Origin of the sequence: Colwellia sp. MB3u-55, from assembly GCF_014076785.1 — a bacterium.
Lineage (GTDB): Bacteria > Pseudomonadota > Gammaproteobacteria > Enterobacterales > Alteromonadaceae > Colwellia_A.
The window spans coordinates 1-57,671 of the sequence record NZ_JACGUS010000112.1 but is presented as its reverse complement, the minus strand read 5'-3'; the positions used below and the strand labels follow the sequence as shown (position 1 = coordinate 57,671).

At 37.5% G+C, this 57,671-nt stretch carries 50 protein-coding genes and 1 pseudogene; 28 read left to right on the top strand and 23 right to left on the bottom strand.

Annotation, left to right across the window (positions count from 1 at the left end; genetic code table 11):
* Positions 1 to 29: 29 nt before the first annotated feature.
* From H4J66_RS09570 to H4J66_RS09560, 3 genes are all read right to left on the bottom strand, one after another.
* Positions 30 to 749: an LrgB family protein gene (locus H4J66_RS09570; RefSeq protein WP_310650648.1), complete on the bottom strand. Its 720-nt coding sequence runs from the start codon at positions 747 to 749 to the stop codon at positions 30 to 32.
* Complete coding sequence (locus tag H4J66_RS09565) at positions 746 to 1,063, bottom strand: CidA/LrgA family protein (RefSeq protein WP_182173703.1); 318 nt, start codon at positions 1,061 to 1,063, stop codon at positions 746 to 748. Before H4J66_RS09565 ends, H4J66_RS09570 begins: the two co-directional genes overlap by 4 nt.
* A gap of 69 nt (positions 1,064 to 1,132) precedes the next feature.
* The gene (locus H4J66_RS09560) at positions 1,133 to 2,068 is read right to left on the bottom strand and encodes a LysR family transcriptional regulator (RefSeq protein WP_182173700.1); all 936 of its coding nucleotides are present in this window, start codon (positions 2,066 to 2,068) and stop codon (positions 1,133 to 1,135) included.
* A 342-nt stretch (positions 2,069 to 2,410) separates the two neighbouring features.
* Here H4J66_RS09560 and H4J66_RS09555 point away from each other — a divergent pair, with 342 nt between their 5' ends.
* The 11 genes from H4J66_RS09555 (at position 2,411) to ribBA (ending at position 14,339) form a co-directional block, all read left to right on the top strand.
* Positions 2,411 to 3,994 carry an isocitrate lyase gene (locus H4J66_RS09555; protein ID WP_182173697.1) on the top strand — a complete coding sequence of 528 codons (1,584 nt, stop codon included), beginning with the start codon at positions 2,411 to 2,413 and terminating at the stop codon, positions 3,992 to 3,994.
* Positions 3,995 to 4,334: 340 nt separating this feature from the next.
* Positions 4,335 to 5,801 (top strand): alpha/beta fold hydrolase, encoded by a 1,467-nt coding sequence (locus H4J66_RS09550; protein ID WP_182173694.1) that lies wholly within the window; start codon positions 4,335 to 4,337, stop codon positions 5,799 to 5,801.
* Positions 5,802 to 5,814: 13 nt separating this feature from the next.
* Entirely contained in the window at positions 5,815 to 6,561 is a 747-nt protein-coding gene (locus H4J66_RS09545) for an ATP-binding cassette domain-containing protein (protein WP_182173691.1), read from the top strand.
* Positions 6,558 to 7,721, top strand: a complete 1,164-nt coding sequence (locus tag H4J66_RS09540) for an ABC transporter permease (protein WP_182173688.1) — start codon at positions 6,558 to 6,560, stop codon at positions 7,719 to 7,721. The genes H4J66_RS09545 and H4J66_RS09540 overlap by 4 nt, the downstream gene beginning before the upstream one ends.
* 32 nt (positions 7,722 to 7,753) lie before the next feature.
* A complete protein-coding gene (locus H4J66_RS09535) occupies positions 7,754 to 8,356 on the top strand; it encodes an RNA polymerase sigma factor (RefSeq protein WP_182173685.1) in 603 nt (200 codons plus the stop codon).
* On the top strand, positions 8,353 to 9,042 hold the full coding sequence (locus H4J66_RS09530; RefSeq protein ID WP_182173682.1) for a hypothetical protein: 690 nt from the start codon (positions 8,353 to 8,355) through the stop codon (positions 9,040 to 9,042). The genes H4J66_RS09535 and H4J66_RS09530 overlap by 4 nt, the downstream gene beginning before the upstream one ends.
* A gap of 306 nt (positions 9,043 to 9,348) precedes the next feature.
* Positions 9,349 to 10,605, top strand: a complete 1,257-nt coding sequence (gene glyA / locus H4J66_RS09525; protein ID WP_182173679.1) for a serine hydroxymethyltransferase — start codon at positions 9,349 to 9,351, stop codon at positions 10,603 to 10,605.
* Positions 10,606 to 10,834: 229 nt separating this feature from the next.
* Positions 10,835 to 11,290 (top strand): transcriptional regulator NrdR, encoded by a 456-nt coding sequence (gene nrdR / locus H4J66_RS09520; protein ID WP_070375859.1) that lies wholly within the window; start codon positions 10,835 to 10,837, stop codon positions 11,288 to 11,290.
* Entirely contained in the window at positions 11,291 to 12,427 is a 1,137-nt protein-coding gene (gene ribD / locus H4J66_RS09515; RefSeq protein WP_182173676.1) for a bifunctional diaminohydroxyphosphoribosylaminopyrimidine deaminase/5-amino-6-(5-phosphoribosylamino)uracil reductase RibD, read from the top strand.
* A gap of 55 nt (positions 12,428 to 12,482) precedes the next feature.
* Positions 12,483 to 13,148, top strand: a complete 666-nt coding sequence (locus tag H4J66_RS09510; RefSeq protein WP_182173673.1) for a riboflavin synthase — start codon at positions 12,483 to 12,485, stop codon at positions 13,146 to 13,148.
* An 81-nt stretch (positions 13,149 to 13,229) separates the two neighbouring features.
* Positions 13,230 to 14,339: a bifunctional 3,4-dihydroxy-2-butanone-4-phosphate synthase/GTP cyclohydrolase II gene (gene ribBA, locus H4J66_RS09505; protein WP_182173670.1), complete on the top strand. Its 1,110-nt coding sequence runs from the start codon at positions 13,230 to 13,232 to the stop codon at positions 14,337 to 14,339.
* Positions 14,340 to 14,410: 71 nt separating this feature from the next.
* Here the strand turns inward: ribBA and H4J66_RS09500 are convergent, their stop codons facing one another.
* The 10 genes from H4J66_RS09500 to H4J66_RS09455 all read right to left on the bottom strand — a co-directional run bounded on the left by H4J66_RS09500 (position 14,411) and on the right by H4J66_RS09455 (position 24,841).
* The gene (locus H4J66_RS09500; RefSeq protein WP_182173667.1) at positions 14,411 to 16,294 is read right to left on the bottom strand and encodes a TonB-dependent siderophore receptor; all 1,884 of its coding nucleotides are present in this window, start codon (positions 16,292 to 16,294) and stop codon (positions 14,411 to 14,413) included.
* Positions 16,295 to 16,663: 369 nt separating this feature from the next.
* Positions 16,664 to 17,521, bottom strand: a complete 858-nt coding sequence (locus H4J66_RS09495; protein ID WP_182173664.1) for a hypothetical protein — start codon at positions 17,519 to 17,521, stop codon at positions 16,664 to 16,666.
* Positions 17,518 to 17,736, bottom strand: coding sequence for a hypothetical protein (locus H4J66_RS09490; protein WP_182173661.1), 219 nt, complete (start codon positions 17,734 to 17,736; stop codon positions 17,518 to 17,520). Before H4J66_RS09490 ends, H4J66_RS09495 begins: the two co-directional genes overlap by 4 nt.
* Before the next feature lie 156 nt (positions 17,737 to 17,892).
* On the bottom strand, positions 17,893 to 18,894 hold the full coding sequence (locus tag H4J66_RS09485; RefSeq protein WP_182173658.1) for a hypothetical protein: 1,002 nt from the start codon (positions 18,892 to 18,894) through the stop codon (positions 17,893 to 17,895).
* A 114-nt stretch (positions 18,895 to 19,008) separates the two neighbouring features.
* A complete protein-coding gene (locus tag H4J66_RS09480) occupies positions 19,009 to 19,356 on the bottom strand; it encodes a hypothetical protein (RefSeq protein WP_182173655.1) in 348 nt (115 codons plus the stop codon).
* A 187-nt stretch (positions 19,357 to 19,543) separates the two neighbouring features.
* Positions 19,544 to 20,500 (bottom strand): hypothetical protein, encoded by a 957-nt coding sequence (locus H4J66_RS09475; protein ID WP_182173652.1) that lies wholly within the window; start codon positions 20,498 to 20,500, stop codon positions 19,544 to 19,546.
* A 117-nt stretch (positions 20,501 to 20,617) separates the two neighbouring features.
* Positions 20,618 to 21,589, bottom strand: coding sequence for a hypothetical protein (locus H4J66_RS09470; protein WP_182173649.1), 972 nt, complete (start codon positions 21,587 to 21,589; stop codon positions 20,618 to 20,620).
* 177 nt (positions 21,590 to 21,766) lie between these two features.
* A complete protein-coding gene (dxs, locus tag H4J66_RS09465) occupies positions 21,767 to 23,650 on the bottom strand; it encodes a 1-deoxy-D-xylulose-5-phosphate synthase (protein ID WP_182173646.1) in 1,884 nt (627 codons plus the stop codon).
* Positions 23,651 to 23,687: 37 nt separating this feature from the next.
* The gene (gene ispA, locus H4J66_RS09460; protein WP_182173643.1) at positions 23,688 to 24,578 is read right to left on the bottom strand and encodes a (2E,6E)-farnesyl diphosphate synthase; all 891 of its coding nucleotides are present in this window, start codon (positions 24,576 to 24,578) and stop codon (positions 23,688 to 23,690) included.
* Positions 24,578 to 24,841: an exodeoxyribonuclease VII small subunit gene (locus H4J66_RS09455; protein ID WP_070375867.1), complete on the bottom strand. Its 264-nt coding sequence runs from the start codon at positions 24,839 to 24,841 to the stop codon at positions 24,578 to 24,580. The genes ispA and H4J66_RS09455 overlap by 1 nt, the downstream gene beginning before the upstream one ends.
* A 513-nt stretch (positions 24,842 to 25,354) precedes the next feature.
* Here H4J66_RS09455 and pomA point away from each other — a divergent pair.
* The 3 genes from pomA to thiI all read left to right on the top strand — a co-directional run bounded on the left by pomA (position 25,355) and on the right by thiI (position 28,722).
* Entirely contained in the window at positions 25,355 to 26,122 is a 768-nt protein-coding gene (pomA, locus tag H4J66_RS09450) for a flagellar motor protein PomA (protein ID WP_182173640.1), read from the top strand.
* A gap of 12 nt (positions 26,123 to 26,134) precedes the next feature.
* Positions 26,135 to 27,073 (top strand): flagellar motor protein MotB, encoded by a 939-nt coding sequence (locus tag H4J66_RS09445; protein ID WP_182173637.1) that lies wholly within the window; start codon positions 26,135 to 26,137, stop codon positions 27,071 to 27,073.
* 194 nt (positions 27,074 to 27,267) lie between these two features.
* Positions 27,268 to 28,722: a tRNA uracil 4-sulfurtransferase ThiI gene (gene thiI / locus H4J66_RS09440; protein WP_182173634.1), complete on the top strand. Its 1,455-nt coding sequence runs from the start codon at positions 27,268 to 27,270 to the stop codon at positions 28,720 to 28,722.
* Positions 28,723 to 28,732: 10 nt separating this feature from the next.
* Here the strand turns inward: thiI and H4J66_RS09435 are convergent, their stop codons facing one another.
* Positions 28,733 to 29,662, bottom strand: a complete 930-nt coding sequence (locus tag H4J66_RS09435; protein WP_182173630.1) for a ketopantoate reductase family protein — start codon at positions 29,660 to 29,662, stop codon at positions 28,733 to 28,735.
* A 1-nt stretch (position 29,663) separates the two neighbouring features.
* Positions 29,664 to 30,014 (bottom strand): VanZ family protein, encoded by a 351-nt coding sequence (locus H4J66_RS09430; RefSeq protein WP_182173627.1) that lies wholly within the window; start codon positions 30,012 to 30,014, stop codon positions 29,664 to 29,666.
* Positions 30,015 to 30,170: 156 nt separating this feature from the next.
* Between H4J66_RS09430 and H4J66_RS09425 the strand changes: the two genes are divergently transcribed.
* Positions 30,171 to 30,653, top strand: a complete 483-nt coding sequence (locus tag H4J66_RS09425; protein WP_070375873.1) for a YajQ family cyclic di-GMP-binding protein — start codon at positions 30,171 to 30,173, stop codon at positions 30,651 to 30,653.
* A gap of 242 nt (positions 30,654 to 30,895) precedes the next feature.
* Positions 30,896 to 32,251, top strand: a complete 1,356-nt coding sequence (locus H4J66_RS09420; RefSeq protein ID WP_182173624.1) for a sodium-dependent transporter — start codon at positions 30,896 to 30,898, stop codon at positions 32,249 to 32,251.
* A gap of 205 nt (positions 32,252 to 32,456) precedes the next feature.
* Here H4J66_RS09420 and H4J66_RS09415 read toward each other — a convergent pair whose 3' ends face one another.
* Positions 32,457 to 33,164 carry a TIGR01621 family pseudouridine synthase gene (locus H4J66_RS09415; RefSeq protein WP_182173621.1) on the bottom strand — a complete coding sequence of 236 codons (708 nt, stop codon included), beginning with the start codon at positions 33,162 to 33,164 and terminating at the stop codon, positions 32,457 to 32,459.
* Positions 33,165 to 34,526: a Na+/H+ antiporter NhaC family protein gene (locus H4J66_RS09410; RefSeq protein WP_182173618.1), complete on the bottom strand. Its 1,362-nt coding sequence runs from the start codon at positions 34,524 to 34,526 to the stop codon at positions 33,165 to 33,167.
* A gap of 270 nt (positions 34,527 to 34,796) precedes the next feature.
* Here H4J66_RS09410 and gshA point away from each other — a divergent pair, with 270 nt between their 5' ends.
* Positions 34,797 to 36,368: a glutamate--cysteine ligase gene (gshA, locus tag H4J66_RS09405; RefSeq protein WP_310650647.1), complete on the top strand. Its 1,572-nt coding sequence runs from the start codon at positions 34,797 to 34,799 to the stop codon at positions 36,366 to 36,368.
* A 1,041-nt stretch (positions 36,369 to 37,409) separates the two neighbouring features.
* Positions 37,410 to 38,030 (top strand): hypothetical protein, encoded by a 621-nt coding sequence (locus H4J66_RS09400; protein WP_182173615.1) that lies wholly within the window; start codon positions 37,410 to 37,412, stop codon positions 38,028 to 38,030.
* A gap of 497 nt (positions 38,031 to 38,527) precedes the next feature.
* Here H4J66_RS09400 and H4J66_RS09395 read toward each other — a convergent pair whose 3' ends face one another.
* The 3 genes from H4J66_RS09395 to H4J66_RS09385 form a co-directional block, all read right to left on the bottom strand.
* On the bottom strand, positions 38,528 to 39,811 hold the full coding sequence (locus H4J66_RS09395; protein WP_182173612.1) for an HlyC/CorC family transporter: 1,284 nt from the start codon (positions 39,809 to 39,811) through the stop codon (positions 38,528 to 38,530).
* A gap of 77 nt (positions 39,812 to 39,888) precedes the next feature.
* Complete coding sequence (locus H4J66_RS09390) at positions 39,889 to 40,689, bottom strand: cytochrome c biogenesis protein CcsA (RefSeq protein ID WP_182173609.1); 801 nt, start codon at positions 40,687 to 40,689, stop codon at positions 39,889 to 39,891.
* Between the two features lie 89 nt (positions 40,690 to 40,778).
* Positions 40,779 to 41,885, bottom strand: coding sequence for an SO_0444 family Cu/Zn efflux transporter (locus H4J66_RS09385; protein WP_182173606.1), 1,107 nt, complete (start codon positions 41,883 to 41,885; stop codon positions 40,779 to 40,781).
* 257 nt (positions 41,886 to 42,142) lie between these two features.
* Here H4J66_RS09385 and ffh point away from each other — a divergent pair, with 257 nt between their 5' ends.
* The 10 genes and pseudogenes from ffh to H4J66_RS09335 all read left to right on the top strand — a co-directional run bounded on the left by ffh (position 42,143) and on the right by H4J66_RS09335 (position 52,074).
* A complete protein-coding gene (ffh, locus tag H4J66_RS09380) occupies positions 42,143 to 43,534 on the top strand; it encodes a signal recognition particle protein (protein WP_182173603.1) in 1,392 nt (463 codons plus the stop codon).
* Positions 43,535 to 43,742: 208 nt separating this feature from the next.
* Positions 43,743 to 43,991, top strand: coding sequence for a 30S ribosomal protein S16 (rpsP, locus tag H4J66_RS09375; protein WP_070375880.1), 249 nt, complete (start codon positions 43,743 to 43,745; stop codon positions 43,989 to 43,991).
* A 26-nt stretch (positions 43,992 to 44,017) separates the two neighbouring features.
* A complete protein-coding gene (gene rimM, locus H4J66_RS09370; protein WP_070375881.1) occupies positions 44,018 to 44,548 on the top strand; it encodes a ribosome maturation factor RimM in 531 nt (176 codons plus the stop codon).
* 1 nt (position 44,549) lies between these two features.
* The gene (trmD, locus tag H4J66_RS09365) at positions 44,550 to 45,371 is read left to right on the top strand and encodes a tRNA (guanosine(37)-N1)-methyltransferase TrmD (protein WP_259368491.1); all 822 of its coding nucleotides are present in this window, start codon (positions 44,550 to 44,552) and stop codon (positions 45,369 to 45,371) included.
* 37 nt (positions 45,372 to 45,408) lie between these two features.
* Positions 45,409 to 45,762: a 50S ribosomal protein L19 gene (rplS, locus tag H4J66_RS09360; protein WP_070375882.1), complete on the top strand. Its 354-nt coding sequence runs from the start codon at positions 45,409 to 45,411 to the stop codon at positions 45,760 to 45,762.
* 791 nt (positions 45,763 to 46,553) lie between these two features.
* Positions 46,554 to 47,312 carry a DeoR/GlpR family transcriptional regulator gene (locus tag H4J66_RS09355; protein WP_182173600.1) on the top strand — a complete coding sequence of 253 codons (759 nt, stop codon included), beginning with the start codon at positions 46,554 to 46,556 and terminating at the stop codon, positions 47,310 to 47,312.
* Positions 47,313 to 47,586: 274 nt separating this feature from the next.
* Positions 47,587 to 49,107 (top strand): glycerol-3-phosphate dehydrogenase, encoded by a 1,521-nt coding sequence (gene glpD, locus H4J66_RS09350; protein WP_182173597.1) that lies wholly within the window; start codon positions 47,587 to 47,589, stop codon positions 49,105 to 49,107.
* Between the two features lie 209 nt (positions 49,108 to 49,316).
* Positions 49,317 to 49,655: an ice-binding family protein gene (locus H4J66_RS09345; protein WP_310650646.1), complete on the top strand. Its 339-nt coding sequence runs from the start codon at positions 49,317 to 49,319 to the stop codon at positions 49,653 to 49,655.
* A 201-nt stretch (positions 49,656 to 49,856) separates the two neighbouring features.
* Positions 49,857 to 50,129, top strand: a pseudogene (locus tag H4J66_RS09340) (EAL domain-containing protein); the annotation flags it as partial.
* A gap of 400 nt (positions 50,130 to 50,529) precedes the next feature.
* Positions 50,530 to 52,074: an EAL domain-containing protein gene (locus H4J66_RS09335; protein WP_182173592.1), complete on the top strand. Its 1,545-nt coding sequence runs from the start codon at positions 50,530 to 50,532 to the stop codon at positions 52,072 to 52,074.
* 114 nt (positions 52,075 to 52,188) lie between these two features.
* On the opposite strand, the gene H4J66_RS09330 is transcribed toward H4J66_RS09335, so the two are convergent.
* From H4J66_RS09330 to H4J66_RS09320, 3 genes are all read right to left on the bottom strand, one after another.
* Positions 52,189 to 55,344 (bottom strand): efflux RND transporter permease subunit, encoded by a 3,156-nt coding sequence (locus tag H4J66_RS09330; protein WP_182173590.1) that lies wholly within the window; start codon positions 55,342 to 55,344, stop codon positions 52,189 to 52,191.
* Positions 55,345 to 55,358: 14 nt separating this feature from the next.
* Positions 55,359 to 56,483: an efflux RND transporter periplasmic adaptor subunit gene (locus H4J66_RS09325; protein ID WP_182173587.1), complete on the bottom strand. Its 1,125-nt coding sequence runs from the start codon at positions 56,481 to 56,483 to the stop codon at positions 55,359 to 55,361.
* Positions 56,484 to 56,579: 96 nt separating this feature from the next.
* Entirely contained in the window at positions 56,580 to 56,927 is a 348-nt protein-coding gene (locus tag H4J66_RS09320; RefSeq protein WP_182173584.1) for a DUF2946 domain-containing protein, read from the bottom strand.
* Positions 56,928 to 57,671: the final 744 nt, after the last annotated feature.

The following is a 57,671-nucleotide window of genomic DNA, read 5'->3' as shown; positions in this document are numbered from 1 at the left end:
AGTCTATATAGTGAAATCGTTGTGGGCCGTTAGCGTAAAAAAAGTACCAAAGTATTAATAATCATTGGACTAAAGATGGCAGTGATAACCGCTGAAATAATCAAAGCCAAAGAACTGTAGGCGGCATGCTCATAACTGACTTTGCTAATCGTTGCGGTTCCCAATGCATGGCTAGCCGCGCCAATAGCTAAGCCTTGTGCTTTGGGTGAGGTAACCTTAATTAAAGATAGCCAAGGAGGACCTAATAAAGCGCCAAACAATCCGGCTAAAATTATCGCAAATGCAGTGATGGAATTACTGCCATTGAGTTGTTCCGTTAATGCTATGCCAATCGGTGTTGTTACTGATTTCAAAGAAAGTGATACGGCAATATCGTATTGATTAATGGTCAATAAAGTGATGATAAAACTTATCGATATAGCGATAAATACCCCTACCAATAAGAGTACCATTATATGTCGCCATTGTTGTTTAATTGTTTGAAGATGCTGGTATAACGGGAAACCCAAAGCCACAACAGCAGGCTCTAAGAGTTTATTTAATGAGGCGGTGGCTTGGTAGTACTGTTCAAAAGGAATATTAAATATTAGCAAAAATGGGATCAGCGTTAGAATCGATAACAGCATTGGATTTAACCAGGCTTTTTTTAATTTTTGTTGTAACTTGGCATAGGCATGATAAACCGCCAGCGTAAGCAGTATAAAAAATAAGGCAGCGCTTATCATTGATAAAAGAGGTTGGCTTATCACTTTTTTTGCTCGTTAGTTGCGGCTAATTGTTGTCGATTAAGTTGTCGCTGATACACAAGTCCAACAAAAGTGAGTAATAAAAAGGTCGTAAAAAAGATAATGGCAATTAAGGTGAAGCCATGCGCTTTAATTAATTCAAAATGATTAATGATACCAACACCCGCAGGGACAAAACAAACTGCCATATTAGCCAACGCCCACTCAATACAAGGTTGAATACGCTTGGCATTAAGTATCTTAAAATGCAATAGCATAGTGAACATCATCATGCCATATAAACTAGCAGGTAAGATCGGCAGGAAAGTCTCAATCATTTTTCCTGCTAACAAACAAATGCCCACCGAGAATATACTGTAGATTATATGACTAAACATGGCGTAATATTACCCTTGTGCTGCCGCTTCAATAACCAGTTGTCTAAACCAAATATGGCTAGCATCATGATGTAATAACGGGCTCCAAATCATTTTTAATTCTATATCAGGAATGTCAAAAGGGGGATCAACAATGGTATATTTTTTATCGTCTTTGTGTAATAAAGCCGCTTTTGTTGGTAAAGTAGCGATTAAACCATCTTCATGAGCGAGTTGCATGGCAACATGATAATTACGGGTAAAAACCTTTATATCTCTTTGCTTGTCTATACGCGCTAACGCTTCATCTACCCAACCCAATTTTTGTACGTCTTTGGGATCCATACCCACCCCAACCCCAAAGCCAGTTTTTGACACCCAAACATGCTTTGACGACAGATAAGTATCTAAATTGAATTCAGCTACATAAGGGCTGTTAGCACTTAACAAACATGAGAATGAATCACGCCAGATAGTTTTCTGATGAAATGACTGTGGTAATTCATCAAAGCGGTTAATCGCCATATCAATTTTTCCAGCTTCAACATCGTGAAAAGTTACGTCACTTGGCGTCATAATATCAATGGTCACATTCGGGGCAATTTCATTTATTTTTCTTAATAAACTTGGCAGTAACGTTGATGCCGCGTAATCACTTGCCATAATGCGGAAAACACGTTGGCTGTGCTTTTCATTAAACTCTTCTTCACCCTGCAACGCTTCTTCAAGTTCTAATAAGATTTTTCTGATCACTGGTGCTAAGGCGCGCGAGCGTTCGGTGGGTACCATGCCATCAGATGTTCTTACTAATATCGGATCATTAAATAAGTTTCTTAGTCTTTTTAAACCGTTACTCATTGCCGGTTGGGTAATATTAAGCTGGCTTGCTGAACGAGTAACATTTTTTTCTCTTAATAAAACGTCAAGGTAAATAAGTAGATTTAAATCGATTTTAGCAATATTCATAGTTTTTATGACCAAAAGAAATAATATAACTAATGTATATGTCATGTACGGAAAAATAAATCAAGAAGTTTTCAGTGACTAATAAAAATATTAATCACCTTTTAAAGCGGTAATATTGAGGATTATGCTTATTACCTATTGAAAAATAAGTACAATTATTATTTGTGAATTTGGTATTTATCTTGTGAATGGTAGTGATTGATATTATATATTTTAAGAATACTCTCAGGATGTTCTAGACTTTGTCTTGTTCGGTGTGTTTGCTTTAATTTTTACTTTTTATTTTAAGTGTTGAAGCGAATAAAACCTTTTAAAAATATTACCAGACTCTTGGAGAGTGCTATGTCTAATTATCAAAATGCAATAGAAGCGGTTAAAGCGATTAAAGCAAATGCAGGTACCTCTTGGGATACGATTAATCCTGAGTCAATAGCTCGTATGAGAGCACAGAATAAATTCAAAACTGGTCTAGACATCGCTCAGTATACTGCCGACATCATGCGTCGCGATATGGATGCTTACGATGCTGATAGCTCTAAGTATACTCAGTCTTTAGGTTGCTGGCACGGTTTTGTTGGCCAACAAAAAATGATTTCTATTAAGAAACATTTTGGTGGTAAAACAGACCGTCGTTACTTATACCTTTCAGGTTGGATGGTTGCAGCGCTTCGTTCAGAATTAGGTCCTCTTCCTGACCAATCAATGCACGAAAAAACATCTGTCGCTGCTTTAGTTAAAGAACTTTATACTTTTCTTCGTCAAGCCGATGCACGAGAACTTGGTGGTCTTTTTCGCGACCTAGACGCAGCAAGTGCCGCCGATAAAGCCGCTATTCAAGATAAAATTGATAACCATGTTACTCACGTTGTGCCAATTATTGCTGACATCGATGCTGGTTTTGGTAATGCAGAAGCAACTTACCTTATGGCTAAGCAAATGATTGAAGCAGGCGCTTGTGCTCTTCAAATCGAAAACCAGGTTGCTGATGAAAAGCAATGTGGCCATCAAGATGGTAAAGTAACGGTTCCTCATGCAGATTTTCATTCAAAAATTCGTGCTTTACGTCATGCATTCCTTGAACTAGGTATCGACAACGGTATTATCGTTTCACGTACTGACTCTGAAGGTGCTGGTCTGACTAAAGAAATCGCGGTTGTTAAAACGCCAGGCGATCAAGGTGATATCTATAACTCTTTCTTAGATGTTGAAGAGATTGACGTAGCTGACATGGCTGAAGGCGATGTATGCTTTAACCGTGACGGTAAACTTGTTCGTCCTAAACGTTTACCTTCTGGTTTATACCAATTCCGTCAAGGTACTGGTGAAGAGCGTTGTGTCTTTGATAGCATCGAAGCAATTAAAGCGGGTGCTGATTTGTTATGGATAGAAACAGCGACACCTAACGTTGCCGATATCACTGCCATGATGGATGAAGTTCGTAAAGAAATTCCAAATGCTAAACTTGTTTACAACAACAGCCCATCGTTCAACTGGACATTAAATTTCCGCCAGCAAGCGTTTGACGCTATGGTTGCTACGGGTGAAGATGTATCTAACTATGTACGTGCTGATTTAATGAATGTTGATTACGATACGACTGAGTTAGCTGCATCAGCAGATGACAAAATCCGTAGCTTCCAAGCTGAGACTTCACGTAAAGCTGGTATCTTCCATCACTTAATCACGCTTCCTACTTACCATACAACAGCATTGTCTGTAGATAACCTAGCTAAAGAATACTTTGGCGACGCGGCGATGCTTGGTTATGTTGAAGGTGTACAACGTAAAGAAATTCGTCAAGGTATTGCCTGTGTTAAACATCAAAACATGTCAGGCTCTGACATGGGTGATGATCACAAAGAATACTTTGCTGGTGAGAACGCACTTAAAGCAGGTGGCGAGAATAACACCTCTAACCAGTTCTAATCACGATTAAAAACAGTTTTCTCTAGAAGTAAAAACCGAATAGCATTAAATGTTATTCGGTTTTTTTATGGTCAGGATGTACGGAATGTTGTGTTGCCATGGATGGCAATCAACGATGAATGATCACTGTTAGTCTTGCGGACTTATCGTCATGCTGAATTTATTTAAGTATCAGGATAACGGTGTATTGGACAAAATTACTGACCCTTGCTTAAAATAATACTGCTAAATGTCATTTATAAACAATCATTTAAAAATAAATGCCGCTTTATTAAAATAAACTGTAATAAAAAGTCCAAGGCTGAGACTATATGTTCGATATTTTAAAAGGAATAAAATAATGAAGATAAAATGGCAAAGTCTTTTAGCATTAAGTTTACTGAGTTTTAGCTCACTACTTTTAGCTGAAGACAATAATACACAAAATAATAATAAAGAAGTTTTAAGCTTGGAAAACTGTCACCTAAAGGGCATTAAGTCGCAAGTTCAGTGTGGCACATTACAAGTACCAGAAAATTATAGTTTACCCAAAGGTGAAAAAATAACCATTAATTTTGCGGTGCTGCCTGCTATTGATAGTAGTCAAAATAAAAAACCTTTAATGTTCTTAGCGGGTGGACCAGGTCAAGCATCAGTTGAACTAGCTGCGCATATATTTAGTACTTTTGGTGAAATTAAAAAGTCGCATGACATTATTTTAGTGGATCAACGAGGTACGGGGAAATCACATCCTTTATCGTGTGATGAAAATGAAGTAATAAACGCTTATGAAATTATTCCTGAAGACTTTTCTCCACAAGAAATCAAAGACTGTATCGCACAATTCAAAGGCGACTTAAGTCAATATAATTCAGAAAATGCTATTCGTGATTTTGATGCGGTACGCGTTGCACTCGGCCATGAAAAAATTAATATTTATGGTGGCTCTTACGGTACACGTGCGGCTTTGGTTTATATGCGCCTTTTTCCTGATGCACTTAACAGTGTCGTACTAGATAGTGTTGGTCCCATTGAAGTGCCTATTGGTACTTTTGGTCAAAGTTCCGCGCGTTCATTTAATTTATTACTCGAAAACTGCCAGCAAGATGAAAGTTGTAACAGCGCTTACCCTTCATTAAAGGATGACTTTACAGCGGTTATTGCTCAACTAGAACAAGCACCGGTAAATCTTAAAATAGCGCATCCCCGTTTAGGTACAAAGACTGACTTCGTGTTAAGTCGTAGCAAGTTTATTAGTAATTTACGCATGCAATTATACTCTATGCAAACCCGTACTTTAGTGCCCTTGGTTATACATCAAGCTTTTTTAGGTAACTATCAACCCATGATTGGTTTAATTGCCATGTCAGAAGGGGGAATGGGTATGTATGTGGGGTTAACGTTAAATATTGTCTGTAATGAAGACTTTCCTAAAATTACTACTGAAATGTTTGCTGGCGATGCCAACAATACTTTTGGTGGCAACGATAGCCATAGTGCTTGGCTGCAAGCCTGTCCGTTATGGCCTAAGTATTCGGTTAGCGATGATTTCTATCAAAGTGTTACGGCTAATATCCCAACTCTTATTTTATCAGGAAATTTAGACCCAGTAACACCGCCGAGTAACGGTGATGAATCTGCGAAAACCTTACCTAATAATCACCACATTGTTTCTAAAAACAGTGCACATATTGTTGCTTCAACGCCTTGCGGTATTGAAATTGTTAATGAGTTTCTAACAACACTCGATCCGAATGATTTAGATGAATCGTGTTTAGCTGAGTTAAAAAGTGAAACATTTATGACGCATTTAAACGGTAACCTATAAGGATATAATTATTATGATTGAAGTTAACAATTTACATAAAAGCTTTATCGATAAAAAAAATACGGTAAAAGCCCTAGATGGTTTGTCGTTTACTGCTAAAAATGGTGAGATCACCGGTATTCTAGGTCCAAATGGTGCGGGTAAGACGACTTGTTTACGTACTCTCTATGGTTTGCTAAAAGCTGATGAAGGTTCTGTATTAGTCGATGGTATTAATGTTTTAGAAGACCCTTTAGCTGTTAGGCAACGATTAGGAATCTTCCCGGACAAATTTGGTTTGTACGAGCGTTTAACTGCCTATGAACAAGTGGACTATTTTGCCAGTCTTCATGGTATGCAAGGAGCGAAGAAAAAAGCGGCAATAGCGCAAATATTTAAAGATTTAGAAATGGAAGAATTAGCGCATCGTAAAACAGTTGGCTTCTCGCAAGGGCAACGGATGAAAGTCACTTTAGCTCAGGCTTTAGTGCATCAGCCGAAAAACTTTGTTCTTGATGAACCTACTCGCGGACTCGATGTAATGAGTACACGGGTTTTGCGCAATCACTTAGCCAAATTTAAAGAGAAAGGTCATTGTATTTTATTTTCATCACATGTCATGCAAGAAGTTGCGGCTTTATGTGATCGGGTAATTATTGTTTCTAATGGTAAATTAGCCGCACAAGGCACACCACAAGAGTTATGTGATTTAGCGGGTAAAAAATTATTAGAAGATGCCTTTGTTAAATTAATTGGCTCAGATGAAGGAGTTGCCGCATGATCCAGTTTAAAGCATTATTAATTAAAGAATTAAGAGAAGCCTTTCGTGATAAACGTGCCTTGATGGTCGCGTTAAGTATGGGCTTATTCGCGCCAATAATGATTATGGTAATATCGAAAACCATGATCAAAGAAATCGTGGATAACCCGCCTATTTATGTGCAATTTACCGGCGCTGAATTTGCACCCAAATTGATCGAGAAGTTTGCCGTCAATAATATTTTACAATTTGCCGATGTACCTGAAGAAGAAAAGTACGCATGGCAAGAACGTAATATTGAAGTAGATATACCAAAAGACTTCGCTGAAAAAATGTTAGCAGGTCAGGCTATAGACGTTGTTTTACGTGCAGATTTTGGTAAGAAAGCCTCTAGTGCACCGATCCGAAGAGTCAAAGAAGTGGTACGAGAATACTCACTTGATATCGGTTATAAGCGTTTACTGGTCAGGGGAGTTGATATTAATTTATTACAACCTATTGTTCTACAAGAGCAAGATACAGCACTTCCAACCAGCAATGCAGTGATGGTCTCGATGTTTTTAGGTATCTATTTATTGATGGGCGCTTTTGTTTCGGGGCTATCAATCGCCATTGACTCGAGTGCGGGGGAGCGTGAGCGTAATGTTTTAGAGATGCTACTATGTCAGCCTGTTAGTACCCTCAAAATAGTGTTGGCAAAAATGACTTGTGCCAGTTCTATTTCAGTATTGTCTATTGTTATTATGTTGGTATTAACTACTGTTTCTGTTGGCTTTATTGATCTTACTAAAATAGGGGCAACCTTTAGTTTAAATGCCTTTAGTATTGCGGCCTTATTACTACTACTTATCCCACTATGTTTTTTTGCAACAGCTTTACAATTATTCTTTTCGTTTCAAGCGAAAAGTTTTAAAGAAGCACAGTCAACCGTCTCTATGTTAATTATGCTACCTGCTATGGTACCGTTTGCCATTATGATGATTGATGATAAGCCTGAGTGGGTGAATTGGTTACCTATTTCAGGACAATCAATGTTGATGGAAGATGTCTTCAAGGGCTTACCTGTCGATTGGACTGTGCTTGCAAGTACCACCGCAATTACAGTGGCGATGACCGTGGCATTAGTGCTGGCACTCGCACAAAAATTAAAATCAGAAAAAGTGGTGATGTCATTAAGTTAATCTTTATGACAATACGCTGAGTTGGTATTAAGATGAATAACTCGATAGAATTAACATTACAGCAACAAGACCGCTTTCAAACGGCGTATCAACATATATTGAGTTATTCTTTGAAACGTACTGCAAATTATCAGCAAACATTCACCCAATGGATGACAGAGTATGAAAAATTACTCCGTCATATCATTACCGGATTTGAAGCAAAACCGTCAATTCAAGATGAGCTTTTTCAAGAAATAGCCCTCAATCTTTGGCGGTCACTACCTAGCTTTAGAAATGATTGTACGGTAAAAACTTTTGTTGCTCGTATTGCTCATAATGTTTTAGCGACGCATGTTGCCAAAGCAGTAAAAAGTGTCAAGGTAGAGCAAAGTATTGATGATATTAGCCAAGAGACAGAGCAAGATAAAATTCAACCAACACCTCCTCAAAGCTTAGAAAAACAACGTAGACAACAACGTTTAGCTCAATCTATTAGGCAACTTAAACTTGAACAACAGCAAGTGATCACCTTAGCGCTCGAAGGCATGAGTTATCAAGAAATTGCCGATATTTTAGTGATATCTGTTAATCTTGTTGGTGTGCGTTTACAACGCGCAAAAATCGCTTTGAGTAAGTTAATGGAGGCGGTATGAACGAAGAAGATTCCCTGTTACATAAAAAAAGTAAAGTGATTTTATCTACGCAAAGTCAAGCTGAGGCGATACTTGATGTTGCAACTTTGCCCAAGAATAAAGCGACTAAACCACTTGATAGTTCGGTAATTGATGAGCAATGGGCGCAGATGAGCCAAGACTGGCAAAGCCAACCTATTATTAAAACCGATATCAACCGTTTACTTAAGCAAACAAAGCAAAGAACTGTGTGGGCTAAATCTTTATTAGCCATAGATATTATGGCTACGCTGGCTATGTTGTTTGCTGCTAGCTATATGTGGCTCAGTGGCTCGAAAGATCAAGCAACCATTATTTACTTAGGTGGTGGCGGTATTCTTTCTATTATTTTTGTAATATTTGCCATTAAAGTCCGTTTATCCGCATGGAAAATAAATTGTGGCAGTCCAGATAAAGCAATTGAACATGCCATTGTCGGTTGTCAGTCGTCTATTAGCTACATTCAGTTAATAAAGTTCTCTTGTCTCATTATTGGGCCCTTTGCCAATTGGTATGTTTTTGCTGTCACCGAGCAATCAGAAAAATCACCGATTGTTGGTCTGGCTATTTTGAATATATTTCTGGTGAGTATTTGGCTTGTCAGTCAGTATTTTTATATAAAAAGGCAAGCAGAGCTAAAACAACTAAATGATATTTTAATAAAATAAATATTGGTTATTCCTTAGTAAGGTATATTATATTTTGTTTTTCTACTCTATTTCTGTTTTAAATTTCTTGTTATTGCTTTTTTTCTTCGTTATATTCTATTGACTGTTAACGTTGATCAAAGCTGTAAAAGTTTTTATCGATAATAACAGCAACACTCTTGGCATATTAGATTACTAAATGAGCTAAAGCTTGTACCTTTATCCGTGTACAACCGAGCTGATTTCAGGCAATATACGCCGCATAAATTTTGCTATCCATTAGACAATTGTCTGTAACAGCTAAGGCTGAATAATTGAGGAAAAACCATGTTTACACGTGATATGAATATTGCTGATTTTGACCCGGAACTTTATCAAGCGATGAGCAATGAGAAAGTTCGCCAAGAAGAGCACATCGAACTTATTGCTTCAGAAAATTACTGTAGCCCGCGTGTTCTTGAAGCACAAGGTTCTCAATTAACGAATAAGTATGCTGAAGGTTACCCAGGCAAACGTTACTACGGTGGTTGTGAATTCGTAGATATCGCTGAGCAATTAGCCATAGACCGTGCAAAAGAATTATTTGGCGCAACTTACGCGAACGTGCAACCTCATGCCGGTTCTCAAGCTAATGCTGCAGTCTTTCAAGCGCTTGTTACTCCAGGTGGTAAAGTGTTAGGAATGAGCTTAGCGCACGGTGGACATTTAACGCATGGTTCTCATGTTAGTTTTTCTGGCAAGTCTTACGAAGCATTTCAATACGGTCTTCACCCAGAAACAGGTGATATTGATTACGAAGAAATGGAACGTTTAGCACAAGAACATAAACCAGAAATGATCATTGGTGGCTTCTCTGCTTTCTCTGGTGTTGTTGATTGGGCACGTATGCGTAAAATCGCAGACGGCGTTGGCGCATACTTTTTAGTTGATATGGCTCATGTTGCTGGTTTAATTGCCGCCGGTTTATATCCAAATCCAGTACCACATGCGCATGTGGTTACTACAACCACTCATAAAACATTAGCGGGCCCTCGTGGCGGTTTAATTATTTCGGGTTGTGATGACGAAGCTATCTATAAAAAATTAAACTCTGCTGTTTTCCCTGGTGGCCAAGGTGGCCCATTAATGCACATTATTGCTGCTAAAGCCGTTGCATTTAAAGAAGCATTAGAACCTGAGTTTAAAGTTTATCAACAGAATGTTTTAGACAATGCTAAAGCTATGGTTGCTGTTCTTCAGGAACGCGGTTATAAAGTTGTTTCTAACGGCACTGAAAACCACTTGTTGTTACTTGACTTAATTGATAAAGATATCACAGGTAAAGATGCTGATGCTGCATTAGGCCGTGCCCATATCACGGTAAACAAAAACTCAGTACCTAACGATCCACGTTCTCCGTTTGTAACTTCCGGTTTACGTTTAGGAACTCCGGCTATTACGCGTCGTGGTTTTGGTATTGTTGAAACACAAGCATTAACCGGTTGGATTTGTGATATTTTAGACGATATCAACAATGAACAGACAGTTACTGATGTTAAAGCCAGTGTTAAAGAACTTTGTTCACGCTTCCCTGTATACGCGTAAATTAAGCGAACGACTTTAGTGTCTTAAGCGATATAGCTGTGGCACTTATAGTCTAATGGGAATAGCTATAAATAAGTTAATGTAACAATAGCTTAATTAGACTAAAATGGCCGCATTAGCGGCCATTATTGTTTCTGTCAATTAAACAGAGCTATGTGTCGAAAGTACCGAGTCCATTAAGATAAAAATATACTTCTTGGAATCGGTATCACCTTTTTTGGAGCTTTCCATGTATTGTCCTTTTTGTCGAGCCTTAGATACGAAAGTCATTGACTCTCGTTTGGTCTCTGACGGTCATCAAGTTCGCCGTCGCCGCGAATGTCTAGCCTGTCATGAGCGCTACACTACTTTTGAAACTGCTGAGTTAGTTATGCCACGTATTATTAAAAATGATGGTTCACGTGAGCCTTTCAATGAAGATAAAATGCGTAATGGTTTAGTGCGAGCTCTCGAAAAACGTCCGGTAAGTGTCGAACAAGTCGAACTATCCATTAATAAAGTCAAATCAAAGCTACGTGCCACGGGTGAGCGAGAAGTATCGAGTGAGTTGCTTGGTAATATCATTATGGAACAATTAAAAGAATTAGATAAAGTCGCTTATGTGCGTTTTGCCTCGGTTTATCGCTCTTTTGAAGATATTCGCGAATTTAGTGAAGAAATTGCGCGCTTAGGTAATGAAAAATAGATGAAAGAATTCTCAGCCGAAGATTACCGTTTTATGCAACGGGCTATAATGCTTGCCAAACAAGGACATTTTACCACTTCTCCTAATCCGCGCGTTGGTTGTGTTTTGGTAAAAGGTGGTGAAATTGTCGGAGAAGGTTTTCATCAAAAAGCAGGTGAAGGCCATGCTGAAGTTAACGCGTTAGCAATGGCGGGTAAAAATGCGCAAGGTGCAACCGCTTATGTAACACTTGAGCCTTGTAGTCATTACGGATTAACGCCACCCTGTGCCAAAGGACTTATTCTTGCCGGTATTAAACATGTCATAGCGGCGATGGTTGATCCAAATCCTAAAGTGGCTGGTAATGGTTTGAAAATGTTAGCACAAGCGGGAATATCTTCGCAGCATGGCTTGTTAAGAGAAGTGGCTGAAGATTTAAATGTTGGTTTTATCAAACAAATGACCACAGGTTTCCCCTACGTCCGTTGTAAATTAGCGGCGAGTTTAGATGGAAAAACCGCGATGAAAAACGGTGAAAGTAAATGGATTACTTCCCCTCAAGCTCGACAAGATGTTCAGCGTTTACGTGCGCAAAGTTGTGCGATTATTAGTGGTGCTGACAGTATATTAACCGATAATGCAAAAATGACGGTACGTTGGTCTGAGCTAGGGGAATTAAAAGATAGTTATCAAGAGGAAGACGTCAGGCAACCAATAAGAGTGATTATAGATACAAAAAATCGCTTAACGCCTAACTTAGCTTTATTTAATGAGCCCAGCCCAATAATATTAATTCGTCGTACCATTGAAAACATTCATCAGTGGCCTCATTTTGTAAAGCAGGTGGCTTTACCTGTCGTCAATACATTAGCTAATGAACAGCAGATTGACTTACCTGCATTACTTCAATATTTAGCTAAACTAAATTTGAATGATGTACTCATTGAGTCAGGCGCTCGATTAGCGGGTGCTTTTATTGAACAAAATTTAGTTGATGAATTGATTTTATACCAAGCCCCTAAATTAATGGGTGCAGACAGTAAAAGCTTAGTGAATATGACAAGTATTGAAAGCTTGAGCCAAGCAAAAGAACTAAATATAATTGATTTACGTATGATCGGCAAAGATATCCGTATTACTGCTAAACTTTTATCGTAAAATTTTAGTATGGTGTCGAGTTTTACTTGACCTAAAAATGACTTAAAGAGTGATTATGTTCACAGGAATAATTGAAGCAGTTGGTAGCATTCAAGCGATAAACATTACTGGACAGGGTGCAAGAATTGTTATTTCCACCGGTTTATTAGATATGAGTGATGTTAAATTAGGTGATTCAATAGCGACCAATGGCATTTGTTTAACCGTTGTCGCTTTCGACTCATCAACTTATAGTGCTGATGTTTCTAATGAAACCTTACAGCGTACTGGCTTTGTTGACTATCAAACTGGGCAGGCTGTTAATTTAGAAAAAGCTATGTTACCCACCACTCGTTTTGGCGGACATATGGTGTCTGGTCATATCGATGCTGTGGTTGTTATAACCTCGATTGAACATAATGGAAATAGCCTAGAATACTGGCTTGAAATGCCAAATGATTTAGCGCCATATATAGCCGAAAAAGGCTCTATTACGATTGACGGCACGAGCTTAACGGTTAACAGTGTCACCGATGATAAATTTCGTTTAACGATCGTTCCTCACACTAACGCGCAAACCATTATTGCTCAATATAAAGCGGGCACTAAAGTAAATTTAGAAGTTGACTTAATTGCCCGTTATATCGAAAGGCTATTAACAAAAAAAGCCGCTAGCACGGCCGAGCACCATAGTTCAGGTGTGACTCATGAACTATTAGCACGTAATGGTTTTATGAAGTAAACAAACAAGGTGGCGTTTGTGTTCAAGCGCACTATTGTATTCCTCAAAATTATGAAAAAAAATTAAATAAAAGAGATGATCATGAATTTAAATACCCCACAAGAAATTATTGACGATATTGCTCAAGGTAAAATGGTCATTTTGATGGACGATGAAGACAGAGAAAATGAAGGTGACTTCATTATGGCTGCTGAAAAAGTAACACCTGAAGCCATTAATTTTATGGCGACTCACGGTCGTGGTTTAATTTGTATGCCGATGACTGTTGAAAAGTGCCAGCAGCTCAAGTTACCTTTGATGGTTGAAAAAAATGACGCTCAATTTAGCACAAATTTTACTGTGTCAATTGAGGCCGCTCAAGGAGTGACTACCGGAATTTCTGCTGGCGATCGTGCAACGACTGTTTTAGCTGCTGTTGCCAAAGATGCCAATCATTTAAGTATTGTTCAGCCGGGGCATATTTTTCCATTAATAGCCAAAGATGGAGGTGTATTAAATCGCGCAGGCCATACAGAAGCCGGAACTGATTTAGCGCGTTTAGCCGGTTTAGAGCCTGCCGCCGTTATTGTTGAAATACTCAATGAAGACGGTACTATGGCGCGCCGACCAGACTTAGAAATTATTGCTGAAAAGCATGATTTAAAAATGGGCACTATTGCCGACTTAATTGAATACAGAAATGCTAATGAGACCACTATTGAGCGTGTCTCTCAATGTAAGTTACCAACAGCCTTTGGAGAGTTCGATTTAACGGTATTTAAAGACACCATTGATGGACAGGCGCACTTTGCCCTAACTAAAGGTGAGATTAAAGCTGACGAACCAACATTAGTTCGTGTTCATCTAGAAAATACCTTTAGAGATTTATTATTTAGCCAACGTGAGAGTGTTGCTCAATGGCCAATGGCACATGCTTTAGAAAAAATTGCCAAAGAAGGTGGTGTTTTAGTACTTTTAGGTAAGCATGAATCTACTGCGGAGTTAATTTCTCAAGTTGAAAAATATGCGAAAATTGATGCGGGTGAAGTTGTTAATGAAATAAAGCGTCATGTTGGCTCTCGTAATGTTGGCGTAGGCTCACAAATCCTTTCTAACTTAGGTGTCAGTAAAATGCGCTTGTTAAGTTCACAAACTAAGTATCATTCGTTATCAGGATTTGGTCTTGAAGTTGTTGAATATATAGCGGAATAATTAACCTTAGTCCAAGTTTGTTCATCTATAGAAATATTTTTTATAGATGAACATTTAAGCTTGTGATTACGTTAAAATTGATAACGATAACTCACTGATATTTCTCTGCCTTTTCCAGGTACTTCACCGTTAAATACTCTTGGGTCGAAGACAACATAATCTTTATCCAGTAAATTTTGCGCAATGAATGAAAGTTGCTGTTTTTTATCAAGCTCATAAGTGACTTTACCTGAAATTAAAAAATACTGTTTTTGTATAAAACGCACATCATTAATTGGAGGTAGTATTACTTCATCTCGCCAAATACCATTAACATTAAATTTCCATTGTCCTAATTTATAGCTTAAATTGGCACTACCAAAGTGTTTAAAACTCTCATTAATGGGATCATCAAAGAGATGGGTGTAGTTGAGTGACAAACGTAATTTTCGCGTTAATTCAACACTGGCACTGCTTTCCAAGCCACTGATTTCCATATCAACATGGTTAGCAAAAGTAAATTGTGCGTCGCCATCGTCAGGAACCTTATTTATAAAGTCTCGTAAATCATTATGAAAAAAGACCAGTTCACTGGAAAAATCTTTACGTTGATATATCCAAACGAGCTCTGTTGTTTTGACAAACTCTGAGGATAAATTAGGGTTGCCGTTAGTTACACTGTCATTTGAATAAAGTTCGTTATTCACCGGTGTACGAAATGACTCACCATATTGTAATTTTAAGCTATGGTGTTTATTGGCTTGCCAAACTGCTGCGGCACGCGGTGACAGTTTATGATCAATATCTATCACCTTGTCATACCTAGCCCCTAAAAATAAACTAATATTATTGGCGACTTGCCACTTGAGTTGACTGTAAATTCCATGCATTTCTTGGGCTTGATTTAACGCTTTTGTTTCAGGCATCACAGCGATAGCGACAATTTTGTCGAGATAATTTTCATCACTAACGATAATCCGCTCTTGCTGATAATCATAGTAAGTGACGGCGTTACCCGATTGAAATTGATCAGCGCGGCGATATTCAACCCCCGAATTGAGATGAATACGTGGATTAACTATCCAACTGTGATCTAGGTTTACATCGCTTGATTGGGTCTGCCAAAAGGGCCCCACCAAAAAATCATTTTCGATAAGGCCAGACTCTTTTGCTAAGGCCATCCCAGCAGACTTGATTTCAAAGAGGCTATAAGACGCCTTAATCTCTAGCTGATGCTTGTCATTGTGCCATATCTTACTTTTACCCGATATTGAAAAGCTTTCACTGGTGTGGATATTATCTACAGAATAGCCACCAAGATTAATAAATTCATCGAGTTCATTTTCGCTATAGCGGATGTTAAGTTTATTATTTTTATAGTGTGCACCGAGTTCTAAATAGGTATTACTATAGGGGTCTTTAACTTGGCGATTCAATGGTGAGGTATATTGATGGCCATTAGACTTCTCTATCGAAATATTACTGTGTAAACGTAAGTCTTTAGATAAGTTTTTTTGCCAACTAGAAGAAAGTTGCTGATAACCTTTTTCACCTATACTTACCTTAAGCTGCTTAAATGACTGTTGAGTAATTATATTTAAAACACCTAAAAAAGCATTGCTGCCATAAAGCGCTGAACCAGGACCTCGAATAACTTCAATACGTTCAATAATACCAATGGGAATATGGGGGGTGTAAACGGAAGCTTTACCAAAGGAAACTTCATTAAGTCGCTCGCCATTGACCATAACAAGAATATAACCATTATCTAAATAAACGCCTCGGGCATGTTCTTTTGGGACCGCTCCTACCCAATCACCACGAGTCATTTGAAAGCCAGGAACAAAATTCATCACATCATAGGCATTTTTGACCCCTAATGATTCAATATCAGTGCGTTCAAAGACCGTGATTGTTGAAGGTACTGTTAGGACAGTTTCTTCAGTTTTTGTGGCTAAACTAATACGTACTTGCATTAGCTCCTTTATGCTGAGATCAAAGATGTCTTTTTCAGCGACAGCAGCAAAACTACTATTAAGGGGAACAATGAAAAGACAGCTAATAATCCAAACGAAAATTCTCATATAAATTAAAAATTAATAGCTTTGTCATTAAATTAGTTGGTTCTACCGTGCAATGCAAGCAAAAATTGACATCACTTCAGTCACCGGCTAGTTTTAGAAGCGATAGTAGAGATTAAAGCCTAAATTTAGCAACATTGCTTGTTCTATTTTAAGACTGTCAATCGCAAAGGTAACTGAAAACCAGTCACTTTTATATTGGACCTCTTGATCTGTTTTTTCAAAGTAAGCTAAAAGTTATATGGCTTTAGCCACTGGCTAGTTTTAGAAGCGATAGTAGAGATTAAAGCCTAAATTTAGTAACATTGCCTGTTCTATTTTAAGACTGTCAATCGCAAAGATAACTGAAAACCGGTCATTTTTATATTGGATTTCTGGGGCGGTATTTTCAATATCAAATGAAATCCGTGTTGATGAATTTTCGTGTGCGATATCGAATCCTAAATAATAAAAATTTTGCTCACCTTGTCTTTTATAACGTGCTAGATAACTTATTTGCTCGCTGTGATGATATAAACCGATAAAGCTTAAGTGTTCAGGTAACTCAAACTGATGTTTACTGGTCGTTTCTTTACCACGATAAACAGGTAAGTAGGCGACGCCGCCAACACTATTAATAAAAGTACCATCGGTATCTATGTTACCCGCACTAAAGCCAGATTCGTCTACGGTAAAATGGTTATAGATATCTTTTAAATCAGCGTTAATAGAGAAGTATTGGCTTAGCTGCCAACGTAAATGAATATCAATCGTTATACCTGTGCCATCGGCATCCCAATCGTTACTATTGCGGCGTTTTAAAAAATTATTGGCAGTATAAAACTCATCTAATTGTGCAATGGCAGATATATTGCCATTAAGGTCACTTGCAAGGGTACCCGTTAAGTTAGACTCCCTCGTGACATTTAAGTCCCAATAACCGACACGTATTTCACTACTAAAGTTTTCAAATTCATATTTATAGCCGATACGTAAACCATTACTACGCTGATGGAATAACTTTAATGCGATATGATATTTTTCTTGTGTGTCGAGTGCTAAATCGTTTCTGTCTAAATAGAATACTTTTGCTGTATCGCGATTTGAATAAACAAAATAATCATAGCGTTGTGCAACACTCAATGACAAGTGTTGCCAATAACTGCTCGTACCCACTTCATTTTGTGTAAAACCGTCACTAGCATTTTTTTCTGGTGATTGTTGCCAGTTGTCAGTTGCTTAACGGGTAAAATATTACTAAATGATTGGCTTGTGGTAAATACTTCAATTTTTGTTGAAGCTTGAGAAAAAGTAGATAAAAATATCAATAGTAATAAAAATAAATAATTAACGTTCATTAATTCCCTTAAGTTCTAGCGGCGTTTTCCATGATATTTATTGTAGCTAAACAAAGGTTAAGTTTAATAAAACAACTTAACTTATAAGTAAAAAAATACCAGTCACACACATGACTGGTATTTTATCTCTACTCTTTGTTTAGCTAATAATGGAGGTTACAATGTTTCGGTTGTTTCATCGGTAAATATAAACCAAATAACACCATCACGATCTTCTATATCTGCAATTTTAGTTGCTGAAGAACTTACTACAATACTACCAATAACATCGGATGTTGAATCTTCCACATCATTCATTATTAGTAATACACCTTCGCTGTTATTTACACTAAAAGCGCCTTCTTCATCAGTCTTCATATGGGCAACAAACTTACGCATATTCTGATCGCCAGGCAATTTGTAACTCATTTCAAGATCGAACTTACCGTCATCAAAAGCGGTACGTTGACCTGATAGCATTAAGTTTACTTGGTAATGACCTAAAGTTGCTTCCAATGAGAGCGCAGCACTTAAATCTAAGAAAACATCTTCGTTTTCTAATGATTCATCACTATCTGGATGCGTGTTAACACCAGAAAAGGTTCTACTCCCTATAACTATTGAAGCAATATCTTCGGCAGATAGTTCTGCTTCCACTGAACCTACACCGTCGATATATGTTGTTAAGTAAGATCCTCTTCCATTCACTATAAACTGCTTATAAGCTTCTAAAGCATTTGTTGTTGAAAAAGGATTAAAAGGTATCTGCCAATGAAGCTCAGCACTCTCCCAAGTATCAAATGCATAAAAAGGATTCTCTATTAAAGCGATGCCATCTTCATCAACTAATACGCCTTCTTCATTCATGTAATCGCTATATGTGTATGATTGCGTAAAGTAATCAGCTAAACCATCATTATTTTCATCAATAGGAGTGATTCGAACTAATAGATAAAACTCATCATCTATACCAAAAGAAGCGTGTCGGTTTATTAAGACTTCTTCTACATCTAAATCTACATCATTCGTTGAAAAAGTTCTTATATCTGTAACCTGGCCTCCCATATTACTTGTTACATGGCGAGTAAAGGTAAAGTTAGCCGTTTTCGTATAATCAACACCGTAGACTCGAGTATAAGTATCGTCTTTTACAGTAACTGTGTTGCTGTCATCACTCACCGTTATTGTAAATACATCTTCAATTGGCAAACTCGAAGTAATATTCCCTGAAAGTTCTCTTGAAGTGCCGGCAGCTATAGCAGCAATTTCCTCTTCATTTTCATGAGGAAAAATTTAGACTCTTGCTCCAGAGGATAATTTGAATTGGTATTCTCTATGCCAATTTTCTCTTTCCCATGCATATGCTGTAGCGGCATCTTTCACTGAATTGGCATGAATTCTTGATTCTTCAAGTAATTCATCAAGATCTTCATTGGTACGTGTGAAAAATGAGGTGTCAGGACTTAAAATGACAACTTCATCATTATAATTAATTAATTCGCCGTTATCATTTATTGATGTACCATCCCAGTAGTAATAAGTATAAAAGTCAGGAATACCATCATTATTTTCATCAGTAGGAACTACAGCTTCTAAATAAGCACCATTGTCGTAATCAGATGTATAAGTGTAGGTTGCCATACTGCCATACTGCCAGTCTGACTTAATGATTTTGTTAACTTTTGTTTGGTAGGTAATGAATTATTTACGTTAACTTCATCGTCTAGTGTAACGGTTGTTGTTGAAGACCATTCACCTGAAATAGCACCAGGTAGAAAAGTATAAGTTAGCGAAAACCCATCAGTAATTATCTCTGAAGATGAAGCGTTTACTGTGTTTTGTCACCTGAAACAACAACAGAAAGTATATCTGCAATAGGCGCACCAATATATTTAAACTCAGGTGCTTCATAGCTTTCTAAGTCTTGGATGTTAACAGTAATAGTTGCTTTAATTAAGTTACCTTCTTGTGAGCTAAAGCCACCACTTAAAGTCAACATTTCAGGAAGAATTTGTATATCAGTGCTTTTGCCATATCGGTCAAGTTCTCTGATGATATTACCATTGTCGTCTCTAACAAGAGAGCCATCTTCGTTTGTATATAGATCTCCGTTTTCGTCTCTGGCCCAAATAGTTTTTTCATCTAAAGTATGAACCGTAACGGGTACAAGCTTTGTCTTTATCATACCGGTAAAAGCGACGGGGTCTATTACCGTATCACTTGCTTTTTGTTCTAAGATAACTTCAAGCGATAACTCCCCAGAGGTTATTTCTCCTGCGTAGGTATCATCTTCAAGTGAGGTTCGACTAATCGCACTATCAAGGTTAACTTTTGCGAAGCTATCTTGAGTCAACGATAGCATGGCACCCGCTGATTCAATTGAACCATCAAGGTTTAAAACAATGCTTAAGCCGTCTTCAGCAAAAAAGGCTGAAGCATTCAAGCTGATTTTTTCACTACCTGAAGTGGCACTGATTTTAAATAATATGCCGCCATTAGCCGTTTCTTCATCAAGCGTTATAGAACCTACCGCACCATCAATACTCAAAAATGGGCCTATTGGGAAGGTTCCCTCCGTAATGGTGCCTGCTTCATACCTTATACCCATTTCTGATAAGGCGTCGGTAACGTCTGCTAGTAATAAAAAGCTCGCTGCTTCAGCCTCGACCATTAAACCAGCACTATCAATGAGCTCGATGTACTTGTCGCCTTCGGTGGTTATACCGGTATTGGCTTCTTTACCCACTTCAAATAAATGACTAAAGAGACGCACATCAGCAACCATAGCTTTTGCTTTAGCAATAGCATCACCTGTTGTTAGTATTTCCGTTTCAGGCTCAATGCGGCCATCTTCATCTTCATTAGCCTCTTCATATTCTGATTAGTTTTCTAAGGTAATTTCTTACTGGTCAAGCTCGCTCAGTATTTCACTGTTATCTTGGGTTGATAATATCTTATCTGCAGCTATCGCTTGAGCTGCAGCAGCGGCAACATCGCCAGCACTATCAAGAACTTCAACTAAAGACAGTTCAAAACCTTCATCGTTATCATCTTGGTGTACCAATAATGCGCCATTGTGTTCGACTATATCTTCAATAACATCGGCTAATCTATCCGATAAAACACCCGTAGTATTTTCTTGACCGGCAAACAAAACAGACATGATGCCAGCATTGATCAAGCCGTAGCGTAACTCATTAACATTATCCTCACCTGCAACACTGGTTGCATTTTCAACAGCCGTTGGCTCAAGTGCCTTTAAACTGCTCATAATATTAAAAGCATTGGCAATAATAGAAGAGTGCGCTTGTATTGTCGTTTCACTAACTCCGCTTTCATCGGCTTCTATAAGTGCTGCGGCTAAATGGGTGAGAGCTGAAATATTTACATTTGCGGTCCCTGCATTATCACTCCCTACGGTTGAAATCGCTGATAATACTAAGGTTGGATCAACAGTAGCTAGTGCTATTGTGGCGCCGTGGGCTAATTCACCACAACCTGCAGGAGCATGACATATCATCGTGGTATTTTCACCAACCGATAACTCTACTTTGATAGCGCCGTCATAATCTAAAAGGGTAATGGTATAGCTACCATCATCTTCAGTAATAATTGAAGACGCAGCTAACTCGGCATCTTCAAGTTTAACTGCTTTTCTGTCAACGTATTTATAAACAGTAACCACAGCGTTTGCTATTGTGCCTTTTATCGCTTTACCTTTGATAACGGTTTGTATGAGTACCGGAGCAGGTGGTGGTGCTATTGTGGGGGTTTTAGTGCTAGAGCTACTTGAGCCACCACAAGCGGTGAGGGCTGAAATTAGCGCAAGAGAAATAATACTTCGATTGAATTCTATTAAATAATCCTTATTCATGTATGAGAAATATATCGCGTATATTATTTAAGCAGATAAAGACAAATTTTTAAAGAAAAAAACAATAATTAGTGGTAAAAATAAGAGGGTAATTAGAGTAAAAGATAGGGGAGATAAAGATTAAGTCACTAATATTTAACTATTATTAGTGACTTTGGGTTGGAGTTTTAACAATGTTTAGCGTTCAACAAAATAGGTTATTTTATCAATAATACCTTTGCTATCTAAGCCAAGTTCCTGATGAATCTCTTGTTGGGTGCCATGCTTAATAAAGGTATCAGGTAAGCCAATATTTAATATTTTAATCGCAACACCTTGGCTTAATATATATTCATTGACTGCTGAACCTGCGCCACCCGCAATTGCATTATCTTCAACGGTCACAATAACACTATGGCTTTTTACAATGTGGTCAATAAGTGTTTCATCAAGCGGTTTTATAAAACGCATATCAATGAGCGTCGTATTTAATTGTTGAGCCGCTATCTTTGCTTCATCAAAGGTACTACCAAAGTTTAAAATGGCAACCTTTGGCTCAGCACTGTCAGTGGTTGTTTCTAAAATAGTTTTTGCTTTACCTATTTCAATTGTTTCGCCGATGTCAGGTAAAGGCGCACCGTTGCCTGACCCTCTTGGATAACGAACAGCCGCAGGACCATTATGCTTAAACCCCGTGCTAAGCATCAATTGACATTCTCGTTCATCCGATGGTGCCATAATAACAATATTTGGAACACAACGCATAAAGCTTAAATCAAATGAGCCTTGATGAGTTGGCCCGTCTGCGCCAACAATGCCGGCTCGGTCAATTGCGAACAAAACGGGTAAGTTTTGGATCGCCACATCATGAATGAATTGATCGTAACCACGCTGTAAAAAGCTTGAATAAATAGCGACTACCGGTTTTTTACCGCCAATTGCGAGACCCGCAGCAAAAGTTACCGCGTGTTGTTCTGCAATCGCGACATCAAAGTACTGATTAGGAAAGCGCTGACTAAATTCAACCATGCCGGAGCCTTCACCCATGGCAGGTGTAATGGCTATTAGTGAATCATTATTTTCTGCTGTTCTGCAGAGCCAATCGCCAAATATTTTTGAATAAGTGGGTAAACTTGGCTTACTCTTTGGCAAACTCGTTTGTGCGGGATCAAATTTAGGGACAGCATGATATTTTATTGGGTCTTGCTCTGCTGCGTGATAACCTTTGCCTTTTTTAGTGGCAATATGAAGGATTTGAGGTCCTTTTAAGTTACGCATATTAGTAATGGTATCAACCAAACCATTGACATCATGACCGTCGATAGGGCCAATGTAATTAAAGCCTAACTCTTCAAAAAAGGTACTGGGTACAACCATGCCTTTTAAATGTTCTTCGGCACGACTTGCTAATTCTTTAATAGGTGGAATACCCTTAAGTATGCGCTTACCGCCTTCGCGTATCCCTGTATATATACTGCCAGATAACAATCTAGCAAAGTGATTATTTAATGCACCAACATTTTCTGAAATTGACATTTCATTGTCATTTAAAATAACCAGCATATCGCTTTTAATATCACCAGCATGATTTAACGCTTCAAAAGCCATACCTGCTGTCATTGCGCCATCACCAATAACAGCAACAACTTTACGATTTTTGGCTTCTTGTTCTGCAGCAACGGCCATACCGAGTGCCGCAGAGATAGATGTGCTTGAGTGACCAACACTTAATACATCATATTCACTTTCTTCACGCCACGGGAAAGGGTGCAAACCATCTTTTTGACGAATAGTATGCAGTTGATCGCGTCGACCTGTTAGAATTTTATGTGGATAAGCTTGATGGCCAACATCCCATATCAAGTGATCAAAGGGCGTTTTATAAACATAATGTAATGCGACCGTTAATTCTATTGTGCCTAATCCAGAAGCAAAATGGCCACTACTTTTACTTACAGAACTTAATAAGTAACTACGCAGTTCTGTACTGGCCTGAATTAGCTGGCTCTTATCTAACATGCGCAGATCGTCAGGAGAATTTATATTGGCCAATAAAGGGTAGTCAGCAAGATTTATAGTCATATTTATTTTGTTTATTCTTTAAATTGCAAGATCAAGATCAATGAGCGCGTTTGATAATAAACGTCGCAAATTGAGCTAAGTTATCTGTATTGTAGGGTAAAGTTGCTAAAGCTTGAAGTGCTTGTTGATATAAGTTGTCAGCTTTTTGCTGAGCGCCCTGTAAACCTAATAGCGCAGGGTAGGTACTTTTATTAGAGGAAACGTCTGAACCTGCTGGTTTTCCTAGCTCTTCCACACTAGAAATAATATCAATTATATCATCGCGCACTTGATAGGCTAAACCAATATGATCAGCATAAACGGCGAGTTGGTGCTTTTCATCGGCAGAAATATCGTTACTTAACTCTGTAACCATGGTCACAGAGGCTTTTAACAACGCACCTGTTTTTAGTGAATGTAGTTTTTCTAGTTCAACTAAAGTGATCACTTTATCGGTCGCAGAAATATCAAGTGCTTGTCCACCGCACATGCCTTGGTAACCTGAAGCATTGACTAATTGACGGATTAAGCTAATACGTTTTGATTCAACCGCGGCGCTAAAGTTATGATTAACTAAAATATCAAAGGCAAGCGTCTGTAAACTATCACCCGCTAAAATAGCAGTCGCTTCATCAAACGCTTTATGACAAGTTGGTTGCCCACGACGTAAATCATCATCATCCATCGCAGGTAAGTCATCATGAATTAATGAAAAAGCATGAATACATTCTAATGCTGCCGCAATACCGTCAACGTCAGATAAGTTAAGTCCCAGTGCATCACCGGTAATATAACTTAAATAAGGACGCATGCGTTTACCACCAATTAATAAGCCATATTGCATTGCCGATAGCAATTTTTGATCATTTATTTCATAAGCGGCTAATTTGTTGGCAAGGTATTCATTAATGCGCGTTTGATAAACGTCGAGTTGATATAATTGGGTCACTAATTACTACCCAAACTTTCTGAGTCAACTTCGTTTTCAAAATCTTCAAGTTGAGCTTTACCATTTTTTGTCAGTAAGATTTGAATCTTTTGTTCAGCATTTTTTAACTTTTCTTGACTGGCTTGGCTGAGATTTAAGCCGCGCTCAAAAAGGGTCATTGAATCTTCTAAACTCAACGCTCCTTGTTCTAAATTCTGAACAATAGTTTCAAGTTCTAAGAGTGATTCTTCAAAGCTTAAGTTTTCTATTTTTTTCTTAGCCATCATCGAGGGTTCAGTGATTAAATATCTATGCGCAAATTTATACCAAACGCCTTAATTAATCAATAAACTTCAAATGCTTTTGCCCCTTAATGACTATCATATACTTTCTATTGTGGGTCATTTTACGACTAGAATAGCGCTTATATTTATCATTAACGCGTTGCGCTTAACGATAACTAGATAAATATAAATTGGCTTAGCATAAATATAGCGAATTTAGTTGGCAGTATTAACTGTTTCTGGACTATACGTTGTTAAAGATACAGAACAATTATTTTGTTCAGTCAAGTTAACCTTAAAAATAGGGACTAATTACTTAAGTTATTGACAATATAGACGATAATAAACTTATAGAGCCGTAACCCGTTCATATGCCGTTTTAACTCTGCGCTTTGGATGGTTACGGGTAAATCACGAGCGTGGATAAGAATATAAGTATTCGCGTATCGTAATACCTTAATGTATTATCAAATAATACGACTATCCGTATCATTTTTTTGTGGAGACTTTTTTGTGGATATAGCAACAATATTAGGTGTAGTAGGCGCAATAGGTTTACTCATTATGGCAATGATGTTGTCTGGTGATATCGGTATGTTTATTGACGTTCAGTCAGTTATTATTGTTTTTGGTGGTTCAATATTTGTTGTGTTATCTCAATATAATCTCAGTCAGTTTTTTGGAATTGGGAAAATTATAGTTAAAGCTTTTATGTTCAAAATGGAACAACCTGACGACCTTATTGAAAAATCAGTTGAGATGGCAGATGCGGCCCGAAAAGGTGGTTTCTTGGCATTAGAAGAAGCCGAGATCACCAATGGTTTTATGCAAAAAGGTGTGGATATGTTGGTCGATGGTCACGACGCTGATGTAGTTAGAGGTACTTTACAAAAAGATATTCAATTAACCTCAGAGCGACATGAAACTGGCGTTGGCATGATGATGGCGCTTGCTGATGTTGCGCCTGCAATGGGCATGATAGGGACTTTAATTGGTTTGGTGGCGATGCTATCAAATATGGATGATCCAAAATCTATTGGTCCGGCCATGGCTGTTGCTCTATTAACAACGCTTTATGGTGCGTTCCTTGCTAACGTTATTGCTAGTCCTATTGCTTCAAAATTAAAGCTTAGGTTAGCTGAAGAGAAAATGAATCAAGAACTCATTCTAGATGCTATTTTAGGTATTCAAGATGGTCAAAATCCACGTGTTATCGAGGGGTTGCTTAAAAACTATCTTGCTGAAGGTAAGCGTGTTGTAAATACCACAGAAGAAGAATAACGGGAGTAATTTATGGCTGAAAAATGTAAATGTCCACCTCCCGGACTCCCGGCTTGGATGGGTACTTTTGCTGACTTAATGGCACTATTAATGTGCTTTTTCGTTTTACTTTTATCTTTTTCTGAAATGGATGTTTTGAAATTTAAACAAATCGCGGGTTCAATGAAATTCGCCTTTGGTGTTCAAAATAAGATTGAAGTAAAAGATATTCCCAAAGGCACCAGTATTATCGCGCAAGAGTTCCGCCCAGGTAAACCAGAGCCAACACCTATTCAGGTAATCCAGCAACAAACCATGGAAATGACACAACAGATGTTGGAGTTCCAAGCAGGTGATGAAACCTCTGCAGGTGGTCGACAAGAACAACGAGGTACAGAACGTGGTGGACAATCACAAAGTACTGCAGATGAAATGTCAGCCCAGGCAATGCAAAAGGCTCAAGACGAATTAGAGCAGGCTTCGCAAGAGCAAGTAAATGAATTAGTTAAAAAAATTGCTGATCAATTAGAACAACAAATTCAAGATGGTGCCATAGAGCTTGAATCTCTCGGACAACAAGTAATTATTCGTATTCGTGAAAATGGTTCTTTTCCTTCGGGTTCTGCTTTTTTACAACCACAGTTTCGCCCTATCATTAGAGAAATAGGTGAACTACTCAACACGGTTCCGGGTGAAATTATGGTTTCTGCACACACAGATGATCGCGGTATTAGTTCAGAGTTATTTTCTTCAAATTGGGATTTATCAAGTAAACGAGCTGTCGCTATTGCTCATGAATTAATTAAAGTCCCTGAGTTTGACCAGTCGCGTTTACTGGTTGTTGGTCATGCCGATACAAGACCGGTAGTGCCTAATACTAACGCGCTAAATCGTAGAAGAAACCGACGTGTTGAGATTTCAATTAACCAAGGTAAAGCTAAGGAAACCGAACCTGTTTCTATTATTAAATAATAAATTAAGCTGAGAAATTCAACTGTCGTGATGGAGTTAAGTGATAAACCCCCGTTTATTGCTTAGCGTACATTTTTCAACTTACTCTTCTTTTCAACTTACTCTTCATTTCAATTTCGTGTATAATTCGCGCCATCATTTTTGTCGGCCGATTATGGCCTTTAGTCTAGTTTGATATTTAGGGTCGCTTGTTCATGAAATTCATCGTAAAACTCCAATCTGAAATTGCTGTAAAGAGTCGTCCGGTTCGTAAGCGCTTTACTAAAATTTTAGAATCCAGCATTAAAAATGTTTTACGACGTGTTGATGAGCAAATTACCACTCAGGCAAACTGGGATAATATAGAGGTTAATACTAAAAATAACTGTCCTAAAAATCGTTTGGCAGTAATTGAAACCTTAAAGTGTGTTCCTGGTGTTGCTCATTTTCTTGAAGTCCAACAAGTGTTATACACTGATGTTCATAGCATTTTTGAAAAAACTTTAGTAGCACACCAAAAAACTATTGAGAACAAAACTTTCTGCGTTAGAGTAAAACGTAAAGGAACACATGATTTTAGTTCATTAGAAGTTGAACAATATGTTGGTAGTGGTTTAAAAAAACATGTTGAGTCATCGAAGGTTAAACTGAAAAAACCTGACGTAACTATCTTATTAGAAATTAAGGAACAATATTTATTTATTGTCGCTGAGCGTCACGAAGGCTTAGGCGGATTCCCAATCGCAACACAAGAAGATGTTTTATCGTTAATGTCAGGCGGTTTTGATTCTGGTGTCTCTAGTTTTCAAATGATAAGAAAAGGTACTCGTACTCACTATTGTTTCTTTAATTTAGGTGGCGCTGCTCACGAAGTTGGCGTGAAGCAGATGAGCTACTATTTGTGGAATAAATTCGGTGCCTCACACAAAGTTAAATTCTTTTGCGTTGATTTTGAACCGGTTGTTGCTGAAATTTTAGAAAAAGTAGATAACGGACAAATGGGCGTTATTCTTAAACGTATGATGATGCGTGCTGCTGCTCAAATCGCTAAACGCGCTAAAATTAAAGCATTGGTTACCGGCGAAGCATTAGGTCAAGTATCGAGTCAAACATTAACTAATTTAAACATAATTGACAGAGTAACGGATACGTTAATTATTCGTCCATTAATTGCCTACGATAAACAAGATATTATTGATATTGCTCGTAAAATTGGCACGGAAGATTTTTCTAAAACCATACCTGAATACTGTGGTGTTATCTCTAAACGACCAACAATAAAAGCTATTTTACCAAAGATCGAAGCAGAAGAAGAAAAGTTTGATTTTGATATTTTAGACAAGGTTGTTGAAGAAACCCGTGTTTATGATATACGCGATATAGGCAAAGAAAGTGAAGAAGAAATTCATGCGGTTGATACAGTAGACGATCTTCCTAGCGATTCAATCGTTATTGACATTAGAAGCCCTGATGAAGAAGACGAAAATCCTCTCGAACTTGAAAACGTCAACGTTATTCATATTCCTTTTTATAAGCTACCTAATAAGTTTAGTGAGTTAGAGCAAGATAAAGAATATTTACTGTATTGTGACCAAGGTGTAATGAGTAAGCTACAAACACTATACTTAATTGGTGAAGGTTATAAGAACGTTAAAGTTTATCGTCCTTAATATGACACGTTTACTCGGGTAAGTATTTATCCTCAAGTGCTTTAACAGCTAACCATAGTTGAGTATTTATCGCTGTGGTTAGTTGATGTTTCTCCCCTAAACGGTGAATGTAACCGTTGATATACTCTATTTCGGTACGACGTTTATTAAGCACATCAGCACGCATCGAAGAGGTGTTTTTATTAGTGCTTTTAGCAACATTATGGATTAACTGTCGTAATAAAATCTCACTTAATATTTCGCCTTCCTTCGTCGCTACAGCAACGACCTCACTGATAATATCTTCGGTCATTCTCTGGTAAGCTTTTTGATTCACTTCACCATTTTCAATATCGTTTAGTGCTGAAATAGGGTTGATCACACAGTTAATGGCTAACTTTTTCCACTGCGCTTGTTGAATGTTTTCTTGCCAGCTAAGCTGTTTCAGGCTTTTATTAAGGAGTTCTAATAATTGCTTTTGCTTTATTGAGTGCAGTGTCCCATAAATAATACCCAGATCGCTATGGCCCATGCCGGTATGTTTAATATGATAAGGAGCGACTTTTTTAGCGCCTTGCGTAAGTAACAAAGCCAATAAACATTGTGACGGTTTAAGTCGAGAGTTAATTTCTTCGAGAGTTCCTAAACCATTGTGGGTAAGAATAATAACAGCATTGTCACTGATTAAATGATCAACAGCTTTCATTGCTGCGGTGACTTGATAAGACTTTACACAAAAAATTATAACGTCAGCACTGGCAATTAATTGATTATTAGCCATTGTAAGTGGAAAGCTTTTTGCAACATCATTTATTTCACTAAAAAAGTAATCAGATAATGTTGTTGGCGTTGAGGGCCATAATGATACTAAGTTATCACCTTGTTGGTTAATTATCGCTTGAGAAAGCCGATGATAACAAAGTAAACCTATTGCACCTTGGCCAACAATAACAATATTCATCTTATCTTTTTATACCTTTGGGCTGTTGATAAAGTACAAAGATCCACTGAAGAACAGCAAAGAAAGATATGCCGACAACATCAGCGACAAAGTCAAAAAATTCCCCACTGCGAAAACCTAAGTAATATTGATTTAATTCAGTAAATGCACTATAAAAAAATAAACAAATAACCGTATTGATTAAAGGTAGTTTCATCAAACCGACTAAAATCCAAGTCAGACCAAAAAAACCAATGATATGGCCAATAGTATCTATTTGTATTTTATTAATAACGGTGGTTTTTAAATCATTAGGGACTAAAAAAATCAGTGCTAATACCAGTAAAAAAACTAATATAGTTAGTCGTTGCATGTAACGTTTCATTAAGGGGTAATTCATGAAGTCATTAGTTTATAATTATTCATCATAACATGTGAAAATAGCCGTTGCGATCACCTTTACCCGTTAGTGGTAATCTTGCTAAGATTACCAACACTTAAATTATTGAATTATCGAAAGGTCAAGATCATGCCCTCTATGGATATCGTTTCCGAAATTAATTTGGAAGAAGTAAGAAATGCAACTGAAAACTGCAAGAGAGAATTAGAAACGCGTTTTGATTTTCGTGGTGTTGAAGCGAGCATTGAATGGAAAAAGCCCAACGTGGTAGTAAAAGCTGAAGGTGACTTTCAAATAAAACAACTGGTAGATATGGTGCGCGTGCAGTTGGCAAAGCGTAATATCGATGCTAAAGCCCTAACCCTTTCTAATACCGAGCATACAGGTAGAACCTTCACTCAAAATCTTTCCTTTAAAGAAGGTATTGAGCAACCTATCGCTAAAAAAGTCATTAAGTTAATTAAAGACAGTAAGTTAAAAGTACAAGCGGGTATTCAAGGCGATCAAGTACGAGTGACTGGTAAAAAACGTGATGATTTACAAGCGGTCATGCAATTAATTCGTGAAGGCGATTTAGAGCAATCTTTTCAGTTTAACAACTTTCGCGACTAATACAGCGCTTTCTTTAATATGTTAAGCCTTTGAAGGGTAAATATCTCAATACTAAAAAACAGCACTATCGGTGCTTTTTTTTTATACGTTTATTTTTTGTTTTACTCGGTAAGTAATCTTATCTTTACAAGTACACGATGATTTTAGTGACAAATTGCTGACTTTTAGACAATTAACGCTGTTGTTTTGATGACACATTAAGTAGATTAACCGCATTCTAATAATAATAAAGATTATGTTTAATGAGTGTTTCAAGAGGTGGGTTTAGTTCTAGGATTGGTTTTATCATGGCAGCGGCAGGTTCCGCTGTTGGTTTAGGCAATATTTGGGGATTCCCAACACAAACAGCAAGTAATGGTGGTGCTGCTTTTGTTTTAGTTTATTTAGTTTTAGCCTTTTGCTTAGCTTACCCTGCATTTATGGCCGAATTATTAATAGGTCGATACGGGCAAGCGAATGCCGTTAGCTCGCTAGAAAAAATGTCACGCAGTCTTTGGCAGAAAAAATCCGCCTTCTTTGTTGGTTTTGGAGGCATAGTTTGTGCAGCACTTATTCTTAGTTTTTATGGGATTTTAGCGGGCTGGATGATGTCTTATGCCGTTGAACCCGTTTTAACCTTTGTTGGCTTAAGTGATGCAGCGCAATGGGTTATTTCACAATCTTTGTGGCGTAATTTAGGCTTTACCGCTTTATTTATGATCTTGACCGTTTTTATTATTCGCCATGGCGTTGAAGATGGTATTGAAAAATGGTCAACACGTTTAATGCCAATGTTGATCGGTTTATTAATACTGTTAATTATTTATGTTGTTACCTTAGATGGTGCAGCCGAGGGATTAAATGCTTATTTGAACCCTGATTTTTCCCGTGTATTTGAAGCTGATTTATTAATTAGCGCATTAGGGCAAGCCTTCTTCTCTTTGTCACTAGGCACCAGTGTGATGATTATTTATGGTTCATATATTTCTAAAAAAGAGAATTTAATTACCCTAGGTGCACAAGTTACGCTTATTGATGTGTCTATCGCATTCCTAGCCGGCTTATTAATTATTCCTGCGATGTATGTTGCCCAAGCGCAAGGCGTAGCGATATTTGCTGATGATGGCAGTTTAATCAATGGTTCAAGTCTGGTCTTTACTGTTTTACCTAGTTTATTTGAAAGCATGGGTAATATGGGCAGCTTTGTCGCTTTTGCTTTCTTCTTATTAATGTCTATTGCCGCCTTAACATCTTCTATTTCAATGCTTGAAGGACCGGTGTCTTACGTGGTCGAGCGTCATGACCTTCCAAGAGAAAAAGCGACCAGCTTAATTGGTATTGGTATTTTCTTATTGAGCGTGGTTATCGTTTTAAATATTGAAACTATGCTCGATTTTGTTGCCATTGCTGCTACGCAATATGGGCAACCGATTATAGCGATGCTATGTTGTGTTTTTGTTGGCTGGATTTGGCATAGAAATGATGTGCTTATGGAGCTTAAGCAAGGTCATGATAGTGCAGAGCATAGTGTGTTTTGGAAAATTTGGCCTTGGTATACCAAGTTTGTTTGTCCAACAGCGATAGGTGTCGTGTTTATTCATTCATTAAATCTTTTCTAAAACAGTAGAATTTAAAAATGAACATAAAAAAAAGCGAGCTTAGCTCGCTTTTTTTATGTTCACAGTCTCAGTGAATTGGTTAGGATGACAATGCGTTAGTTAGTAGAATGGCGTTTGCCTTTCACCCTTGTCGTCATGCTGAATTTATTTCAGTATCAGGGTGACGGAGTCTTGGCCTAGATGATGAATTCAATAGGGGCTGTTGTTAGCTTATATTTGGCCAAGTAAGTGACCAAGGGGTCTTAATGGCCGCTAATTGTTGTTGGCAAGATTCACTTAAATATCTTTCTCCAGAAGATGGGCAAAGTACATATTGATAATTTTCCCCATCTAAAGTGAAACTCAGCGCGTATGCATGTAAATAACCACGTTGTTCTTGATAAGCATCTTGCGTTGCATAAAGTGGATCACCGAGTATTGGAGAGCCAATACTCGATAAGGCAACACGTAGTTGGTGGGTTTTACCACTTCGCGGTTTTAATAAATACAAACGCTGACCATCGCTAAGTGAATACGACAAGAACTGTGTAATAGCGGGGTTGACTTGTGTTCGCAGTAATTTCCACATACCTCGGCGACTTTTTTCCATATCGCCTTTAATCAAACCTTGTTTTTTCTTAGGCTTTTTATCACTGATCGCCAAGTAATATTTTTCAATCTTATGTTGTTCAAATAACGTTTGAAACTCTTGCGTAGTCGCTAAGTTTTTTGCAAAAATCATTAAACCTGAAGTCATTTTGTCAAGACGATGCACCGGGAATAAATCATCAAATTTACCTTGCGCTTTTCCCTGTTTTTTAATTTGGTTGAAAAAACCTTGCTCAAGGTCGCCTTCATCATGGAAGTTAACATCGGCCGGTTTCTCTACAATAATAAAATTATTGTGTTCAAAAATTATATTAATTGATTGCACTTATGAAAGCCCTAATCCTACGAAGATATAAAGAATAATCGTGAGCACAGCACCAAATAATGCATATGGTAATTGTGTCTTAACATGCTCGAAATGATCACAACCACTGGCGATTGATGCAACCACGGTTGTATCAGAAATAGGAGAGGCGTGGTCGCCAAATACGCCACCACCTAACACAGCAGCGACTAAAAATTCTATGGGTAACCCACTTTGTTGAGCGATAGGTACAGCAATAGGTACCAATATAGCAAAAGTCCCCCAAGAGGTTCCTGTTGCAAAAGCCATTAACGCCGCGGCAATAAAAATAACGGGTGCCATTAAAAATAACGGCAGTTCAACATTAAATAATTCACTGACATAAATACCTGTGCCCAAACCTTTTATTGCGTCACCAAAAGCAAATGACAAGACTAAAATGGCAACAGCAGGAAACATATGTTTAATGCCTGCAGCGGAGCTGAGGGTTATTTCTTTAACACTAAGGAGTTTATTCAAGGTAATTAATAGCACTAATAAAATAAAAGCGCTGATGATTGACCAAAACACAGCAAATGAGCCTGAGCCACGGCGTATGTCGCCATCACCTGTTATCCATAATAAAATTAGGGTCAATGCTAATAACGTTAATAAAGGCAACCACATGATATAGGCTGGCGCTATTTGTTTTACAGTATCTTGTTGCTGCTCGGTTACCAAAGACTCTGCACTTTTCATTGGACCATAAATTTTTCCGCTGTAGGCGGTAAAAAAAGCCAATAAAATAGCGATTATTGCGTAAAAGTTATAACTAACCGTACCGATTAAAACACCCACTGAGTCGGCAAGTTGATAATCATCAAGTAACCCTAATACATAAGCACCCCAGCCATTTATTAATAATAAAATGCTTACTGGTGCGCAAGTTGAGTCAATTAGGTAGGCTAACTTTGCGCGGCTAATTTTGTATTTATCAAAGAGTTTCTGACTAGCCATACCCGCGGTAAACATACTTAAATTAGTATCGGTAAAAATACTGGTACCAATAATTGTCGGCAGCAGACTTGCTTGTCGAGCGTTTTTGACTAAATTTAATGAGGACAGCTTTTCGATAAAGCCATTAACCGCACCTGATTTATTCATTAGGGTCACTAATGCGCCAATTAATAAACTAAAACTAACGATATAAAGGTTGCTGGTAGAAGTGAATACACCACCAATCGCCAAAAAACCATCGGTTAAGCCCGTTATTATTTGCCAGTTTGTCGACATGATACTTGCTAAAATTAAACCGCAGAATAAAGCTAATAGAGCGTTTTTTCGCCAAATGGCAATAAGTATAGCAACAAGTGGAGGAAGTAATGATAAAGGACTGTCTTGCATGATTTTAACTATTTTCTTATTATTATCTTATAATGCACTTTAACGTAAGCGCTAATGTTTAGAAACTGCTTTGTAAGAGATTCATACAAATTTGATTAGTTTTATTTTGAAAATAAAATTAGTGTTTTACGGTCTAGTGCTTTTAGAAAATGAATGTTTATTTTGAGGATGTCACCTAAGATTGATTTTTAATACGATAAAGTATTGAAAAGTTAATTATTACCCTCAAATAGTCAATAGCAGCTACGCTTAATGTATTAGGGATTATTTTTGAAACTTTCTTTTGATGACTATGTAATGGCATTTAGCCAAGATGAACATTTATCTTCCTTAACAGGCATTGGGCGAGGCATAGAACGAGAAGGTTTACGCGTTTTACCTGAAGGACGTTTGTCATTAGCCCCCCACCATAAAAGCTTAGGCGCTGCGTTAACACATCCTAATATCACTACGGACTACGCAGAAACGTTATTAGAGTTTATTACACCGGTGAGTTTTGATCCCAAAACAACTATCGCGCAATTACAAGATATTCAAAAATATACCTTAAGTAAAATTGATGGCGAACTGCTGTGGCCAATGAGTATGCCATGTTTTGTTGACAATGATGATGCCATACCGCTAGCAAAGTATGGTTCATCAAACGTAGGTCAAATGAAAACAGCCTATCGTCAAGGACTAAAGAATCGCTACGGTAGTATGATGCAGGTTATTTCTGGTATTCATTTTAATTTCTCATTTTCTCAAGGTTTTTGGCAAAGTATGCAAAAAATTTCAGAAAATAAGGCACCAATAAATGATTTTATATCAGAAAAGTATTTTTCATTATTACGTAACTACAAACGATATTGCTGGTTGATACCTTATCTTTACGGTAGCTCGCCAACTATTTGTGGTTCATTTTTGAAAAATAAAACCACCACGCTACCTTTCAAAAAGTCAGCGAGTGGTTATATGTACCTTGAGTACGCTACATCGTTGAGAATGAGTGATTTAGGTTACACCAACAGCGAGCAAGCATCGTTGAAAATTTGTTATAACGATTTAAATGGTTATTTAGATGGTGTACAAAATGCGATTAATCTACCTTCAGAAAAATTTGCTGCCTTCGGTTTAAAGGTTAACGGAAAATACCAGCAACTTAACAGTAATATTTTACAGATTGAGAATGAACTTTATGCGCCTATTCGGCCTAAGCAAGTTGCTAAATCTGGAGAGAAACCTTCAGAAGCATTAAGAAATAGAGGGGTTGAATACATTGAAGTACGCGCCCTTGATGTTAATCCATTCTCTGATACGGGGATCAGCATTGAGCAAGTTTATTTCCTTGATGTTTTTATTACCTATTGTGCTTTAGCTGAGAGTCCTCTATTTACTTATCAACAACAAGAAAGCTGCGATGCCAATATGGACGAGGTTGTTGTTCGAGGTAGAGATCCACTTTTACTACTCAATGATAATGGTTGTGATAAATCAGTGAAAGCCTGGGGGAGTGAAATCTTCCAACAAATGCAGAAAGTCGCAATCTTATTAGATAGTGCTTATGGCAGTGAAAAATATAGTCAAGCGGTGGCCAATGAACAACAAAAATTGCTTGATCCTAATTTAACACCTTCCGCTCAATTACTCGATTGTGTGGTAAATCAAAATCAAAGCTTAACAGGCATCGCTTTACAAAAAGCACAAGACTATCGTCAACAGTTACTAGCGGCAGATTATCAGGTGTTTAATGAGCAGTATTTTATTGACGCGGCAACAAAGTCACATCAAGGACAAATGGATATTGAAAACGCTGACCAAGTAGATTTTGATACTTTTTTAGCTGACTATTTTGGTAAATAGTCTTTAATAATTACTCGTCAAAATAGCGCGTTAGTTTACGTGCTATTTCATCTTTCACTCCTGACAGTAAAACTCTTGTTCATGTATAACTGCTCTTGTAAGCCCCCACTTCTTTGTCGTGTTGACTTTATTCATTTCATTTTGCTAAATAATAGGCAAAAAAAACGCATTACTTAAAAAAGAATGCGCAATAAAAACATAACAACTCATAACTACTAAGGGAAACATAAACACTTATAAACTAAGAGTGTTAGTTGTGGTTTTAGTTCCATTTATTTAGCTATTTTTATTCATTGTTTTATTGGCAGAGTCGTTGGTGATTAAATCGCTTATTACAGATGAAATGCAGATAAAGTGCTGATAAAAGTTTGCTGGAATTTAGGCAAAAAAAACGCATTACTTAAAAAAGAATGCGCAATAAAAACATAACTACTCATAACTACTAAGGGAAACATAAACACTTATAAAGTAAGAGTGGTCGTTGTGGTTTTAGTTCCATTTATTTAGTTATTTTTATTCGTTGTTTTATCGGCAGAGTCGTTGGTGATTAAATCGGTTGTTGCTTATAAAGTGCTGATAAAAGTTTACTGGAATTTAGGCAAAAAAAACGCATTACTTAAAAAAGAATGCGCAATAAAAACATAACAACTAAGGGAAACATATACACTTATAAAGTAAGAGTGTTAGTTGTGGTTTTAGTTCAATTAATTTAGCTATTTTTATTCATTGTTTTATCGGCAGAGTCGTTGGTGATTAAGTCGCTTATTACATATAAAATGCAGATAAAGTGCTGATAAAAGTTTACTGGTATTTAGGCAAAAAAAAACGCATTACTTAAAAAAGAATGCGCAATAAAAACATAACTACTAAAGGAGAAACATAAACACTGCTAAGTAAGAGTGGCAGTTCTAGTTTTAGTTCAATAATGTTTCATTTAAAATGAAAATATTTTTTACAACATTACTCTCACTATTATCTAGTTGGTATAAGGTCGTCTTTCTGGCATGATAACAATATCCAATCCAATAACGTACTGATGTTATGTCGTTTATTAAACCTTTTCTTATTTCATTGTTCAGCATCATACTCCTCTCAAGTTGTGCTACATCACCGCCAAAAAATCCTGAAAATATCTGTGAAATTTTTCGTGAACACCGTGATTGGTATTTTGCTGCCAAAGAAGTGCGTGAGCGTTGGGGGGTGCCTATCCATGTGCCCATGAGTATGATGTTCCAAGAAAGTTCATTTAGAGCCGATGCTTTGCCTCCTAGAGACTATTTACTGGGTTTTATCCCTTGGGGTCGGGTAAGTACTGCTTACGGTTACTCTCAAGCAAAAACGATGACTTGGGATGATTATATTAAAGAAACAGACAATTCTGGCGCCGACCGTGATGACTTTGACGACGCTATTGATTTTATGGGTTGGTTTATATTTAAAACACAGAAAATTAATAAGGTCTCTAAATGGGATGCTTACAACCAATATTTAAATTATCACGAAGGTTGGGGAGGCTTTAAGCGTCGCTCTTATAAACAGAAGCCTTGGCTGGCAAAGGTCGCCCGCAAAGTCGATAACCGAGCACGGCGCTACAGTAGCCAATTAAAAAGCTGTGAAGCAGATTTAAATCATGGTTGGTTATGGCGATTATTTTTTGCATAAAGTTTATTTGTCGATATAACTGTAATTAGCTTTGTGAGCATGGTCTTTTATAAAAAGGTCATGCTTTTTAGTTTTAGGGCTAAATTAAAGCCGATGATTGTTCACCGAGTTACATAACATAAGTAGTGATAACATGTAGCATAAATAGTACTTATATAATCTCTTTGCAGTAAAAATGCTCGCAATGGCTTACGTTTCTTATCATAAAAATTATTGTAAAAAAAACTTCATAAATATTAAAGAAAGGCATTGCATTATTTGAGGGCTGGCTCTTATTGGGCTGCGTTTTGTTATCCACAGAAATTGTGGAAAAATCATTATTAGATCAAGTGGTGTGAATAACTCTGTGAATAACTTTGTGGCTTGCTGCTATTATCCACAAAAGAAGAAATAAGAGCATCTAAAAGTAATTTTTACTATGATAAGGATTTCATAAAAAAAGGCCTTAAAATGATGATTTAAGGCCTTGTGTTATATCTGTGGTGTAACCAAACTTGCTACTTTTCTTTATCATTATCGAGATAAAGTTCAGGAAGGATCCTAACTGTTTTGATCATATTATCTGAGACATCAACAATTTCTAAAGGGTAACCTGCTATACGTACACTTAAATTAGCTTCTGGTATATCTTCTAAATATTCGATAATTAAGCCGTTTAATGTTTTAGGGCCATCGGTAGGGAAATTCCATGTCATTTCTTTATTAATATCCCTCACCGTAGCACTTCCATCGACTAAATAACTACCATCAGGTTGTGCATTAACCTCTTCACTTGTCGTCGGCGTCATCGTTGTTGTAAAGTCACCAACGACTTCTTCCAAAATATCTTCTAGGGTTACTAAGCCTTGAATGTCACCATATTCATCGACGACTAAGCCTAATCGTTCTTTGGCATGCTGAAACTTTAATAGTTGCACATTCAGGGTGGTGCCTTCGGGAATAAAATATAATTCTTTTATTGCTCTGATTAAGGTGGTTTTAGTAAATTGATTTTTGAATAAGAGTTTCAATGCATCACGTAGATGAATATAACCGACAACATCATCCATATTGTCTCGATACAATAACACACGGGTATGGTTTGATTGTGCCAGTTGTTTTTGAATCTTTTTCCAGTCATCATTGATATCAATGCCCACTAACTCATTACGTGGGATCATAATATCTTCAACGGTCACTTTCTCTAGATCAAGAATACCGACCAACATATTTTGATCGCGCTCGGGTAGCATAGCCCCAGAGTCATTAACAACGGTTCTAAGTTCTTCTGAGCTTAAACTGTGGTGAACACGTTGTTCAGAACTTACGCCGATTAATAGCAATAAACCGTTAGTGATCCAATTTACAGCAACAACGAATGGGAACAACAGCTTCAATAAAAAAGATAAAACAATTGAGCTTGGAAAAGCGATTTTTTCAGGGTATAACGCCGCTAATGTTTTTGGGGTTACTTCAGAAAATATAAGTACAACAAGTGTTAATGCAATGGTTGCAACTAAAACCCCCATGTCACCAAACAAACGTAAGCCGATAATAGTGGCTATCGCAGAGGCCGCAATATTAACAAGATTATTGCCAATGAGTATTAAACCAATTAAACGGTCTGGACGCTCTAATAATTTACTGACGCGTTTAGCACCTTGATGATTTTGTTTCTCTAAATGGCGAAGTCGATAGCGGTTAAGCGACATAATGCCAGTTTCAGATCCTGAAAAATAGGCTGATAGAATAATTAGAATGCCAAGAATGGCAAAGAGCATTTCCGTTGATATGTTGTCCAAAAAAGGAACCCTATGTTGTGTTATAGATAGTCATTAAGTACGTTATATACTTATTTAATGACCATTGTTTCGATAATTTACAGTAAAATAAATTCTTTAACAAATCGACTACCGAAATATGCCAATGTTAATAAAGCACTACCGGTAACCATTAATATTAATACTCGATGTCCACGCCACCCCCTATTGTAATGACCCCAGAGTATCGTTGAATAGACCAACAGGGCTAATACAGACAATATCGTTTTATGTAAGTTTTCGTGTGAGATCATCCCATCTAAAAATAAGAAGCCAATCACTTGGCTGAGTAATAAAAAACTCGTGCCAATACTTAATATAATAAAAAGCTGACCTTCAACTTGCATCAATGGCGGTAAATGACTGACCGCCACCAAATTTTTTGTTTTTAATTTTAAATGGATATAAGCCACTTGAAACGCATAAAGTGTTGCAATGACCAGCGTACAATAAGAGAGCAGTGCAAGCGTCACATGGCTTATTACACTTAATTGATGATTAATTAACGGGGCTTGTTCTACACTCGGTATGAAGACCATCAAAAATTGCCAAATACCCGCAAAACCATAAATAACCGGTAAGAGTAGATTCACTTTAAAGCGCAAGGCAAATGCAGAGACTGATAAACAAATAATTAAACTGACTAAAGAAATAACGTTAGGTAATGCAAAGTTAATATCTGCTTGAGCAACTAAAAACTGTGCATTACTTAAGGTGTGAAGCACCATAGCTAAACAGCCAAAAAATAATACGAAAACTAAATTAGGCCCTTTAGGATGAAATAAACGTAATAACATTGCAGAAGTTGCTACAGTATAAGCAAAAAATGCAATTAAAGAACAAATATCCGAAAAACTCACAACGTGCTCCCACACAAGAACTTAAAAGTTAGGTATTTATACCTGCAAACGATTCTATCAGAATGCGGGTAATACACCCTATATTAAAACTATAAAACTAATTTTCTTAAAGGTTTTATTGATAAAAAGGCAATTAAACCTGCGCAAGTTAAACCAAACCAAAAGGGCAGTAATTCATGGCTATGTTGCATTTGTTGGGTAATATTCATATCAAAAAATACCAAGCCCCAATCAAGTAATAAGCCAAAGCCAATTGCACATAACGAAATACCTAATAAGTACCGGATTAAAACACTGCTGCCCATTTCATTTTTAATGACGCCCAATGTTGAGATATTGGTTGCAGGGCCAGCCATCATAAAGACCAACGCTGTGCCAGGAGATATACCGGCTAAAATAAAGCCCGCGGCGACAGGGGTTGATGCAGTGGCACAAATATACATAGGGATTGATATAACAATCATCACTAACATTGCGCCTAAACCACTTCCGTAGCTAAGTAAAAAAGAGGCGGGTAAAAATGTTTTTATTAACGTGGCAAAAACTAAACCGACTAATAACCAAATAATGATATCGTCAATCAATTGCGTTGCCGCGTAATGAATACCTGAGGTGGTTTTACTGATAAAACTTGCTGATTTTTTTGGTGGTTCAGATGTTTTTTCACTGGCACAACATGAAGATTTTACATTTTCTGTCGCAAGTACAGGTTCAGTAACTACTTTTTTCTTACTTGGACAACAACTAGGTGCATCTTCTGCTGCTGATTTGGGCAGAGTAATATCTTCTTTTTTTATCGTTGAAACCAATAAACCAGTAATAATAGCAGAAAATATCGCAGTTATTGGCCGATAAATAGCAAACACTGGCCCTAATAAAGCATATGAAACAGAAACAGAGTCAACGCCTGTTTCTGGGGTCGCAACTAAGAAGGATGAGGTTGCAGAAGCGGAAGCGCCACTGCGACGCAATTCTGTTGCAACAGGGATAACACCACATGAGCATAAAGGTAAAGGTGCGCCAATGAGTGCGGCTTTAACAATAGCGAGTTTCCCTTCGCCTAAATGTTGACTTAAAATTTTAGTGGGTACCCAAGACTTCATTAAACCAGCGATGAGTAAACCTAATAATAACCAAGGACTTGCTTCAGCGCTTAGGGCTAAAAAGTTTGTCAGTAATTCAGATAAATATTCCAAGACAGTCACTATATTAATTATATAAAAGTTAAACCAACCTACAGCTTACCATACTTATATTAAGGTGCATTAGTCGTTATCAAATAACCACGATTTATTTATCTGATCTGCTGTTATTTACTCTTGCAGCTATTTGATAAATCTAACCCTAATGAGGATGAAGAAACTGAGAGGATTTGCTATTAATCCTTTCGCTTATTTTATTGGCGGGTATAATATGCAATAATTTTTATATTCAGCACAATATAGAGTCATACATGTTTGAGAATCTTTCCGATCGTTTAACTAAAACGTTAAAAAATATCAGTGGCCGTGGCCGATTAACAGAAGACAACATTAAAGAAACATTACGTGAAGTGCGTATGGCACTTCTTGAAGCGGATGTTGCCTTACCGGTTATTCGTGATTTTATCGCTAAAGTAAAAGAGAGCGCGGTTGGTCAAGATGTCTCTAAAAGTCTTACTCCAGGACAAGTCTTCGTAAAAATTGTTCAAAAAGAACTTGAACATGCTATGGGTGAAGTCAACGAGACCCTTAATTTAAAAGCGGCTCCACCAGCTATTGTATTAATGGCTGGTTTGCAAGGGGCGGGTAAAACAACCTCTGTGGCAAAGTTATCAAAATACTTAACAGAGCGTGAAAAGAAGAAGGTATTAGTCGTCAGTGTCGATGTTTATCGTCCGGCTGCTATTAAACAGCTAGAAACATTAGCAAACGAAATTAATATTGAATTTTTCCCAAGTGATATTTCGCAAAAACCAATCGATATTGCTAATGCAGCTATTGAGCATGCTAAAAAGTTTTTATTTGATGTATTAATTGTTGATACTGCGGGTCGTTTACATGTCGATAAAGACATGATGACTGAGATTCAAGACCTACACGCGGCTATTAATCCAATAGAAACATTATTCACCGTTGATGCAATGACGGGACAAGATGCGGCTAACACAGCGAAAGCCTTTGGCGACGCTTTACCGTTAACTGGTATCATACTGACTAAAACTGACGGTGACGCTCGAGGCGGTGCTGCGCTTTCTATTCGCCATATTACCGGCAAGCCGATTAAGTTTATGGGTGTTGGCGAAAAAATTGAAGCATTAGAACCTTTCCATCCTGACCGTATTGCCTCACGTATTTTAGGCATGGGCGATGTACTTTCTTTAATCGAAGAAGTTGAACAAAAGGTTGATAAGAAGAAAGCTGAGCAATTAGCCAAAAAATTTAAAAGTGGTAAAAGTTTTGATTTAGAAGATTTTCGTGAGCAACTTGTGCAAATGAAAAACATGGGTGGCATGACTAGCATGATGGACAAATTGCCTGGTATGGGCAGTATGTCAGATAAAATTAAAGATCAAATGGATGATAAATTAACCTTACGAATGGAAGCTATTATTAGCTCTATGACTAAAGGTGAACGTGAGCGTCCTGATATTATTAAAGGTTCTAGAAAACGTAGAATTGCTGCAGGTTCAGGTACTCAAATCCAAGATGTGAATCGTTTATTAAAACAATTTATGCAAATGCAGAAAATGATGAAAAAAATGTCAGGTAAAGGTGGCATGCAGAAAATGATGCGTTCAATGAAAGGCATGATGCCCCCAGGCGGTGCAGGTGGTGGCCCAGGTGGCGGAATGTTCGGTCGTTAAGATAAACAATATTTAATTTCAAAAGGTAGCGTTCGCTACCTTTTTTGCTTTTAGTCTTTAGTCGTTTCAGGTTTATCATTAGCACTGGACGATCTTTATACTTGCTATTTATCCTAGGAAGCGTAAAATACGCGAGCTTTTCTGTCACCTAGGGTGTCAGGAAATGTCTGGAAAATTCGTTTTAACACTTTAAATAATAGAGGGCGATATGGTAACCATTCGTTTAGCTCGTGGCGGCGCCAAAAAGCGTCCATTCTATCAGGTTGTTGTTGCAGATAGCCGTAACTCTCGCGATGGTCGTTTCATCGAGAAAGTTGGCTTTTTTAACCCAACAGCAGAAGGTCAAGCTGAGAAATTACGCTTAGATCTAGACCGTATCAACCATTGGGTTGGTCAAGGTGCTGGTTTATCTGATCGTGTGGCTAAGTTAGTTAAAGACGCTCAAGTAGCAGCTTAATTAATTTAGTAGGTTTAGGAGTTGTTGTGGAAGAAATAAATAAAGAAGTCATCTTAGGTAAAGTAGGCGCAGTTTACGGTATCAAAGGTTGGTTGAAAATTCATTCGTTCACTGATGAAACCGAAGCTATATTAGACTATTTTCCTTGGTCTCTAAAATTAGGGAATAAAATACAATCAGTCGATATATCTGATTGGCGCAAACATAATAACGGACTCGTTGTTCATGTTGCTGGTATTGATGATCGTGATATAGCCCAAAAGCTTGTCGGATCAGAAATATTTGTCAACGAAAGCGCACTAGCAGAATTGCCCGACGGGGAGTTTTATTGGCGCGATTTGATCGGCATGTCTGTTGTTACTGACAAAGGTTACGACCTTGGTCATGTTTCTGAAATTTTAGAAACTGGCGCTAACGATGTACTGGTTGTTAAAGCTAATCGTAATGACGGCTTTGGTCAAAAAGAGCGTTTAATTCCGTATCTTTTTGAACAAGTTGTAAAATCAATTAGTGCTGAAAATAAACAAATTTGTGTTGACTGGGACCCAGGTTTCTAACTTGAGTAATAGTGTTTCAACAAACAAACGATGGTATGGGGTGATAAGCCTTTTTCCTGAAATGTTTGACGCCATTACAGAGTATGGGGTGACAGGCCGAGCGATCCGTAACGGGTTGATTGAATTTCATAAGTGGAATCCAAGAGACTTTACGCACGATAAACATAGAACCGTTGATGACCGTCCTTATGGCGGTGGTCCGGGCATGTTAATGATGGTGCAACCGCTACGTGATGCTATTAAAGCTGCAAAAGCTGCTGCGAATTTCGCTGCAGATTCTGCGATAGTTGATAATAGTAGTTCTGATAAAGAACAAGTTAAGGTTATATATTTGTCGCCGCAGGGACGTAAACTCGACCAAGCTGGTGTACGCGAATTAGCACAACATAATAAGCTGCTATTTATAGCAGGGCGTTATGAAGGCATAGACGAACGATTAATTGAGTCGGAAATCGACGAAGAATGGTCAGTTGGTGATTATGTTTTGAGTGGTGGAGAACTCCCCGCAATGAACATGATTGATGCTATAGCACGTTTTGTGCCCGGTGTTTTAGGACATAATCAGTCAGCTGAGCAAGATTCTTTCTCAGAGGGTTTATTAGATTGTCCTCATTACACAAGGCCAGAAGTACTCGACACTTCAATAGAAGCTATGTCGGTACCTAAAGTGCTATTAAGTGGTAATCACGAACACATAAAGCAATGGCGTATGTTTAAGTCACTAGAAAGAACATGGACCAGAAGACCAGAACTATTAACTAACCTAGCTCTGACAGCAGAACAAAAGAAAATGCTAGCTTCTATTAAAGAAGATAATAAATGATTTTGTTGATGCCTGTGAACCCTAGGAAGAAGGTATTATGAGTAACATTATTGATATGCTCGAAAAAGAGCAGATGAAAACAGATTTACCAGCATTCGCACCAGGCGACACTGTTGTTGTACAAGTAAAAGTTACAGAAGGTGATAAATCACGTCTTCAAGCATTTGAAGGTGTAGTTATTGCAATAAAAAGCCGTGGCATCAATTCTGCATTCACTGTTCGTAAAATCTCGAACGGTGTTGGTGTAGAACGTGTATTCCAGACACATAGCCCTATTGTTGACTCTATTGAAGTCAAACGTCGCGGTGATGTACGTCAAGCTAAACTTTACTACTTGCGCGAGCTATCTGGCCGTAAAGCACGTATTAAAGAAAAATTGGCAAAAAGATAATCTCTTTTTAAGCCCGTTTTGCTTTAGCAATACGCATAAAAAAAGCCTGAATAATTCGTTATTCAGGCTTTTTTTGTTTTAGTGTATATTCGGATACAGTAACCTATCTTACTGATTCTGCTGATAGGTTTTTATTTCGATAATGCTTTTTACTTACTTTGTATGAGTGTACGGAATTTTCCAGCTGCCATATAAATTATCATGAGTTGTTTTATCTCATTGGGGTCGAAATGCCTTTCTCTTTGCTGCATATCTTCTAACCCCTCAAAAGAATTATATAACCCAGCCCTAGGTCACGCGATATAGTCTATATCTACTATGACTCTTTCGATACCTATAATGTTTTAATGGTAACAACAACGATAGTAGAAGCTTCTCTATAACTGCTGGTATTAAAGCATGGGTAATGTTTGAAATGGTAAGTGATTTTTATTCTGTTCTTGTGGGTGAATATTAATAACACACTATCTGATGTACTGTTTGCCACGGTGTAATGTCTTCATCACAGGTTTGTTTTGACAATATTCGCTATTAACGCTACTTAAAAAATTTTTGTTATCTAAATAAAACATAATAAATAATGTTATTTCTACCAAGGGGCGCTTCTAAATAGACGTCAGTGCTGAAGAATTAAAATGCGTTGTTAAATTTTCATTAAAGTTCACTTATGTTCATTTTGTGCTTTCTATATGACGACTAAACGATTATAAAAAATATTATTCGTTAATTTGTTTGCTTATGTTGATGCAGGTGGCAAAATAGCAACATCTAATTCATAAAGTATAAGTTTAATGACACAACAGCAACGACAAGCGTTAATTTTAGAGATGATTAAAAAAAGCGGTTTTGTCAGCATTGATGAACTTGTTGAACACTTTAAAGTGACACCACAAACGGTTCGCCGAGATCTTAATCAATTAGCTAAAGTACAAAAAATTTCACGTCATCATGGTGGTGCCGGCATTGAGTCAAGTACTGTCAATACTGATTATCAAACACGAAAAATTATGGATCTTCAGGCCAAGGAAAAAATTGCTGCTGAGTTAGTGCGCATGATCCCCAATGGAGCATCGCTTTTTATCAATATCGGTACAACCACAGAAACCATTGCGCGTGCCTTATTGGGCCATAAAGGTCTTCAAATTGTGACGAATAACTTAAATGTTGCTTCTATACTGGGTGCCAAGGAAGATTTCTCTGTTGTTATTGCTGGTGGCGAAGTTCGCCATAGAGATGGCGGCGTCATAGGTGAAACAACAGAAGACTTCATTAAAAATTTCCGTATGGACTTTGGTATTATTGGCATCAGTGGTATTGATATCGAAGGTTCACTTTTAGATTTTGATTACCGAGAAGTTAGAGTAGCTCAAGCTATTATTGCCAATTCACGGCAAGTGATTTTAGCGGCCGACCACTCAAAATTTGGTCGTAACGCTATGGTACGCTTAGGTAATATTAATCAAGCAGATCACTTTTTTACCGATGCTCCTCCTCCTGATGAAATACAGAAAATCCTTTCAGATCATAACGTCACTTTACATTTAGTTTAATTTATAATCATTATTTATTAGCACTAACTGTTAGCAATATATAGCGCCTTATCTTAAGGTTTAGTTTAAACCCTACTTGCTAAATAAATTTTTTCTAATCAACAATTCTTTAATTATCAATAAAAGTATAAATTTATGTTCGTTTATGTTCGTTTTTATTGCTTTGTTTTCACATTGGTTGTATTGTTCACCAATAATATCAACGTTAAGTAAAGGCAAGCGACAAAATAGTGAGGGTTAAAGTAATTTCCTCTGGTCGCAACTAAGGAACAATATGAAAGATCAAAGCGTTATTTATGATTTACTCGTTATTGGTGGGGGGATCAACGGTACAGGCATTGCTGCCGATGCAACAGGTAGAGGGTTAAATGTTTTACTTTGTGAAATGAATGATCTTGCCTCCTCAACATCATCAAATAGCAGTAAACTTATTCATGGCGGTCTACGTTATCTCGAGTACTATGAGTTTCGCTTAGTTCGAGAAGGGCTTGCTGAACGTGAGATCTTATTAAAAAATGCGCCCCATATCATATGGCCTTTACGTTTTCGTTTACCTCATCGTAGTCATCTACGCCCTTCTTGGATGATAAGAATTGGCTTGTTTATGTATGATAACTTAGCTAAACGAGCAACACTAAAGGGCTCAAAGGGAATTAAATTTGATAAAAATAGTCCCGTTGTAGATACAATCACTAAGGGATTTGAATACTCTGATGCATGGGTTGATGATGCTCGGATGGTGGTTCTCAATGCCATTGCCGCTAGAGATAAAGGCGCGAATATTATGACGCGTACTCGTTGCTCAGATGCAAAAAGAGTTGGTGATATTTGGGAAGTAACACTCAATGATAATATCACTGGGGAAAAACAGCTTGTTAAAACTAAAGCGTTAGTAAATGCTGCCGGTCCATGGGTAACAAGTATTTTCGATGAAGCATTAAAAAAGCCATCACCTAAAAAAATTCGTTTAATTAAAGGCAGCCACATTATAGTGCCGCGTATTCATAACGAGTCGCAGGCTTATATTTTACAGAATGAAGATAAACGTATTGTCTTTGTTATTCCTTATGAAGATGACTTTTCTTTGATTGGAACAACGGATATAGAGCATATCGGCGATCCCGCGACAGCTTGTATTTCAAAAGAAGAAACTGACTATTTAATCTCGGTAGTTAATGGCCATTTTAAACACCAAATATCAAACAAAGATATCATTGCGACTTATTCAGGTGTTAGACCCTTACTCGATGATGAATCAGATTCGCCTGCAGCGGTAACCCGTGATTATACTTTCGAAGTAGATGCACCTTATGGCAAAGCGCCTTTGTTATCGGTATTTGGTGGTAAAATTACCACTTATCGTAAATTATCTGAAGCTGCAGTTAATGGGATTATTAATCATTTCCCTGATGCGGATAAATGTATAACAGCACATACGGCTTTACCAGGGGGCGATTTTGACAATCAACACAATTTACAAACCAGCTTGGAACAGCAATATAGCTGGTTACCTCATAAAATAATTAATCGTTACGTTCGCTCTTACGGTACGTTAAGTCATAAAATTTTGGCTGGTATTAACTCACTAGAAGGCATGGGAGAGTATTTTGGTGCCGGTCTTTATCAACGCGAGGTAGAGTACTTAATTCAACAAGAATGGGCTGTTGATCTTGAAGATATTATTTGGCGCAGAAGCAAACTTAGCCTACATTTAACCGAGAAGGAAAAATCTGGATTAGAATATTTTATTGTGACATTTAATTCCAGTAAAAAAGTTACATCTACCTGCGAATGATAACAAATAAAAGCCGACTGATATTCGCCTGTTCTTTGTAAATACAGTGCTAGCTTTGATGACTTTAGTGAGTTAGCTCAGCACTGTATTATCTTTGATAAATGAATAGTAACAATATCAGAGGTGAATGGCTGAATAAGTGAACTGGCTGGGCGCTAGTTGTTGAGCTGACGCCCATCATTAACAATCAGGAAGCGCTTATTAAGTCTGTGCAACAAGATATAAAAGACATGGGTACAGGAACAGAACTCGTATCAACCACTTTTGGTACCAACGACGAAACACTTGAAGGGGGTATTTACAGCACAATAAATTATTTAACCATAGCGATAGGTAAAACCTTAACGCTTGATGGTAAAGGTATCGATGGTTCTTGGATTTTTAATATCGCCAACTATCTAACCTTCTCTGCAAACTCAACAGTGATATTGGAAGGTGTAACCGATAAAAGCACCATTATCTGGAATGTTCTTGGCGACAAAACCGGCTTAGCAGGTTACATAACCGGCGCTGAGGCTAGAGGTTATATTAATAATCATTTATTCTAGAATACCGCTAAGAAGATCAGTCTAATAAGTATGAAAATTAAGATGCAACACAATTAATTCACTACTATAGCAATAACAAGGTTCAAGTTACTCTGGTGTTGAGGAATTGCGAATTTCAGACTTTTCTAACATTTTTTACTTAAAATGGGGCTATAGTAGTTAACGTTATTTCTACCTGAATTTTTAGCAGCATACATGATTGAAGTTGAAAAACTGGGTATAAAACTATCAATGGATGACTTTGGTACCGGGTATTCATCATTAAGTTATTTAAGAGAATATGACTTTGATGTGCTTAAAATAGATAAAAGTTTTATTCAAGGGATCACAATAAGTAAGGCCGATTGTCAGTTAGTTAAAACTATTATTGTCATGGCCCATAGCTTAGGTATGACTGTTGTTGCTGAAGGTGTTGAAACTCAGCCACAGCTTGCTTTACTAGCAGAGTTAGATTGTGATTTAGTGCAAGGATAATATTTTAGCCAACCAAAACCAGCCGAGCAATTACTTGATTTTCAGCTCACTTCAAATCCTAAACTTAACATGATTGCTAACGTGTAGAACTCTGTTATTAGCACAGTTGAACACCACCACAACAGGCATTATTTTGTCGGGTTGTTTAGCAATACCGTTAACTAATATCACTTAAGCACTTTAATTTTATGCGACTAACCAGTAATATTTTATTAATATAAAAATATCTTAATGAAGTGCTCGCCACCAAAAAAACTCAATTGATTAAAAATACCTATGGACTTGCGAAGAGGGTAATCATAGTGATGACCAATCACTGAAGGCTAGTATTATCATATGAAATGATCTATAACTAAATATCAAAAATCATTACGTTATAAATTTAGTTGGGGCTGCGTATATGCAAAAAATGGGTTCGATTAACAAGTGTTTGGCGTTTTTAAGTGGGATTATTATTAGTTTAACGGTGATATTTTATAGCTATTCCTACATCTTAAAAAGTCAGCTTTTAGAGCAAGGAAAAAATATACTTAGCGATTTAATGGATGCCACGGTTTATGGATATGATGTTATTGAATCATTAAATAACCAGAACTTTACTTATTGCTCAGATGAAAATTTATTAGCAATGCGAAAATCTCAATTTGAATCAAATGACATTAGGGACATTGGCTTCCTTGAAAATGGCGTATTAACCTGTACCACAGGAATTGGCATCTTAAAAGCACCAATCAATAAATCTAGCTATGACTTTATGCTGGACGGACATGAATTCTGGTTTAACCATAAGCTGATCACTTTTGACAGAACGGTACAAGGCATTATTATTCGTAAGGACAATTATAATTTAGTTGCATCATTTCAAGGCATTTTGTCTGAACACAGAAAATTTAAAAGCTATGAAGTGATAGCACTCAAAGGTGAAAAGATTATTCATCTTTTTGGAGCACCTGGAATATATCAAAAAAAATCAACCAGTAGTCACCCTTATTTTAGCTCAGGATTACTATCGCACTCTTTTGAATCTTGTGGCCCTAAAGAATTAATCTGTGTGGCTATCGTGCAACCAAACTTTTCAGAATTCCAACTTGGACCTGTTTTTTTAATTTTAATGTTTATTTCTTTAATTTCAGGTGTGGCAACTTTACACGCTTATCAATCGATTTATGGTTACATTTACAGTACCAAGAGAAGAATAAAATTAGCCTTATCTTTTAAAGGTATTAAGCCACATTATCAGGCTATTGTTGAGTTAAAAACGGATAAAGTTATTGGCTGTGAATTACTGGCACGATTTGAAGACCATATTGGTCCTCTTTATCCTGATCAATTTATTTCAGTGGTGGGTGAATTAGATATGTCTTGGTTGATGACGGAAGACCTCATCTTGCAAGCTATCGACGATTTTAAAGATATTAAGATTACCAATAAACCCTTTTATCTTTCTATTAATGTTTATCCTAAAGATATCAATAACGGTAATATCCTCAAAGGAGTCGAACTGTTTAACAATATAACACCGAATCTTGATGTTTGCTTTGAGGTCACAGAAGATGAAGAGTTACACTATAGTAAAGTGGGCAATACCTTAGAAGTACTGTCAAAAAGTCGTATTAAAATTTCTATTGATGATTTTGGCACCGGTTACTCTAATTTATCTCAATTAAAGCTGTTAGATATTGATACTTTAAAGGTTGATAAGTCATTTATTGATGAAGTTGAGACAGGCTCCATTAGATCAACTCTAATACCAAATATTGTTTCAATAGCGGATAAGTTAGGGGCGAGTATTATTGCCGAAGGTATTGAAAATAGATTACAAGTAGACGAATTACTGAAAATGGATATTAAATTTGGTCAAGGTTGGTATTACTCAAAAGCTTTACCATTAGAAGAATTTAAACATTATTTGATCAATAATAGTGACTACAAATTTGATCAGTAAACGTAGGTGATTCTTGGTTTTATAACTGGTAATTTATAGTCTTATTGATTAAGTATATTGGCTGTTAATTTAAATAAAACCCCTCAACAATTTTTGTTCAGGGGTTTTATAACATTAATCTTTTATCCGTTGTTTAATTTTCGCCGCAGAGAAGAAATTATATAAAACAGGTAAGACAAATAAGGTTAAAAAAGTTGCGGTGACTAATCCGCCAACAATAACACTCGCGAGGGGGCGTTGTATTTCTGCACCCACGCCATTAGACATCATCATCGGCATCAGCCCCAATGCGGAAGTCATCGCGGTCATTAATACTGGACGTAGTCGCGATGTAGCACCGTCGAAAACTGCTTGTGACGTTGATAAGCCTTCTCTAATATGCTGGTTTATCCGCTCAACCATAACAACGCCATTGAGCACAGCAACACCAAACAACGTAATAAAACCAATAGAGCTAGGTACAGATAAATATTGTTCGCTAAGATAAAGTGAGAATACACCGCCAATAATCGCTAAGGGGACATTAACCAAAATTAACATCGCTTGACCCAACGAGCCAAAAGCAAAATAAAGTAGCAAAGCAATTAATGCCAATGAGAGTGGCACCACCAGTAATAGCCTCTGTTGCGCACGTTGTTGATTCTCAAATTGACCACCAATAACCACAGAATAACCTGTCGGTAAGTCTACTGTGCTGGCAATAATTTCACGAATATCAGCAACAACACTGCCCATATCTCTATCTTGTACATTTGCTTGAATAACGACTCGGCGTTGAACATTATCTCTACGTACCTGTGGTGGGCCTGACTCAAAGGTGATGGTGGCGATATCTCCTAAACGGACCCAAGCACCTGTTGGCGATTGTAAGCGAAGGTCTGCAATGGCTTCAGGACTGTTGCGATACTTTTCTTCCAATCTGACATAAATATCATAGCGCTCGTTACCGTTAATTATCTGCCCAGCACTCACCCCGCCAATGCCATCTTTAATGACATCCATAACATCGCCAACCGACAAACCAAAACGAGACAGTTGCTGTCTTTTGGGCTCTATGACTAATTGTGCTTCTCCTGCTATTTGCTCTAATGCGACATCGCGCGCGCCTTTCACCTCTTTTATCGCCGCTGCAATTTCTTCGCCTTTACTGGCGAGTACCGACAACTCTGGACCGAATAATTTAATAGCCAGTTGTGCTTTGACCCCAGACAGTAATTCATCAACACGGGTCGCAATTGGCTGTGAAAAATTAAGCAGTAAGCCAGGAAATTGTTCAAGGTCCTCTGCCATTAACGCTTGCAACTCGATGCGACTTTTAGCGCTACGCCATTGTGATACTGGCTCTAATCCTAGGTATATTTCAATGTTATTAACGGGCTCAGGATCGCCACCGATTTCAGCCCGGCCAATGCGACTAAGTGCGTAGGTTACCTCAGGAAACGCCATTAACTTTTCTTCAAGAATAGGCGCTACTGCTAACGCTGTTTCCAAACTCGATGATGGGGCTAAAGTGACCCTTAAGTTAATGGTGCCTTCTTCAAGTTCGGGTACAAACTCTGTGCCTATTTGGGGGACCAATGATATAGCTGCAACCAGTAATGATATGCAGGTAAACACCACAACCTTAGGGCGTTTCATCGCGGCTTTAAGACTTGTTCGATAGAGTTTATCTAAAGGCGTTAATATAAAACTTTCCCTTTCTTTTACGCCTTTGTTAAACATAAACGTTGCTAATGCCGGCACTACAAAAAGTGCCACTAGGGTGGCAGATATTACGGCTAAAATAATGCTAATAGCCATAGGTTGAAAAAGTTTAGCTTCGACCCCTTCAAAACTAAATAGCGGCGTAAAGACCACCAAAATAATAGCTGAGGCAAAAAATACCGGGCGAGCAACTTCTTTTCCTGCTGCCTTTAGCTGTCGTGAAATATCTTGTTGCTGGCTATTTTTATGGTTGGGATCGCTAGAGTAGTGTAAATGTTTAAAGATGTTTTCAACCATCACCACCGAACCATCAACTAACATACCTATTGCGACCGCAATCCCGCCTAATGACATTAAATTAGCTGACAACCCTAGCCAAGAAGTCACCATTAGCGCAATAGCGACCGAGATAGGAATCGAAATTAACACCAACAATGTTGCGGTTAAATTCATTAAAAATAAGGCGAGTATCACCGCAATAAATATAAAAGCTAAGGCAAGTGCTTCAACAACAGTATTAACCGCTTGGGTAATTAAATCGGCTTGGTCATAGAAAGGCTCAAAGCGCACACCTTTGGGTAGGGCTTGATTAATCATGGGTATTCGAGTGTTAATTCCGTCAATGGTGGCTTTGGTATTTGCGCCAATACGCTTTAATACGATACCTGAAACGACTTCACCCAAGCGTTCAACTTCGCCATTTTTGTTTCTGCGTGTCATGGTCGCCGCGCCTTGGCGAATTTCACTCCCCAAAGTTACTTTGGCGAGATCTGCGATAGTGACTACCGTGCCAGACACCGTTTTCACTGGCACCTGTTTAATGTCGGCTAATCCCGCTTCACCACTATTAAACCAACCTGTGCCTCGTATAACTAATTGCTCTTGTCCTCTGTTCATATACCAACCACCTACATTGGCATTGTTGTTTTCAAGCGCGGTAACTATGTCATCTTGGCTTAACTGATAAGAAAGCAATTTACTGGGTTCAATGTTGACTTGATATTGGCGAACACTACCGCCAAAAGATAAAACATCAGTTACACCATCAACCGGCACAACCAATAATTTCACTAGCCAATCATTTAAACTTCTTAAAGTCATTGAGTTATAACCCGCCTCTTTGTCAGCAATAAGTAAGTACTGAAAGACCTGACCTAAACCTGAGGTATTAGGTCCCATTGCAGGTGAACCAATGCCTTGAGGGATTAGTACTTTTGCCGCTTGTAGCCGCTCAAATACTAATTGACGAGCAAAATATATATCAGTGCCTTCTTTGAAAACCACCGTAACGCCAGATAGCCCCGTTTTTGATATTGACCGTACTTGTTCGACATCAGGCAAAGCATACATCACCGCTTCAATTGGGTAGGTGATGAGTTGCTCTACTTCTTCAGCGGCTAAGCCAGGTGCTTCGGTATTTATCGCTACTTGAACATTAGTGACATCAGGAAATGCATCTAGATTCAAATTTGGAATGGCAATAATAGCGGCTGCCATGGTGGTGATGAGTGCAATAACCACCAGTAGCCGATTATCTACCGACCAATCAATCATTTTATTTAACATCGTGTTATTCCTCTTTAGTGGCTGTGTGGATCAAATCCACTTTTCGCTATTTCTGAAGCCACAAAAAAGGCACCTTGGGTAACCACTCTTGTGTTGGCGGCAATACCGATGATTTGACGGTAATTGCCTAAAGGCTGGCCTAATTCAACTTCTACAGCCACAAATTCACCCGGATGGTCTTCAACAAAGACAGTCCAGTCGCCATCAGCCCCGCGCATTAACGCTGTTTCGGGTACTGCGATTACGGCAGTTTGCGTGTCAAATTGAAAATTAACATCTACAAACATCCCTGAGTGTAATGAATCATCTTTATTTTCGACAGACAACCTAACAATTCTCGTACGGGTTGTTGGGTCGATTGTATGGGCTTCTTGAATAACCAAGGCATGATAAGTTTGGCCAGCAAACTCTATTTCAGCCCTTGTCCCCGCGGGTAAGTTTAGTTTTTTGTTGGGTGAAACACGCGCCTCTACCCATAAGCTTTCTTCGTTAGCCAAAATCATAATTTTTTCACCGGGGGTGACTCGCTGTCCTTGTGAAAAATCATCACTTAATACCGCTCCTCCGCGCTGCGCTACTAAGGTATATTCACCTAGGGTTGATGAATTGTTTTTAACAATATCTTCAATAGCGTTTTTTGTTAGCCCAAATGCGGTCAAACGGCTAAAAGCGGCGATGTAATCAGTCTCACTTTTTAGTAAAAGGCTCTCGCTTAAGGTACCCTTAGTTAATTTTTTTGCCCGTTGCCATTCAGTATACGTTACCCGATAATTAGCTTGTGCTGCAGCAACAGATTCACTAAATAACGTGACTAATGGTTGGTCTTTTTCAACATGTTCACCTAAGGTCGCATGACGACTTATGACCACTGACTCTGTGCGTGGTGAGACGATATAACTGATGTAACCATTCGCTTTTATTTCTCCTGGGGCATAAACACGTCGTGCGAAAATCTTGGGTGTTAGCATCGATACTTTAATATTTGCGAGTGTTAATTGTGCTGTGGTAAAGCTAACCCCTGCTTTGTGCGTGTCTTCGGTGATTTCGACAGCAAGAGCAGGAATAGTTAAGGTGGTTAAACCATAAAATAAAACATTCAGTAGCTTTAGTGGCTTTGGTTTTTTATTGGTGTTGATCATTGTTATCTCTTAATTTAAAGGTAAACGTTGCAACAACACTAAATTCAATATTTAGTGTTAAGTAAACTTGTTGCGAAAAATTGTTATAAAATTAAATTAAGCGATTGGGGGGCGTATAAGTTGTTCTATAAAGTTGATATTGATATCGATAAGATAAAAATATTGATTGGGAATTAATAGCTTAGTGACAGTCGAAGTTGATTTTTTTGTTAAAAACCATTGGCTGTGTGAACCTTGACAGTGCCCACAATGATGACAGTCTTTGACGTTATGTTCAGTATCAGAGCTTGCATTAAGTCGCGCTTGATTGTCAACTTCATGAGAATGTTCAGTTTGTAAATGTTGAGCGTCAAGCTGATGATTATTGTCTGAATTAGCCACAGCAACAAACGATTGCAAGGCAATCGATAGTACTATTAAAAAGCCAAGCCAAATGTTTTTCATTTTTACTGCATTCTTCAATTTACAAACGGAATCTGGCGGATGCTAAGCTAAATCATATTCCTAGTCAATAATTAGCGAATGAGTGTCTATAACTTCTGGATTTTTGAACACCTAAATAGCGAAAGCAATAATAACTTACCTACCCCAGCAAGTGATGCAAAATGCCCGTTTATCTAAACTAACAATTAAAGCACTCATTAATTAGATCAATTCATTTTTCAGTTTATACCTATTAATAATATTTAATGTTAAAGCCATTTTTTGTCATCAAATATAGTTACAAATACTATTTATACACACATTTTGTTACTTTTTTGTTTTATTTTTGTTGCAGCCATTTATCTGGCTATAAGTACGAATATCTTAATTTTAATGCAAAGATAATGATACAAAAAAAGTAATTGTTACTTTCTTATCCACTTTTATAAGAGAGAAATTTCATATTAAATATAATGATTTTTTCAACTGTTATTAGATTAAATATATAAATAAACAATATTTTTTTTCTTATTGTATTGTTTTTATTCGTTTTTAATTGATTTTTATTTATTTGGTTTTTACTTAACAAAACCAATAAAAAGTAATAGCTGCTTTAAGTATACCAATTTATAGCATTTTTATCATCACCCTATACTCAATTGTTATAATACAGTATCCTTCGTATTCATCTTGTAAGATAAACTATTTCAGGTGAGAATGTTTTTGGTTGTTACCTTTTTTTAACAATTTACGGAAATTTTATTT

Excerpts from the sequence above, each read along its gene's own strand:
- H4J66_RS09565 (WP_182173703.1), bottom strand. The coding sequence starts at position 1,063 with ATGATTGAGACTTTCCTGCCGATCTTACCTGCTAGTTTATATGGCATG.
- H4J66_RS09560 (WP_182173700.1), bottom strand. The coding sequence starts at position 2,068 with ATGAATATTGCTAAAATCGATTTAAATCTACTTATTTACCTTGACGTT.
- H4J66_RS09555 (WP_182173697.1), top strand. The coding sequence starts at position 2,411 with ATGTCTAATTATCAAAATGCAATAGAAGCGGTTAAAGCGATTAAAGCA.
- H4J66_RS09550 (WP_182173694.1), top strand. The coding sequence starts at position 4,335 with ATGAAGATAAAATGGCAAAGTCTTTTAGCATTAAGTTTACTGAGTTTT.
- H4J66_RS09545 (WP_182173691.1), top strand. The coding sequence starts at position 5,815 with ATGATTGAAGTTAACAATTTACATAAAAGCTTTATCGATAAAAAAAAT.
- H4J66_RS09540 (WP_182173688.1), top strand. The coding sequence starts at position 6,558 with ATGATCCAGTTTAAAGCATTATTAATTAAAGAATTAAGAGAAGCCTTT.
- H4J66_RS09535 (WP_182173685.1), top strand. The coding sequence starts at position 7,754 with ATGAATAACTCGATAGAATTAACATTACAGCAACAAGACCGCTTTCAA.
- H4J66_RS09530 (WP_182173682.1), top strand. The coding sequence starts at position 8,353 with ATGAACGAAGAAGATTCCCTGTTACATAAAAAAAGTAAAGTGATTTTA.
- glyA (WP_182173679.1), top strand. The coding sequence starts at position 9,349 with ATGTTTACACGTGATATGAATATTGCTGATTTTGACCCGGAACTTTAT.
- nrdR (WP_070375859.1), top strand. The coding sequence starts at position 10,835 with ATGTATTGTCCTTTTTGTCGAGCCTTAGATACGAAAGTCATTGACTCT.
- ribD (WP_182173676.1), top strand. The coding sequence starts at position 11,291 with ATGAAAGAATTCTCAGCCGAAGATTACCGTTTTATGCAACGGGCTATA.
- H4J66_RS09510 (WP_182173673.1), top strand. The coding sequence starts at position 12,483 with ATGTTCACAGGAATAATTGAAGCAGTTGGTAGCATTCAAGCGATAAAC.
- ribBA (WP_182173670.1), top strand. The coding sequence starts at position 13,230 with ATGAATTTAAATACCCCACAAGAAATTATTGACGATATTGCTCAAGGT.
- H4J66_RS09500 (WP_182173667.1), bottom strand. The coding sequence starts at position 16,294 with ATGCAAGTACGTATTAGTTTAGCCACAAAAACTGAAGAAACTGTCCTA.
- H4J66_RS09490 (WP_182173661.1), bottom strand. The coding sequence starts at position 17,736 with ATGAACGTTAATTATTTATTTTTATTACTATTGATATTTTTATCTACT.
- H4J66_RS09480 (WP_182173655.1), bottom strand. The coding sequence starts at position 19,356 with ATGGCAACCTACACTTATACATCTGATTACGACAATGGTGCTTATTTA.
- H4J66_RS09475 (WP_182173652.1), bottom strand. The coding sequence starts at position 20,500 with ATGGTTGCTGATGTGCGTCTCTTTAGTCATTTATTTGAAGTGGGTAAA.
- H4J66_RS09470 (WP_182173649.1), bottom strand. The coding sequence starts at position 21,589 with ATGAATAAGGATTATTTAATAGAATTCAATCGAAGTATTATTTCTCTT.
- dxs (WP_182173646.1), bottom strand. The coding sequence starts at position 23,650 with ATGACTATAAATCTTGCTGACTACCCTTTATTGGCCAATATAAATTCT.
- H4J66_RS09455 (WP_070375867.1), bottom strand. The coding sequence starts at position 24,841 with ATGGCTAAGAAAAAAATAGAAAACTTAAGCTTTGAAGAATCACTCTTA.
- H4J66_RS09445 (WP_182173637.1), top strand. The coding sequence starts at position 26,135 with ATGGCTGAAAAATGTAAATGTCCACCTCCCGGACTCCCGGCTTGGATG.
- thiI (WP_182173634.1), top strand. The coding sequence starts at position 27,268 with ATGAAATTCATCGTAAAACTCCAATCTGAAATTGCTGTAAAGAGTCGT.
- H4J66_RS09435 (WP_182173630.1), bottom strand. The coding sequence starts at position 29,662 with ATGAATATTGTTATTGTTGGCCAAGGTGCAATAGGTTTACTTTGTTAT.
- H4J66_RS09430 (WP_182173627.1), bottom strand. The coding sequence starts at position 30,014 with ATGCAACGACTAACTATATTAGTTTTTTTACTGGTATTAGCACTGATT.
- H4J66_RS09425 (WP_070375873.1), top strand. The coding sequence starts at position 30,171 with ATGCCCTCTATGGATATCGTTTCCGAAATTAATTTGGAAGAAGTAAGA.
- H4J66_RS09420 (WP_182173624.1), top strand. The coding sequence starts at position 30,896 with ATGAGTGTTTCAAGAGGTGGGTTTAGTTCTAGGATTGGTTTTATCATG.
- H4J66_RS09410 (WP_182173618.1), bottom strand. The coding sequence starts at position 34,526 with ATGCAAGACAGTCCTTTATCATTACTTCCTCCACTTGTTGCTATACTT.
- H4J66_RS09400 (WP_182173615.1), top strand. The coding sequence starts at position 37,410 with ATGTCGTTTATTAAACCTTTTCTTATTTCATTGTTCAGCATCATACTC.
- ffh (WP_182173603.1), top strand. The coding sequence starts at position 42,143 with ATGTTTGAGAATCTTTCCGATCGTTTAACTAAAACGTTAAAAAATATC.
- rpsP (WP_070375880.1), top strand. The coding sequence starts at position 43,743 with ATGGTAACCATTCGTTTAGCTCGTGGCGGCGCCAAAAAGCGTCCATTC.
- rplS (WP_070375882.1), top strand. The coding sequence starts at position 45,409 with ATGAGTAACATTATTGATATGCTCGAAAAAGAGCAGATGAAAACAGAT.
- H4J66_RS09355 (WP_182173600.1), top strand. The coding sequence starts at position 46,554 with ATGACACAACAGCAACGACAAGCGTTAATTTTAGAGATGATTAAAAAA.
- glpD (WP_182173597.1), top strand. The coding sequence starts at position 47,587 with ATGAAAGATCAAAGCGTTATTTATGATTTACTCGTTATTGGTGGGGGG.
- H4J66_RS09335 (WP_182173592.1), top strand. The coding sequence starts at position 50,530 with ATGCAAAAAATGGGTTCGATTAACAAGTGTTTGGCGTTTTTAAGTGGG.
- H4J66_RS09330 (WP_182173590.1), bottom strand. The coding sequence starts at position 55,344 with ATGTTAAATAAAATGATTGATTGGTCGGTAGATAATCGGCTACTGGTG.
- H4J66_RS09325 (WP_182173587.1), bottom strand. The coding sequence starts at position 56,483 with ATGATCAACACCAATAAAAAACCAAAGCCACTAAAGCTACTGAATGTT.
- H4J66_RS09320 (WP_182173584.1), bottom strand. The coding sequence starts at position 56,927 with ATGAAAAACATTTGGCTTGGCTTTTTAATAGTACTATCGATTGCCTTG.